53 protein-coding genes and 2 riboswitches (2 of these 55 running past the window's edge) are annotated in these 55,599 nt (G+C 72.6%); of the genes, 24 read left to right on the top strand and 29 right to left on the bottom strand.

Annotated elements, in window-relative coordinates; all coding sequences use genetic code 11:
* The 4 genes from ABZ948_RS02615 to ABZ948_RS02630 all read left to right on the top strand — a co-directional run.
* On the top strand, positions 1–88 hold the end of the coding sequence (locus tag ABZ948_RS02615) for an ATP-binding cassette domain-containing protein (RefSeq protein ID WP_359756561.1). It extends 749 nt beyond the left edge of the window; 88 of the gene's 837 nt are visible here — the last part of the coding sequence; the start codon falls outside the window, past its left edge; the stop codon is at positions 86–88.
* Positions 60–2,144 (top strand): YhgE/Pip family protein, encoded by a 2,085-nt coding sequence (locus ABZ948_RS02620; RefSeq protein ID WP_359756563.1) that lies wholly within the window; start codon positions 60–62, stop codon positions 2,142–2,144. Before ABZ948_RS02615 ends, ABZ948_RS02620 begins: the two co-directional genes overlap by 29 nt.
* Before the next feature lie 47 nt (positions 2,145–2,191).
* Positions 2,192–2,821 carry a TetR/AcrR family transcriptional regulator gene (locus ABZ948_RS02625; RefSeq protein ID WP_359756565.1) on the top strand — a complete coding sequence of 210 codons (630 nt, stop codon included), beginning with the start codon at positions 2,192–2,194 and terminating at the stop codon, positions 2,819–2,821.
* 477 nt (positions 2,822–3,298) lie between these two features.
* Positions 3,299–4,789: a phytoene desaturase family protein gene (locus tag ABZ948_RS02630; protein WP_359756567.1), complete on the top strand. Its 1,491-nt coding sequence runs from the start codon at positions 3,299–3,301 to the stop codon at positions 4,787–4,789.
* A gap of 27 nt (positions 4,790–4,816) precedes the next feature.
* On the opposite strand, the gene ABZ948_RS02635 is transcribed toward ABZ948_RS02630, so the two are convergent.
* From ABZ948_RS02635 to ABZ948_RS02655, 5 genes are all read right to left on the bottom strand, one after another.
* Positions 4,817–5,755, bottom strand: coding sequence for an SCO2102 family sporulation regulator (locus tag ABZ948_RS02635; RefSeq protein WP_359756569.1), 939 nt, complete (start codon positions 5,753–5,755; stop codon positions 4,817–4,819).
* Between the two features lie 56 nt (positions 5,756–5,811).
* Entirely contained in the window at positions 5,812–6,735 is a 924-nt protein-coding gene (gene metF, locus ABZ948_RS02640) for a methylenetetrahydrofolate reductase [NAD(P)H] (RefSeq protein WP_031115775.1), read from the bottom strand.
* A 95-nt stretch (positions 6,736–6,830) separates the two neighbouring features.
* Positions 6,831–7,490: a thiamine phosphate synthase gene (thiE, locus tag ABZ948_RS02645; RefSeq protein WP_359756572.1), complete on the bottom strand. Its 660-nt coding sequence runs from the start codon at positions 7,488–7,490 to the stop codon at positions 6,831–6,833.
* A gap of 259 nt (positions 7,491–7,749) precedes the next feature.
* A complete protein-coding gene (locus tag ABZ948_RS02650) occupies positions 7,750–8,115 on the bottom strand; it encodes an Rv2175c family DNA-binding protein (protein WP_094052488.1) in 366 nt (121 codons plus the stop codon).
* 90 nt (positions 8,116–8,205) lie between these two features.
* On the bottom strand, positions 8,206–9,447 hold the full coding sequence (locus tag ABZ948_RS02655) for an NAD(P)/FAD-dependent oxidoreductase (protein WP_359756574.1): 1,242 nt from the start codon (positions 9,445–9,447) through the stop codon (positions 8,206–8,208).
* A gap of 193 nt (positions 9,448–9,640) precedes the next feature.
* A riboswitch (TPP riboswitch) is annotated at positions 9,641–9,752 on the top strand.
* Between ABZ948_RS02655 and thiO the strand changes: the two genes are divergently transcribed.
* From thiO to ABZ948_RS02680, 5 genes are all read left to right on the top strand, one after another.
* Positions 9,750–10,919: a glycine oxidase ThiO gene (thiO, locus tag ABZ948_RS02660; protein ID WP_359756576.1), complete on the top strand. Its 1,170-nt coding sequence runs from the start codon at positions 9,750–9,752 to the stop codon at positions 10,917–10,919. Its footprint overlaps the riboswitch before it by 3 nt.
* Positions 10,916–11,116: a sulfur carrier protein ThiS gene (gene thiS, locus ABZ948_RS02665; protein ID WP_359756578.1), complete on the top strand. Its 201-nt coding sequence runs from the start codon at positions 10,916–10,918 to the stop codon at positions 11,114–11,116. Before thiO ends, thiS begins: the two co-directional genes overlap by 4 nt.
* 2 nt (positions 11,117–11,118) lie before the next feature.
* Positions 11,119–11,916, top strand: a complete 798-nt coding sequence (locus ABZ948_RS02670) for a thiazole synthase (RefSeq protein WP_359756580.1) — start codon at positions 11,119–11,121, stop codon at positions 11,914–11,916.
* 94 nt (positions 11,917–12,010) lie between these two features.
* Positions 12,011–13,945, top strand: a complete 1,935-nt coding sequence (gene pknB / locus ABZ948_RS02675; RefSeq protein WP_359756582.1) for a Stk1 family PASTA domain-containing Ser/Thr kinase — start codon at positions 12,011–12,013, stop codon at positions 13,943–13,945.
* Positions 13,946–14,651: 706 nt separating this feature from the next.
* A complete protein-coding gene (locus ABZ948_RS02680) occupies positions 14,652–15,530 on the top strand; it encodes a deoxyribonuclease IV (RefSeq protein ID WP_359756584.1) in 879 nt (292 codons plus the stop codon).
* Positions 15,531–15,544: 14 nt separating this feature from the next.
* Here the strand turns inward: ABZ948_RS02680 and ABZ948_RS02685 are convergent, their stop codons facing one another.
* Positions 15,545–16,201 carry a sulfite oxidase-like oxidoreductase gene (locus tag ABZ948_RS02685; RefSeq protein WP_359756586.1) on the bottom strand — a complete coding sequence of 219 codons (657 nt, stop codon included), beginning with the start codon at positions 16,199–16,201 and terminating at the stop codon, positions 15,545–15,547.
* Positions 16,202–16,376: 175 nt separating this feature from the next.
* On the opposite strand from ABZ948_RS02685, the gene bfr reads away from it, so the two are divergent.
* Positions 16,377–16,853, top strand: coding sequence for a bacterioferritin (gene bfr, locus ABZ948_RS02690; protein WP_086855270.1), 477 nt, complete (start codon positions 16,377–16,379; stop codon positions 16,851–16,853).
* Between the two features lie 9 nt (positions 16,854–16,862).
* Here the strand turns inward: bfr and ABZ948_RS02695 are convergent, their stop codons facing one another.
* Both ABZ948_RS02695 and ABZ948_RS02700 read right to left on the bottom strand, forming a co-directional pair.
* Positions 16,863–17,096, bottom strand: a complete 234-nt coding sequence (locus tag ABZ948_RS02695; RefSeq protein WP_078650954.1) for a (2Fe-2S)-binding protein — start codon at positions 17,094–17,096, stop codon at positions 16,863–16,865.
* Positions 17,097–17,245: 149 nt separating this feature from the next.
* Positions 17,246–18,598: a class II 3-deoxy-7-phosphoheptulonate synthase gene (locus ABZ948_RS02700; RefSeq protein WP_031115788.1), complete on the bottom strand. Its 1,353-nt coding sequence runs from the start codon at positions 18,596–18,598 to the stop codon at positions 17,246–17,248.
* A gap of 96 nt (positions 18,599–18,694) precedes the next feature.
* On the opposite strand from ABZ948_RS02700, the gene ABZ948_RS02705 reads away from it, so the two are divergent.
* Together ABZ948_RS02705 and ABZ948_RS02710 are read left to right on the top strand one after the other, a co-directional pair.
* The gene (locus tag ABZ948_RS02705; protein WP_078602827.1) at positions 18,695–18,751 is read left to right on the top strand and encodes a trp operon leader peptide; all 57 of its coding nucleotides are present in this window, start codon (positions 18,695–18,697) and stop codon (positions 18,749–18,751) included.
* A 103-nt stretch (positions 18,752–18,854) separates the two neighbouring features.
* The gene (locus tag ABZ948_RS02710) at positions 18,855–20,720 is read left to right on the top strand and encodes an anthranilate synthase family protein (protein ID WP_359756589.1); all 1,866 of its coding nucleotides are present in this window, start codon (positions 18,855–18,857) and stop codon (positions 20,718–20,720) included.
* A gap of 52 nt (positions 20,721–20,772) precedes the next feature.
* Here the strand turns inward: ABZ948_RS02710 and ABZ948_RS02715 are convergent, their stop codons facing one another.
* The 4 genes from ABZ948_RS02715 to ABZ948_RS02730 are packed head-to-tail and all read right to left on the bottom strand — an operon-like array spanning position 20,773 to position 24,575.
* On the bottom strand, positions 20,773–21,801 hold the full coding sequence (locus ABZ948_RS02715) for a 6-phosphofructokinase (protein WP_359756591.1): 1,029 nt from the start codon (positions 21,799–21,801) through the stop codon (positions 20,773–20,775).
* Positions 21,802–21,854: 53 nt separating this feature from the next.
* On the bottom strand, positions 21,855–22,544 hold the full coding sequence (locus ABZ948_RS02720; RefSeq protein WP_359756593.1) for a response regulator: 690 nt from the start codon (positions 22,542–22,544) through the stop codon (positions 21,855–21,857).
* Complete coding sequence (macS, locus tag ABZ948_RS02725; protein WP_359756595.1) at positions 22,541–23,767, bottom strand: MacS family sensor histidine kinase; 1,227 nt, start codon at positions 23,765–23,767, stop codon at positions 22,541–22,543. The genes ABZ948_RS02720 and macS overlap by 4 nt, the downstream gene beginning before the upstream one ends.
* A 28-nt stretch (positions 23,768–23,795) precedes the next feature.
* Positions 23,796–24,575: a lysophospholipid acyltransferase family protein gene (locus ABZ948_RS02730; RefSeq protein ID WP_359756720.1), complete on the bottom strand. Its 780-nt coding sequence runs from the start codon at positions 24,573–24,575 to the stop codon at positions 23,796–23,798.
* Between the two features lie 202 nt (positions 24,576–24,777).
* Here ABZ948_RS02730 and ABZ948_RS02735 point away from each other — a divergent pair, with 202 nt between their 5' ends.
* Together ABZ948_RS02735 and ABZ948_RS02740 are read left to right on the top strand one after the other, a co-directional pair.
* The gene (locus ABZ948_RS02735; RefSeq protein ID WP_359756597.1) at positions 24,778–25,575 is read left to right on the top strand and encodes an alpha/beta hydrolase; all 798 of its coding nucleotides are present in this window, start codon (positions 24,778–24,780) and stop codon (positions 25,573–25,575) included.
* Positions 25,568–26,179 carry a hypothetical protein gene (locus tag ABZ948_RS02740; protein WP_359756599.1) on the top strand — a complete coding sequence of 204 codons (612 nt, stop codon included), beginning with the start codon at positions 25,568–25,570 and terminating at the stop codon, positions 26,177–26,179. The genes ABZ948_RS02735 and ABZ948_RS02740 overlap by 8 nt, the downstream gene beginning before the upstream one ends.
* On the opposite strand, the gene ABZ948_RS02745 is transcribed toward ABZ948_RS02740, so the two are convergent.
* From ABZ948_RS02745 to ABZ948_RS02770, 6 genes are all read right to left on the bottom strand, one after another.
* Complete coding sequence (locus ABZ948_RS02745; protein ID WP_359756601.1) at positions 26,176–26,952, bottom strand: endonuclease/exonuclease/phosphatase family protein; 777 nt, start codon at positions 26,950–26,952, stop codon at positions 26,176–26,178. The genes ABZ948_RS02740 and ABZ948_RS02745 overlap by 4 nt on opposite strands.
* Positions 26,953–27,064: 112 nt before the next feature.
* Positions 27,065–28,018 carry an ROK family glucokinase gene (locus ABZ948_RS02750; RefSeq protein WP_020272969.1) on the bottom strand — a complete coding sequence of 318 codons (954 nt, stop codon included), beginning with the start codon at positions 28,016–28,018 and terminating at the stop codon, positions 27,065–27,067.
* A 132-nt stretch (positions 28,019–28,150) separates the two neighbouring features.
* Positions 28,151–28,651 (bottom strand): DUF5304 domain-containing protein, encoded by a 501-nt coding sequence (locus ABZ948_RS02755; RefSeq protein ID WP_359756603.1) that lies wholly within the window; start codon positions 28,649–28,651, stop codon positions 28,151–28,153.
* A 101-nt stretch (positions 28,652–28,752) separates the two neighbouring features.
* Positions 28,753–29,922 carry an ArsA family ATPase gene (locus tag ABZ948_RS02760; RefSeq protein WP_359756605.1) on the bottom strand — a complete coding sequence of 390 codons (1,170 nt, stop codon included), beginning with the start codon at positions 29,920–29,922 and terminating at the stop codon, positions 28,753–28,755.
* A 133-nt stretch (positions 29,923–30,055) separates the two neighbouring features.
* Positions 30,056–30,496, bottom strand: coding sequence for an SRPBCC family protein (locus ABZ948_RS02765; RefSeq protein ID WP_359756606.1), 441 nt, complete (start codon positions 30,494–30,496; stop codon positions 30,056–30,058).
* Between the two features lie 111 nt (positions 30,497–30,607).
* On the bottom strand, positions 30,608–31,405 hold the full coding sequence (locus tag ABZ948_RS02770; protein WP_359756608.1) for a metallophosphoesterase family protein: 798 nt from the start codon (positions 31,403–31,405) through the stop codon (positions 30,608–30,610).
* Between the two features lie 296 nt (positions 31,406–31,701).
* Here ABZ948_RS02770 and ABZ948_RS02775 point away from each other — a divergent pair, with 296 nt between their 5' ends.
* The gene (locus ABZ948_RS02775) at positions 31,702–33,498 is read left to right on the top strand and encodes an AMP-dependent synthetase/ligase (RefSeq protein ID WP_359756609.1); all 1,797 of its coding nucleotides are present in this window, start codon (positions 31,702–31,704) and stop codon (positions 33,496–33,498) included.
* Positions 33,499–33,514: 16 nt separating this feature from the next.
* Here the strand turns inward: ABZ948_RS02775 and ABZ948_RS02780 are convergent, their stop codons facing one another.
* Both ABZ948_RS02780 and ABZ948_RS02785 read right to left on the bottom strand, forming a co-directional pair.
* Positions 33,515–35,137 carry a GMC oxidoreductase gene (locus tag ABZ948_RS02780; RefSeq protein ID WP_494487285.1) on the bottom strand — a complete coding sequence of 541 codons (1,623 nt, stop codon included), beginning with the start codon at positions 35,135–35,137 and terminating at the stop codon, positions 33,515–33,517.
* Between the two features lie 136 nt (positions 35,138–35,273).
* The gene (locus ABZ948_RS02785; protein WP_359756611.1) at positions 35,274–36,416 is read right to left on the bottom strand and encodes a glycosyltransferase family 4 protein; all 1,143 of its coding nucleotides are present in this window, start codon (positions 36,414–36,416) and stop codon (positions 35,274–35,276) included.
* 118 nt (positions 36,417–36,534) lie between these two features.
* Between ABZ948_RS02785 and ABZ948_RS02790 the strand changes: the two genes are divergently transcribed.
* Positions 36,535–37,767 (top strand): glycosyltransferase 87 family protein, encoded by a 1,233-nt coding sequence (locus ABZ948_RS02790; protein WP_359756613.1) that lies wholly within the window; start codon positions 36,535–36,537, stop codon positions 37,765–37,767.
* Here the strand turns inward: ABZ948_RS02790 and ABZ948_RS02795 are convergent.
* Positions 37,728–39,050 carry an MATE family efflux transporter gene (locus tag ABZ948_RS02795; RefSeq protein WP_359756615.1) on the bottom strand — a complete coding sequence of 441 codons (1,323 nt, stop codon included), beginning with the start codon at positions 39,048–39,050 and terminating at the stop codon, positions 37,728–37,730. The two genes, ABZ948_RS02790 and ABZ948_RS02795, sit on opposite strands and share 40 nt — an antisense overlap.
* 124 nt (positions 39,051–39,174) lie before the next feature.
* Here ABZ948_RS02795 and ABZ948_RS02800 point away from each other — a divergent pair, with 124 nt between their 5' ends.
* Entirely contained in the window at positions 39,175–39,705 is a 531-nt protein-coding gene (locus tag ABZ948_RS02800) for a PadR family transcriptional regulator (protein ID WP_359756617.1), read from the top strand.
* A 61-nt stretch (positions 39,706–39,766) separates the two neighbouring features.
* On the opposite strand, the gene ABZ948_RS02805 is transcribed toward ABZ948_RS02800, so the two are convergent.
* From ABZ948_RS02805 to ABZ948_RS02825, 5 genes are all read right to left on the bottom strand, one after another.
* Positions 39,767–40,951 (bottom strand): hypothetical protein, encoded by a 1,185-nt coding sequence (locus ABZ948_RS02805; RefSeq protein WP_359756619.1) that lies wholly within the window; start codon positions 40,949–40,951, stop codon positions 39,767–39,769.
* Positions 40,952–40,985: 34 nt separating this feature from the next.
* Complete coding sequence (locus ABZ948_RS02810) at positions 40,986–41,996, bottom strand: C40 family peptidase (protein ID WP_359756621.1); 1,011 nt, start codon at positions 41,994–41,996, stop codon at positions 40,986–40,988.
* A gap of 211 nt (positions 41,997–42,207) precedes the next feature.
* Entirely contained in the window at positions 42,208–43,248 is a 1,041-nt protein-coding gene (locus ABZ948_RS02815) for a C40 family peptidase (RefSeq protein WP_037765809.1), read from the bottom strand.
* A 247-nt stretch (positions 43,249–43,495) separates the two neighbouring features.
* Positions 43,496–44,845 (bottom strand): NYN domain-containing protein, encoded by a 1,350-nt coding sequence (locus tag ABZ948_RS02820; protein WP_359756622.1) that lies wholly within the window; start codon positions 44,843–44,845, stop codon positions 43,496–43,498.
* A gap of 37 nt (positions 44,846–44,882) precedes the next feature.
* A complete protein-coding gene (locus tag ABZ948_RS02825) occupies positions 44,883–45,122 on the bottom strand; it encodes a hypothetical protein (RefSeq protein ID WP_003989675.1) in 240 nt (79 codons plus the stop codon).
* A gap of 159 nt (positions 45,123–45,281) precedes the next feature.
* Here ABZ948_RS02825 and ABZ948_RS02830 point away from each other — a divergent pair, with 159 nt between their 5' ends.
* From ABZ948_RS02830 to ABZ948_RS02860, 7 genes are all read left to right on the top strand, one after another.
* Positions 45,282–46,034 carry a rhomboid family intramembrane serine protease gene (locus tag ABZ948_RS02830; RefSeq protein WP_359756624.1) on the top strand — a complete coding sequence of 251 codons (753 nt, stop codon included), beginning with the start codon at positions 45,282–45,284 and terminating at the stop codon, positions 46,032–46,034.
* Positions 46,031–46,312 carry an Lrp/AsnC family transcriptional regulator gene (locus tag ABZ948_RS02835; RefSeq protein WP_031115814.1) on the top strand — a complete coding sequence of 94 codons (282 nt, stop codon included), beginning with the start codon at positions 46,031–46,033 and terminating at the stop codon, positions 46,310–46,312. Before ABZ948_RS02830 ends, ABZ948_RS02835 begins: the two co-directional genes overlap by 4 nt.
* Positions 46,313–46,396: 84 nt before the next feature.
* A complete protein-coding gene (locus tag ABZ948_RS02840) occupies positions 46,397–46,729 on the top strand; it encodes a small secreted hydrophilic protein (protein WP_359756626.1) in 333 nt (110 codons plus the stop codon).
* Positions 46,656–48,170 carry a sensor histidine kinase gene (locus tag ABZ948_RS02845; RefSeq protein WP_435857449.1) on the top strand — a complete coding sequence of 505 codons (1,515 nt, stop codon included), beginning with the start codon at positions 46,656–46,658 and terminating at the stop codon, positions 48,168–48,170. The genes ABZ948_RS02840 and ABZ948_RS02845 overlap by 74 nt, the downstream gene beginning before the upstream one ends.
* Positions 48,167–48,832: a response regulator transcription factor gene (locus ABZ948_RS02850; protein ID WP_359756628.1), complete on the top strand. Its 666-nt coding sequence runs from the start codon at positions 48,167–48,169 to the stop codon at positions 48,830–48,832. The genes ABZ948_RS02845 and ABZ948_RS02850 overlap by 4 nt, the downstream gene beginning before the upstream one ends.
* A gap of 57 nt (positions 48,833–48,889) precedes the next feature.
* Entirely contained in the window at positions 48,890–50,305 is a 1,416-nt protein-coding gene (locus ABZ948_RS02855; RefSeq protein ID WP_359756630.1) for an SLC13 family permease, read from the top strand.
* Between the two features lie 10 nt (positions 50,306–50,315).
* The gene (locus ABZ948_RS02860) at positions 50,316–51,527 is read left to right on the top strand and encodes a glycerate kinase (RefSeq protein WP_359756632.1); all 1,212 of its coding nucleotides are present in this window, start codon (positions 50,316–50,318) and stop codon (positions 51,525–51,527) included.
* Here the strand turns inward: ABZ948_RS02860 and ABZ948_RS02865 are convergent.
* The 3 genes from ABZ948_RS02865 to qcrB all read right to left on the bottom strand — a co-directional run.
* Complete coding sequence (locus ABZ948_RS02865; RefSeq protein ID WP_359756634.1) at positions 51,482–52,849, bottom strand: aminotransferase class V-fold PLP-dependent enzyme; 1,368 nt, start codon at positions 52,847–52,849, stop codon at positions 51,482–51,484. The genes ABZ948_RS02860 and ABZ948_RS02865 overlap by 46 nt on opposite strands.
* A 161-nt stretch (positions 52,850–53,010) precedes the next feature.
* Positions 53,011–53,127: riboswitch (SAM riboswitch) on the bottom strand.
* Positions 53,128–53,204: 77 nt separating this feature from the next.
* The gene (gene trpD, locus ABZ948_RS02870; protein ID WP_359756636.1) at positions 53,205–54,269 is read right to left on the bottom strand and encodes an anthranilate phosphoribosyltransferase; all 1,065 of its coding nucleotides are present in this window, start codon (positions 54,267–54,269) and stop codon (positions 53,205–53,207) included.
* A 138-nt stretch (positions 54,270–54,407) separates the two neighbouring features.
* A protein-coding gene (gene qcrB / locus ABZ948_RS02875) for a cytochrome bc1 complex cytochrome b subunit (protein ID WP_359756638.1) crosses the window boundary here: on the bottom strand, positions 54,408–55,599 show its 3' portion. Its footprint extends 431 nt past the window's final position; 1,192 of the gene's 1,623 nt are visible here — the last part of the coding sequence; its start codon lies beyond the right edge, outside the window — the gene reads right to left on this strand; it ends in the stop codon at positions 54,408–54,410.

Below are 55,599 nucleotides of genomic sequence, written 5' to 3' on the forward strand. Positions count from 1 at the left end.
GGTCCGGGACGACGGTTCCGCCGAGGGCGAGAACGCCGACCAGGGAGAGGAGAAGGCCGATGCGCTCGCCGAGACTGGCCGCGCTTGAGCTCCGCCGCTTCGGCCGGGGGAAGCTGCCGCGCGCCGCGCTGGTCGCGCTGCTGGTGCTGCCGCTGCTGTACGGGGCGCTGTACCTGTGGTCGTTCTGGGACCCGTACGGCCGGCTGGACCGCATCCCGGTGGCGCTCGTGAACGACGACAAGGGGGCGACCGCCGACGGCCGGAAGATCACGGCGGGCGACGACATCACCAGGGGCCTGCGCGACAGCAAGACCTTCGACTGGCGGGAGGTCAGTGCCGCGGAGGCGCGCCGGGGCGTCGAGGACGGCACGTACTACCTGTCCCTCACCATGCCCGCCGACTTCAGCGAGCGGGTCGCCTCCAGTTCCGGGAACACCCCGGAGACCGGCGCCCTCCAGGTGCGCACCAACGACGCGAACAACTACATCGTCGGGCAGATCTCCCGGACGGTGTTCGGCGAGGTGCGGCAGGCCGCGTCCACGAAGACCTCGCGGTCGTTCCTGGACCGGATCTTCGTGTCGTTCTCCGACATCCACGGCAAGACCGTGGAGGCGGCCGAGGGCGCCGACAAACTCAAGGGCGGCATCGGCAAGGCCGAGAAGGGCTCCAAGGACCTCGCCGACGGCCTGAAGGACGCCGAGGACGGCAGCGGCGAACTCGCCACGGCCCTGCGGAAGCTGACCAAGGGCGCGGGCGCCCTCCAGGACGGCTCCCAGGGGGTCGCGGACGGCACGCAGACGCTCGCCGACAAGGTCAACGGCACGGCCGGCAAGGTCCGCCCGTTCCTGAAGGGCAACGAGAAGACCATCGGCGACACGGCCCGGCTCGTCGCCGACTCCTCCGGGGTGATCCGCAAGCACCTGGACACCCTGGTGAAGACGGCCCCGACCGCCGCCAAGGGCGCCCGCGCCGCCTCCGGCACGCTGACCGACGTCTACGCCCGGCGCTGCGAGGACCCCGTCCTGCCCGACGCCGCCTGCGCCGACCTGAAGAAGGCCAGGGACGCGGCCGCCGACGTGACCGTCATCGCGGACGACCTGAACACGCTGATCGCGGACCAGGACGGCGACCTGGACCGGCTCGACAAGAACCTCGCCACCCTCCAGAAGCAGTCCCAGGCCCTCGCCGACCGCGCGCCCCGCCTCTCCGAGGACCTGGACGACGCCGTCAAGAAGATCAACAAGCTGAACGACGGCGCGGCCCGGGTCGCCGCGGGCGCGAAGAAGCTGCACACGGGCCTCGGCAAGGCCAGGACCGGCGCCGTCGACCTGGACAAGGGCGTCGGCGAGCTGAAGACCGGCGCGGACGACCTCAACGGCGGCATCTTCAAGCTCGTCGACGGCTCGGGCAAGCTCGCCGGCGGCCTGCACGACGGGGCGGAGAAGATCCCCGACTATGACAAGCAGGACCGCGAGCGGCGCACGGAGGTCATGGCCGACCCGGTGCGGCTCGCCTCCCAGGACCTGCACAAGGCCCCCAACTACGGCACCGGCTTCGCCCCGTACTTCATCCCGCTGTCCCTGTGGGTGGGCGCGATGGTGGCGTACATGCTGATCACGCCGATGAACCGGCGCGCGCTCGCCGCGGGCGCCTCCGCCTGGCGGATCGCCCTGGCGGGCTGGCTGCCGGTGGTGGCGATCGGGGTGCTGCAGACGACGGCGCTGATGTCGGTGCTGCACTGGGCGATCGGCCTGGAGATGGCGCGGGCGGCCGGCACGGTCGGCTTCCTGTTCCTGGTGACGGCGTGCTTCGCGGCGATCGTGCAGTGGCTGAACGCGCGCTTCGGGGCGGCGGGCCGGATCCTCGTCCTCGCGCTGCTGATGCTCCAGCTGACCTCGGCGGGCGGCACGTACCCCGTGCAGACCAGTCCCGGGTTCTTCAACGCGCTGCACCCGTTCCTGCCGATGAGCTACGTCGTCGAGGCGCTGCGGCGGCTCATCACCGGTGGTGGTCTCGAACCGGTGTGGCACGCGTGCGTGGTGCTGACGGCGTTCACGGCGGGCGCCCTCGCGCTGACCGCCGTGGCGGCCCGCCGGCGCCAGGTGTGGACGCTGGACCGGCTGCACCCGGAGCTGAGCCTGTGAGCCCTTCCGTCACGTCCCCTGGGAAGGTTCCTGTGACAATCAGGGCCATGGAAAGCAGCAGTGCCGCGTCGGGCGGCAGCACGCGCCGCGAGGCCACCCGGCAGAAGCTCTACGAGGCGGCCGTCACGCTCATCGCCGAGCAGGGGTTCTCCGCCACGACCGTGGACGAGATCGCCGAGCGTGCCGGGGTCGCGAAGGGCACCGTCTACTACAACTTCGCGAGCAAGTCCGTCCTCTTCGAGGAACTGCTGCGCCACGGGGTGGGGCTCCTCACCGCCTCCCTCAGGGAAGCGGCCGAGCGGACCGCCCGCGAGGGCGGCGGCAAGGTCGACGCCCTCGACGCGATGATCCGCGCGGGCCTGGTCTTCATCGACCGCTACCCGGCCTTCACGCAGCTGTACGTGGCCGAGCTGTGGCGCACCAACCGGGCCTGGCAGTCCACGCTGATGGTGGTGCGGCAGGAGGCCGTCGCGGTCGTGGAGGGCGTCCTGCGCGAGGGCGTCGGCAACGGCGAGTTCAGCGAGGAGATCGACGTGCCGCTGACGGCGGCGGCGCTGGTCGGCATGGTCCTGGTGGCGGCCCTCGACTGGAAGTCCTTCCAGCCGGAGCGCTCCCTGGACGACGTCCACGCGGCACTGTCCCGGCTGCTGCAGGGGCGGGTGAGCGGCTGCCGCTGACAGCGCGGCCGGTGCGGACGTGAAAGCGCCGGTCCGCTGTGGCCGCGTCCCCCGCGGGCCGCCTCGAACCGGCGCCTTCCTTGCTCCCCCGTTTTCCTGCTCCCCCGTACGTCCCCCCGCAGGACCCCCGTTGCGGTCGTCCCCCGGTTCTCCCCCGTGCCTCGCTCCCGCCGACATCGTCGGCGGAAGGAGCGGATCGTGGGCCGGCCCCGTTCCGGCGCCCCGTGTCGCCGGTGCCGGAGCCGTGCCCCTCTCCGTGTCTCCACTCTCTCGTTTTCGCAGGTCGCCCCCCATCCGCGCGCGTACTCAACTCCCCCACTAGGTACGGATACTCAGGGCTGCGCACCCGGCCCCAGAACGCTCCCTGGGCGACTGGTCACGATCACCTCCGCGCCCGTACTCGGGAGGTGGCCGGCGAGGGCTGTCGGTCGGGGCTGTCGGTGAGGGCTGTCGGTGGGGGCGGATAAAGTCCCTGGCATGGCACGGATTGCGGTGATCGGCGCCGGGATGGGCGCGCTGTCGGCGGCCGCCCGGCTGGCCGTCGCGGGCCACCGGGTGACGGTGTACGAGCGGACGGACACGTACGGCGGGGCGCTGCGCCGCTTCGAGCGCGACGGCTTCTCCTTCGACACGGGCCCCGGTCTGCTCCCGCTGCCCGCCGTCTACCGCGACCTGTTCGTCAAGACCGGCAAGGAGCCGCTGGAGGCGTGCGTCGAGCTGGTCCAGGTCGACCCGTCGTCCCGGCACGTGTTCGCGGACGGCACGCGGGTCTCCCTGCCGAACGCCTCGCGCGCGGGCGTCGTCGCCGCCCTGGACGAGGCCCTCGGTTCGGGCGCGGGGAAGCGCTGGGGCGACTTCCTGGTCCGGGCCCGCGAGGCCTGGGACCGGACCCGCCGGCCCCTCCTGGAGGAGCCGCTGTGGCCGAACTGGCAGGTGCTGGCGGACCGCGAGCCCTACCCGGCGGTGCCCCACAAGCGACTGCTGCGGACCCGCCGGGCGGGCACGCTCGCCGAGGTCGGCGCCTGGGAGCTGCGCGACCCCCGGCTCGCGGCTCTCCTCGAGAGCCATGCCCTCGCGCAGGGCCTGGATCCCCGGGTCACCCCGGCGAGCGCGGCCGTACTGCCGTACATGGAGCACGCCTTCGGCACCTGGTACGTGCGCGGGGGCATGCGTGAGCTGGCGCGCGCGGTGTACGAGCGGTGCCTGGCCCGGAAGGTCGAGTTCCGTTTCGGCGCCGAGGTCACCGGTGTGCTGGAGAAGGACGGCCGGGCCTCGGGGGTGGAGCTCGCGGACGGGTCGGTCGCCGAGGCCGACCACGTGGTGGCCGGAGTCGCACCCGGCGTGCTGGAGCGGCTCACGGCGGGCCATGCGGTGCGCGGCGACGGCGAGGTGCCCGCACAGCGGGCGGCGGCCGGCCGGCTGACGGTCCTGCTCGCCCTGCGTGGCGCCCGCCCCGAGGGCACCGCCCACCGCACGGTGGTCCACACCCAGGACCGCGAGGCCGAGTTGGAGGCCCTGTTCGGCACGGCGGCGCGGCACGCGCATCCGACCGTGACGGTGCTGCGGCCCGGCGACCCGCGGTCGGCCCCGGAGGACCACGAGGCGGTCACCCTCACGACGGTGGTCCCCGCCCGGCCCGACCAATCCTGCGAGGACCTCGCCGCACAGCTGCTCACGGTCGCCGAACGGGCCGTGCCCGACCTGCGCGACCGTCTCCTCTGGCACGAGGTGCGCACCCCGGCCGACATCGCGGACGCGACGGGCGCGGAGGACGGCTCGGTGCCCGTACCGGCGCTGGCGGCGGCCGGCGGGCGCCTGCTGCACCCGTCCAACAGCACCCGGGTGCCCGGTCTGTTCGCGGTCGGCGGCTGGGCCCACCCCGGCGGCGGACTGCCGCACGCGGGCATGTCGGGCGCGCTCGTCGCCGGACTGATCGTGGAGGGACCGGAGTTCCGGGGCTCTCAGTGACCGGCCCCGGCCTCGCGGCCGGGGACTTCAGAAACGGTACTGCTCGTCGAAGCCGTTCCCGTGCGTCTGCTGCTGCCCGCCGCCCTGGTACGGGTACGGCTGCTCCGGCGGCAGTTCCTGCCCGTACTCGTCGGTGTTGCGCTGCTGCGGGACCCAGACGCCGCCGGGCGGGGTCTCGCCGCCGTAGGTGCCGGCGTACTGGTCCTGCCCGTATCCCTGCTGCTGGCCGTAGTACTGCTGGTCGCCGTAGCCGGTGGTGTCGTACCCGCCCGAGCCGTAGGTGGACGAGCCGATGTACGGGTCCGAGTAGGCGGCGTACTGCTGCTGGCCGGCGGGGTCGTAGCCCTGCTGCTGGCCGTAGCCCGAGTAGTCGTAGGCGTAGGACTGGTCGGTGGCCTGCGTGGCGTACTGGTCGTGGGACTGGGCCTGGTACCCGGTGTCGCCGTAGACGCCGTAGGAGCCGGTGTCGTCGGGCACGGGCTGCGGCTCGTAGACGGCGGTGGTCTCGGCGTCCGCCGGCCGGGCCGGCCGCGACGGGGTGAAGACGTCGTCGCGGTCGTAGTCGTCGTCCTGGCCGTAGGCGACGCTGTCGTGGCGGTGGTCCGCGCCCTCGTCGCCGTAGCCGCCGTCGGCCGCCTCCAGGCCGGAGACCTCCAGGGTCGGCTCCTGGCGGCCGCGCTCACCGCGGCGGCGCTTGCTGCCGCCCAGCATCGGCGCGTTCATCGCCCAGCCGGACGCGAAGCCGCTGCGGAAGGACAGGGTGACGTAGGTCTGGCCGACCGCGAAGGCGGCCGCGCCCAGTCCGATCACGACGACCGACGGGATCAGGACACCGACCACGACACCGAGGAAGCCGACGAAGGCGAGGAGTCGCCAGCGCAGCCGTGCCTTGTACTGCAGCAGCACCTCGCCCAGCAGCCACAGCGCGACGACGCCGAACGCGATGTAGAGGACCGCCCAGCCCATGTACGCCCCTCTCCCAGTGGCCGCTACGCAGTGTGTCGTATACCGGTGCGAACGGTCTAGGCCTGCGCCGGGTGGTGCAGGCCCAGGTTCTCGTAGATTTCCAGTGTCGCAGTGGAGTTGTTGAGCGTGATGAAGTGCAGGCCGGGCACACCCTCGGCGAGCAGCCGCGCGCAGAACTCCGTGGCGAATTCGATACCAATGGAGCGTACAGCGGCCGGATCGTCTTTTGCTGTGAGGATCCGCTCTTTCAGGGCGGCCGGGAACGACGCGTTGGTGAGGGACCCGATCCGCTCCAGCGTCTTCACGCTCGCGATCGGCATGACCTCGGGAATGATCGGGGTGTCGCAGCCGGCGGCCGAGACGCGGTCGCGCAGCCGGAGGTAGTCCTCCGGGTGGAAGAACATCTGCGTGATGGCGTAGTCCGCGCCCGCGCGGCACTTGTCGACGAAGTGCCGGACGTCGGTGTCCCAGTCGGTGGAGCGCGGGTGCATCGCCGGGAAGGCGGCGACGCCCACGCAGAAGTCGCCGGACGCCTTGATCAGTTCGACGAGTTCGGCGGCGTAGGCCAGGCCCCGGGGGTGCGGCACCCACTCGCCCATCGGGTCGCCGGGCGGGTCGCCGCGCAGGGCGAGCATGTTGCGGATCCCGGCGTCGGCGTACTGCCCGATGATGTTGCGCAGGTCGGCCACCGAGTGGTCGACCGCGGTGAGGTGGGCGATCGGCGTGAGGGTGGTGTCGGAGGCGATCGCCTCGGTCGCCTTGACCGTGCCCGCGCGGGTGGAGCCGCCTGCGCCGTAGGTCACGGAGACGAAGTCGGGTGCCACCGCCTCGACCCGGCGCAGCGCGTTCCACAGGTTCCGCTCGCCCTTCGGTGTCTTGGGGGCGTAGAACTCGAACGAGTACGTCGTCTTGCCGGTCGCGAGCATGTCGCGGACGGTGCGAGCGTGGTCCGATCTGATGGATGCGGTGCCGAGGGCCATACCGGCAGGTTAGCCAGGGGCGGTCGCTCTCCCAACCGAACGCGGATATTTGACCTATTTGTCTACTTGCTGTCCACTCCTTGGACAGCCCGGCGTCACTCCTTCTCGCGCAGCCGCTTCGCGAATTCGGACGCCGCCGCACCCGGGTCGTCGGCCTCGGTGATCGCCCGGACGACGACCACGCGCCGGGCCCCGGCTGCCAGCACCTGGTCGAGGTTGCCGAGGTCGATGCCGCCGATGGCGAACCAGGGCCGGTCGGTGCCGAGGGCCGCGGTGGACCGGACGAGGTCCAGGCCGGGGGCGTGGCGGCCGGGCTTGGTGGGGGTCGGCCAGCACGGGCCGGTGCAGAAGTAGTCCACGCCGTCCTGGACGGCGGCCGCGGCGGCCTCGGCGGCGGCGTGGGTGGAGCGGCCGATCAGGACGTCGTCGCCGAGGATCGCCCGGGCCGCGGGGACCGGGAGGTCGCCCTGGCCGAGGTGGAGCACGTCGGAGCCGGCGGCGTGGGCGACGTCCGCCCGGTCGTTGACCGCGAGGAGCTTGCCGTGCCGGGCGCAGGCGTCGGCGAAGACGGCCAGGTGCTCCAGCTCCTCGGCGGCCTCCATGCCCTTGTCCCGCAGCTGCACGATGTCGACCCCGCCGGCCAGCACGGCGTCGAGGAACTCCGCGAGGTCGCCCTGCCGCGTGCGGGCGTCGGTGCACAGGTAGACCCGGGCGTCGGCGAGCTGGGCCCGTGCGGTGGTGGCGGTGCCGGACATGCGTGTCCCCCCTGGGTGTCGGTGGCGCGGGCGGGCCCGCGGGTACGTCGGTGCCGTACGGGTGCGGGAGCGCCCCTGTCCCGCCGCGACACCTCGGGCACCCTACGCCCCCTCCCGGGCCGTCCGGGGCGCCCACGGCCTCGCGCGGGCGCGCCCGGTCCCCGGGCCGTGACCCCCACGGGCCACGGCCCACACCGGGCGGTTGTTCGGGCCCGGCCCCGCTCGCGCGGCGCCGGACGGTTGTTCGGTCGAGGTCGGGTCAGACCGCGAGCGCCTGGGCGCGGCGCTTCACCTCCGTACCGCGGTTCTCACGGAGTGCCTGCGCCGGGGTGCCGGGCAGGGACGGGTCGGGGGTGAAGAGCCACTCCAGCATCTCTTCGACCGTGAAGCCGTCGTCCCGCAGGAGCGTCAGGGTGCCGGACAGGCCCTTGACGACCTTGTCCCCGTCGATGAAGTCCGCGGGGACGTGCAGCGCGCGGTTCTCACCACGGCGTACGGCGATGAGCTGGCCCTCCTTGACCAGCTGCCGCACACGCGTCACCTCGACGCCGAACTGTTCGGCGATGTCGGGGAGGGTGAGCCAGGCAGGGACGAGAGCATCGATCTTTGCGTCAATCTCGGTCACGGAAACCAGCCTGCCATCCGCCACTGACAGTCGGAAGTCGGCCCGGTCCGCCTGGGCGGACGCGCCGCGGCTCGGCCGGGCCCCCAGGCCCTACGCCGTGGCCGCTTTCAGGGGCCTCGCCGGGTCCTGGAGCAGCACCGGATTCATCGGCGTGCCCGCCTCGATCAGGCGGCGGCCCTGCGCCAGGTCGCGGGGGCGGCCCACCGCCAGCAGCGCCACGAGCCGGTCCCCGCGCAGCCAGCACACCGTCCAGGCGGGACCGGACGGTTCGCCCCGCCACAGCGTGGTGTCGGCGGCCGCGTGGTGCCCGGCGTACTGCACGAACCGCCCGAACTGCTCGGACCAGAAGTACGGCACCGGGTCGTAGACCGCGGGGGTCTCGCCGGTGGCCCGGCCGACGATGTTCACCGCGACCGTGCGCGGCCCCTGGAGGGCGTTGTCCCAGTGGTGCACGAGCAGGCGCTCGCCGTACCGGCCGGAGGGGAAGGAGGCGCAGTCGCCGACCGCGTAGACGTCCGGCGCGGAGGTGCGCAGGTGCTCGTCGGCCACGATCTCGCCGTGGACGCCGAGCGCGACGCCGGAGCCGGCCAGCCACGCCGTCGCCGGGCGGGCGCCGATGCCGACGACGACCGCGCCCGCGGGCAGCCGGGAGCCGTCGTCGAGGAGCACCGCGCCGGGCTCGACACCCGCCACGCGCGCGTGGGTGCGCAGCACGGCTCCCGCGTCGGCGTACCAGCGGGCCATCGGGGCGGCGACCTCGGCGGGCAGCGCCCCGGCCAGCGGCCGCTCGGCGGCCTCCACGACGGTCACCGCGCAGCCCGCCTCGCGCGCGGCCGTGGCGAACTCCGCGCCGATCCAGCCCGCGCCGACGACCACGATGTCGTGCCGCCGGGCCAGCACCGGCCGCAGCCGCTCGGCGTCGTCCAGGGTGCGCAGCAGATGCACGCCGGGCACGCCCTCCGCGCCGGGCAGCCGGACGGGTTCGGCGCCGGTCGCGACGACCAGGACGTCGTACGGCACGGGCCCGTTCTCGGTGTCCAGCTCGTGGTCCTCGGGGCGCAGGCCGAGCACCTCGCAGCCGAGGCGCAGCTCGATGCCGAGGGCCTCGAAGTCGACGTCGAAGGCGGAGCCCTCCGCCTTGCCGAGCAGGACGGCCTTGGACAACGGGGGCCGGTCGTACGGCTGGTGGGGTTCGGCGCCGATCAGGAGCACGGTGCCGGTGAAGCCCTGCTCGCGCAGGGCGACGGCGGTCTGCACACCGGCCATGCCCGCGCCCGCCACGACCACGCGCCGCGGCGCGGACGAACCTGGTTCCTGCGTCTGCTCGCTCACCTGATCACCATAGACAACTGACATTCCGTCAGTCAGTGCTCATGCGCCGTGACCTGCTGCACAGCGCTCCTCCCACCGCCCGTGCCCGTCCTTGCGGGTACCCGCGAACGGCCCGTGTACGACGTCGGCGCCCCCGGGTGGGGACGGAGGCTCCCTTACTGCCGCGCAGGGCGTCGGGCTAGGGTGGCCGACGTAGAGCACTCGCGGGAGCCCGGACGCACCGGGCTGAGAGGGAGGCTGGCGGCCTCCGACCGTACGAACCTGATCCGGGTCATGCCGGCGAAGGGAGGGGCTGGACGCCCATGTCGCGTACGCGCACGTCAGACGTCCTCGTCATCGGGGGCGGGATCATCGGCCTGGTCACCGCGTGGCGGGCCGCGCAACGCGGGTTCGCCACGGCCGTGGCGGACCCCGAGCCGGGCGGCGGAGCCGCACAGGTGGCGGCCGGCATGCTGGCCGCCGTCACGGAGCTGCACTACGGCGAGCAGACCCTGCTCGGCCTGAACCTCGCCTCCGCCCGGCGCTACCCGGACTTCGCGGCCGAGCTCACCGAGGTGACCGGCCACGACCTCGGCTACCGGCGGTGCGGCACGCTCGCCGTGGCGCTGGACGCCGACGACCGGGCCCACCTGCGCGAACTGCACGCCCTGCAGCAGCAGTCGGGCCTGGAGTCGCAGTGGCTGTCGGGGCGCGAGTGCCGCCGCCTGGAGCCGATGCTCGCGCCGGGCGTGCGCGGCGGGCTGCGGGTCGACGGCGACCACCAGATCGACCCGCGGCGCCTGGCCGGGGCGCTGCTGGCGGCGTGCGAGCGGGCGGGCGTGGTCTTCCACCACGCGTGGGCCGAGCGGCTGGTCGTCGCCGGGGACCGGGCCACCGGTGTCGTCACGGACGACGGAACCGAGCTGGCCGCCGGGCAGGTCGTGCTGGCCGGGGGCAGCCTGAGCGGGCGGCTCGCGGGCGTGCCGGAGGACGTGCTGCCACCCGTGCGGCCGGTGAAGGGGCAGGTCGTCCGGCTGACCATGCCGGGGCGGCACGGGCCGTTCCTCAGCCGGACCGTGCGCGCGGTCGTGCGCGGCAGCCACGTCTACCTGGTGCCGCGCGAGAACGGCGAGCTGGTGATCGGGGCGACCAGCGAGGAACTGGGCTGGGACACCACCGTCACCGCGGGCGGCGTCTACGAGCTGCTGCGCGACGCGCACGAGCTGGTCCCCGGCATCACCGAGCTGCCGCTCACCGAGACCCGGGCCGGACTGCGCCCCGGCTCGCCCGACAACGCGCCGCTGCTCGGCCCGACCGGCCTCGACGGACTGCTGCTGGCCACCGGGCACTACCGCAACGGCGTCCTGCTCACGCCGGTCACCGGCGACGCCCTGGCGCACGCCCTGACGACGGGCGGTCTCCCCGAGGAGGCCCGCCCCTTCACGCCGAAGCGCTTCAGTACCGCCACCGCACTCACGGAGCAGCCCGCATGAACATCTCCGTCAACGGGGAGCCCCGGGACGTCCGGCCCGGCACGGCTCTCGACACCGTCGTGCAATCGCTGACCACCTCACCCTCGGGAGTGGCCGCCGCCCTCAACGAAACCGTCGTCCCGCGCACGCAGTGGCCGTCCACGCCCCTCTCCGAGGGGGACCGCGTGGAAGTCCTCACCGCCGTCCAAGGAGGCTGACCATGGCCGACGATCCGTTCGTCCTCGGGGGTACGTCCTTCACGTCCCGCCTGATCATGGGCACGGGCGGGGCGCCCAGCCTCGACGTGCTGGAGCGGTCGCTGGTCGCCTCCGGGACGGAGCTGACGACCGTAGCGATGCGGCGTGTGAACCCCTCGGTGCAGGGCTCGGTGCTGTCCGTCCTCGACAGGCTCGGCATCCGCGTGCTGCCCAACACGGCGGGCTGCTTCACCGCCGGGGAGGCCGTCCTCACGGCCCGGCTGGCGCGCGAGGCCCTCGGCACCGACCTGATCAAGCTGGAGGTCATCGCCGACGAGCGCACCCTGCTGCCGGACCCGATCGAGCTGCTGGAGGCGGCCGAGACACTCGTCGACGACGGCTTCACGGTGCTGCCGTACACCAACGACGACCCGGTGCTGGCGCGCAAGCTGGAGGACGTGGGCTGCGCGGCGATCATGCCGCTCGGCTCGCCCATCGGCTCCGGGCTCGGCATCCGCAACCCGCACAACTTCCAGCTGATCGTCGAGCACGCGCGCGTGCCGGTGATCCTGGACGCGGGCGCCGGGACGGCGTCGGACGCCGCGCTGGCGATGGAGCTGGGCTGCGCGGGTGTGATGCTCGCCTCGGCGGTGACGCGGGCCCAGGAGCCGGTGCTGATGGCCGACGCCATGCGGCACGCGGTGGAGGCCGGGCGGCTGGCGTACCGGGCGGGGCGGATCCCGCGGCGGCACTTCGCGGAGGCCTCGTCGCCCGCGGAGGGCAGGGCGGCGCTGGACCCGGAGCGGCCCGCCTTCGGGTGAGGGTGCGCCGGGCACGTCACAGGTCGGCTGCAGTACCGGTGCGATCTTCGGCGTGCTGCGCGGGGTGACAGTGGTGACTCGTACACTCGCCTGCGTGGACACGACCCTTCAGGACCCCTTGGTCGGGCAGCTGCTCGACGGCCGGTACCGCATCGACGCGCGGATCGCGGTCGGCGGGATGGCCACGGTCTACCGGGCCGTGGACACCCGCCTCGACCGGGTCCTCGCGCTCAAGGTGATGCACCCCTCGCTCGCGGTCGACGGCTCGTTCGTCGAGCGGTTCATCCGCGAGGCGAAGTCGGTCGCCCGGCTGGCCCACCCGAACGTGGTGCAGGTCTTCGACCAGGGCACCGACGGCTCCTACGTCTACCTCGCCATGGAGTACGTCGCGGGCTGCACCCTGCGGGACGTGCTGCGCGAGCGCGGGGCCCTGCAGCCGCGGGCCGCCCTGGACATCCTGGAGCCGGTGCTGGCCGCGCTGGGCGCCGCCCACCGCGCCGGGTTCGTGCACCGGGACATGAAGCCCGAGAACGTCCTGATAGGGGACGACGGCCGGGTCAAGGTCGCCGACTTCGGCCTCGTCCGGGCCGTGGACACGGTGACGAACACCACCGGCACGGTCCTCGGCACGGTCTCGTACCTCGCCCCCGAGCAGATAGAGAACGGCACCGCCGACCCCCGCGTCGACGTGTACGCGTGCGGGGTGATGCTCTACGAGATGCTCACCGGCGACAAGCCGCACGACGGGGACTCCCCCGCCGTCATCCTCTACAAGCACCTGCACGAGGACGTCCCGCCGCCCTCGGCCGCCGTGCCGGGTCTGGCGTACGAGCTGGACGAGATGGTCGCCTCGGCGACCGCCCGCACCCCGGAGATCCGCCCGCACGACGCGGTGGCACTGCTCGCGCAGGTCCGCGACGGACGCGGCCGGCTGAGCGCTGACCAGCTGGACGTGGTCCCGCCGCAGGCGCTCACCGCGGAGCACGACAACGCCGACGACCGGACGAGCGTGATCCCGCGCGCCCTCACGACACCCCGCCCGCTGCCGGTGAACGAGGACGACGAGCCCGCCGACGCGGGGCTCAACCGCACCAGCCGCTTCCAGTCCCCGCCGCCCCCGCCGTCCCGGCGCCGCTCGGGTCCCCGGCGCGGCCCGATGGCGATCGTGGTCGCCGTCCTGCTCGTGCTCGGCCTCGGCACGGGCATCTGGTACATCAACTCGGGCCAGTTCACCGAGGTCCCCCCGCTGCTGTCGAAGACCCAGGACCAGGCCGAGGACCGGTTGCGGGACGCGGGGCTGGAGCTCGGCAAGGTGGAGCACGCCTACAGCGACACCGTGGAGCGCGGCCAGGTCATCAGCAGCGACCCGAAGGCCGGCACGCGCATCCGCGGCAACGACGCGGTGAGCATCACCGTCTCCGACGGCCCCGAGACGGTGCGGGTGCCCGCCCTGGAGGGCCGGAAGCTGGACCAGGCGCGGGCCCAGCTCAAGCAGGACGGGCTGGAGCCGGGCATGGTCACCCGCGAGTTCAGCGAGGACGTCCCGCGCGGCTCGGTGATCTCCGCGCGGCCCGCGGACGGCACGCAGGTGCGCGCGGGCACGGCCGTCGCGCTGGTGGTCAGCAAGGGCAGCCCCATCGACATCCCCGACGTCACCGGTGACGACCTGGCCGACGCCCGGGCCGAGCTGCAGGACGCCGGCCTCAAGGTGAAGGTGGCCACCGAGCGGGTCACCTCCTCCGAGTTCGACAAGGGCCAGGTCGCCCGGCAGAGCCCCAACCCCGGCGGACAGGCCGCCGAGGGCGACACGGTCACGCTGACGCTGTCCAAGGGCCCCGAGATGATCGAGGTCCCGGACGTGGTCGGCGACAGCGTCGACGACGCCCGGCAGGCGCTGGAGGGCGCCGGGTTCCAGGTCGACGAGGACCGCGGTCTGCTCGGCCTGTTCGGCGACACCGTCAAGGACCAGTCGGTCAAGGGCGGCGAGACGGCGCCCAAGGGCTCCACGATCACGATCAAGATCAGGTGACGACCGGACGCGAAGCCCTGGCAGGGAGCGTGGCCGGGCGCGGAGCCCCCCGCTCGGGATCATGGCCGGGCGCGGAGCCCGTGGACGGAGCACGGCCGGGCGCCGAGCCCGTGGACGGAGCACGGCTGGCGCGGAGCCCGTGGACGGAGCACGCGGCCGGGCGCGGAGGCCCGCACGGATCATGACCGGGCGCGGAGCCCGTGGACGGAGCACGGCTGGCGCGGAGCCCCCGCACGCCGGGCGCGAAGCCCATGGCCGGAGCACGCGGCCGGGCGCGGAGCCCCGCACGGATCATGACCGGGCGCGAAGCCCGTGGACGGAGCACGGCCGACGCGGAGCCCCCGCACGGAGCACGACCGGGCTCCGAGCCCCGCACGGATCATGACCGGGCGCGAAGCCCGTGGACGGAGCACGGCCGACGCGGAGCCCCCGCACGGAGCACGGCCGGGCGCCGAGCCCGTGGACGGAGCACGGCTGGCGCGAAGCCCATGGACGGAGCACGCGGCCGGGCGCGGAGCCCCGCACGGATCATGACCGGGCGCGGAGCCCGTGGACAGAGCACGGCCGACGCGAAGCCCCCGCACGGATCACGGCCGGGCGCCGAGCCCGTGGACGGAGCACGGCCGGCGCGAAGGCCCCGCACGGATCACGGCCGGGCGCCGAGCCCGTGGGCGGAGCACGGTCGGGCGCATGACACCCTGAACGGGTGAACAATCAGCTGTCCGGCCCCTCCCGCAACCCCGTGGGCGGCCACGTCCCCGTGGCCGGTGGGCTCCACTCCGTCGGCCTGTCGTACGCCCGTGACCTGCGCGCGGAGACCGTGCAGGTCTTCGTCGCCAACCCGCGCGGCTGGGCCACGCCGGCCGGGAACCCGAAGCAGGACGAGGCGTTCCGCGCGGCGTGCGAGGCCGAGTCGATCCCCGCCTACGTACACGCGCCCTACCTGATCAACTTCGGCTCGCACACCGAGGCCACCGTGGAACGGTCGGTGGAGTCCCTGCGGCACTCGCTGCGGCGCGGCCGGGAGATCGGGGCGCTCGGCGTGGTCGTGCACACGGGCAGCGCCACCGGCGGCCGGGAGCGGTCCGTGGCGCTGAAGCAGGTCCGGGAGCACCTGCTGCCGCTGCTCGACGAGCTGACCCACGACGACGACCCGTATCTGCTGCTGGAGTCGACCGCCGGCCAGGGCGCCTCCCTGTGCTCACGGACCTGGGACTTCGGCCCGTACTTCGAGGCGCTGGACGCCCACCCGATGCTCGGCGTGTGCCTGGACACCTGCCACATCTTCGCCGCCGGACACGACCTGACCGGCCCGAGCGGCATGCACCAGACGCTGGACCTGCTGGTGGACACGGTCGGCGAGGGACGGCTGAAGCTGATCCACGCCAACGACTCCAAGGACGTGGTGGGCGCCCACAAGGACCGGCACGAGAACATCGGCGTCGGCCACATCGGCGAGGACCCGTTCCGGGCACTGATGACGCACCCCGCGACCGAGGGCGTGCCACTGATCATCGAGACGCCGGGCGGCAAGGAGGGACATGCGGCGGACGTGGAGCGGCTGAAGAAGCTGCGCGACTGCTGAAGACCTGAGAGGCCTCAGAGGTCGGGGCCGTCCCCCGGCTCCTCCTGGTACGAGTAGCGCTGCTCCCGCCAGGGGTCGCCGATGTTGTGGTAGCCGCGCTCCTCCCAGAAGCCACGCCGGTCGGCGGTCATGTACTCCACGCCGCGCACCCATTTGGGGCCCTTCCAGGCGTACAGGTGGGGCACGATCAGGCGCAGTGGGAAGCCGTGCTCGGCGGTGAGCAGCTCGCCGTCCTTGTGGGTGGCGAACAGGACGCGCTCGTCGGCGAAGTCGGACAGGCGGAGGTTGGAGCTGAATCCGTACTCGGCCCACACCATCACATGGGTGACGTCGTCCGCGGGCGGGGCGATGTCGAGGATCGTGCGGGCGGGGACACCGCCCCACTCCGCGCCCAGCATGCTGAACTTCGTGACGCAGTGCAGATCGGCCACGACGGTGGTGTGCGGCAGGGCCGTGAACTCCTCGTGGGACCAGCAGTGCTTGCCGCCGCCGGCGGTGGCGCCGAAGACCCGGAACTCCCAGCGCTCGGGCCGGAACTTGGGGACGGGCCCGTAGTGCGTGACCGGCCAGCCGCGCTGCACCCGCTGTCCCGGCGGCAGGCCGGGCTGCGCCGCTCCTGCTCCTGCCGAATCGTGCCCTTCTCCCGATTCGTGTTCCAGCGGCTGACCCATGACTCCATCCTGACAGACCCCGGGTGATGCCCCTGACCGGGGTCACTTCAAAACGGGGCAAATAGAACTAAGCATGCCCTTACTTACTAAGTGAAGACTTACTGGACGATCTTCGTCGCCGGTGGAATCATGCGGCGCAACCTGCCAGTTCCCCCCGTTGGAAGGAGCCTCTGCGATGCAGGGCGACCCCGAGGTCCTCGAATTCCTCAACGAGCAGCTGACCGGCGAGCTGACGGCGATCAACCAGTACTGGCTGCACTACCGGATCCAGGACAACAAAGGCTGGACCAAGCTCGCCAAGTACACGCGTGAAGAGTCCATCGACGAGATGAAGCACGCGGACAAGATCACCGAACGCATCCTCATGCTGGACGGTCTGCCCAACTACCAGCGGCTCTTCCACGTCCGGGTCGGTCAGACGGTCACCGAGATGTTCCAGGCCGATCGACAGGTCGAGGTCGAGGCGATCGACCGCCTCAAGCGCGGCATCGAGGTGATGCGCAGCAAGGGCGACATCACGTCGGCGAACCTCTTCGAGTCGATCCTCGAGGACGAGGAGCACCACATCGACTACCTGGACACGCAGCTGGAGCTGATCGACAAGCTCGGCGAGGCGCTGTACCTCGCGCAGCAGATCGAGCAGCCGAGCTGAGGCCTGCCGTCAGGCGGCGTCCTCGAGCTCCGCGAGCACCGGCTGGCCACGGTCGGCCAGTTCACGGCGAGGGCAGGCACCCCTGCCCAGGATCGCCTGGATACGGCGCACACAGGACCCGCAGTCCGTGCCCGCCTTGCAGGCGGAGGCTATCTGGCGGGGGGTGCAGGCACCGCTGTCCGCATGCTGTTTGACCTGCTGTTCGGTGATCCCGAAGCAACTGCAGACGTACACGCGGTTCACCTCCCGAGGGGCTTGCTCTGTGGTGCCGTCCCCGTTGATCGGTGAGGCTAACCTAACCTTACCCGTCGGGTGCGAGCCGCAAAAGTCGAGAGGGGCGCGGATCGTATGTGATCCGCGCCCCAGTCGTTGCCCGGTAACAGGCGGACCCGTTACTGGTCCCTGTACATCTCGGCCACGAGGAACGCCAGGTCGAGCGACTGGCTGCGGTTGAGCCGCGGGTCGCAGGCCGTCTCGTAGCGCTGGTGCAGATCGTCGACGAAGATCTCGTCGCCGCCGCCCACGCACTCGGTGACGTCGTCACCGGTCAGCTCCACGTGGATGCCGCCCGGGTGCGTGCCGAGCTCCTTGTGGACCTCGAAGAAGCCCTTGACCTCGTCGAGCACGTCGTCGAAGCGGCGGGTCTTGTGCCCGGAGGCCGCCTCGAAGGTGTTGCCGTGCATCGGGTCGGTCACCCAGGCCACGGTGGCGCCGGAGGCGGTGACCTTCTCTACCAGCTCGGGGAGCTTGTCGCGGACCTTGTCGGCGCCCATGCGGACGATGAACGTCAGCCGGCCCGGCTCGCGCTCCGGGTCGAGGCGCTCGATGTACTGCAGCGCGTCCTCGGCCGTGGTCGTCGGACCCAGCTTGATGCCGATGGGGTTGCGGATCTTCGAGGCGAACTCGATGTGCGCGTGGTCCAGCTGCCGGGTGCGCTCGCCGATCCACACCATGTGCGCGGAGACGTCGTACAGCTGCCCGGTGCGCGAGTCGACCCTGGTCAGGGCGGACTCGTAGTCGAGGAGCAGCGCCTCGTGGGAGGCGTAGAACTCGACCGTCTTGAACTCCTCCGGGTCGGCCCCGCAGGCGTGCATGAAGTTCAGCGCGTTGTCGATCTCGCGCGCCAGCTGCTCGTAGCGCTGCCCCGACGGGGACGACTTCACGAAGTCCTGGTTCCAGGCGTGCACCTGGCGCAGGTCGGCGTAGCCGCCGGTGGTGAAGGCGCGTACCAGGTTCAGCGTGGAGGCGGAGGCGTGGTACATCCGCTTCAGGCGCTCGGGGTCCGGGACGCGGGCCTCTTCGGTGAAGTCGAAGCCGTTGACCGAGTCGCCCCGGTACGTCGGCAGCGTCACGCCGTCGCGGGTCTCGGTCGGCTTGGAGCGCGGCTTGGAGTACTGGCCGGCGATGCGGCCGACCTTCACGACCGGCACCGAGGCGGCGTACGTCAGCACGGCGCCCATCTGGAGCAGGGTCTTCAGCTTGTTGCGGATGTGGTCCGCGGACACCGCGTCGAAGGCCTCGGCGCAGTCGCCGCCCTGGAGGAGGAACGCCTCTCCCTTGGCGACGGCCGCCATCCGGGCGCGCAGCTGGTCGCACTCGCCCGCGAAGACGAGCGGCGGATACGACTCGAGGTCCGCAACGACTGCGCGCAGAGCCTCGGGGTCGGGGTACTCGGGCTGCTGCGCCGCGGGCAGGTCTCGCCAGGTGTTGCCAGCACTCGCGCTGGTCTTAGCGTTCACGGTCACGACCTCAACATTACGGGGTCGTGTCGGGCGTCCTGACCCATGCCCAGCAATTGAGACACCGGGTACACCCCTCGGACATGGGGTAGGGTGCGTCGCATGTTCGCGCACTCGATCCAGACCTGGTGGTGGACCGCTCATCCGGCGGCCCGCTGACTGCGCGTACAGAAGACTTCGCGAAGGCCGCCCGAGGGGCGGCCTTCGGTGTTTCCCGGGTCGTTCCTCACCGACATCGACGTGATTCGACGGAAGAGGAACCATGGACCTGGCACAGCTGCTGGACGACCCCCGTCCCTTCGCCCTGCTCCGCCGCCGCACGCCCGGCCACGACCACGACCTGGTCGAGGTTCTGATCGGCCCGGTCGCCGCGTACGACCGGCTCGCCGACCTCCCCGAGCAGAGCCTCGCGCTCGTCCCCTTCCGGCAGATCCGCGAGCGCGGCTTCGACGTCCGCGACGACGGCACGCCCCTGCTGGCACTCACCCCCCAGGAGTCGTACGGCGTCCCGCTGGGCGACGCCCTGGAGCAGCTCCCGGCGCATGACGTGCGCGTCGAGGGCGGCGGCTTCGACATCGCCGACGAGGAGTACGCGCGGATCGTCGGGCGCGTGCTGGAGGAGGAGATCGGCCGGGGCGAGGGCGCCAACTTCGTGATCCGCCGGACGTACGAGGGCGGGATCCCCGGGTTCGGGCGGGCCGACGCCCTCGCGCTGTTCCGGCGGCTGCTGGAGGGCGAGCGGGGCGCGTACTGGACGTTCGTCGTGCACACCGGGGAGCGCACGCTGGTCGGGGCCAGCCCCGAGGTGCATGTGCGGATGTCGGGCGGCACGGTCGTCATGAACCCGATCAGCGGCACCTACCGCTACCCCGCCGAGGGGCCGACCCCCGAGCACCTGCTGGACTTCCTCGCCGACGGCAAGGAGATCGAGGAGCTGTCGATGGTCGTCGACGAGGAGCTCAAGATGATGTGCACCGTCGGCGACATGGGCGGGGTCGTGATCGGCCCGCGGCTCAAGGAGATGGCGCACCTGGCGCACACCGAGTACGAACTGCGCGGCAGGTCCTCGCTGGACGTGCGGGAGGTGCTGAAGGAGACCATGTTCGCGGCGACCGTCACCGGGTCGCCGGTGCAGAACGCCTGCCGGGTCATCGAGCGGCACGAGGCCGGCGGGCGCGGGTACTACGCCGGTGCGCTGGCCCTGCTCGGCCGGGACTCGGGCGGGGCGCAGACCCTCGACTCCCCCATCCTGATCCGCACCGCCGACATCGCCGCGGACGGGCACCTGCGGGTTCCGGTGGGCGCCACGCTGGTGCGGGGTTCGGACCCGGCGAGCGAGGTGGCCGAGACCCACGCGAAGGCGGCCGGTGTGCTGGCGGCCCTGGGCGTGCGTCCGGCCCGGCCGCGCGCGGAGGCCGCACGGCCGGGGCTGGCGGAGGACCCGCGGGTCCGGGCCGCGCTGGACGGGCGCCGGTCCTCCCTCGCCCCCTTCTGGCTGCGGATGCAGGAGCGGTCCGCGGAACTCGCCGGGCACGCCCTGGTCGTCGACGGGGAGGACACCTTCACGGCGATGCTCGCGCACGTGCTGCGCGCCGGCGGTCTGGAGGTGACCGTGCGGCGGTACGACGAGCCGGGGCTGCGGGAGGCGGTGCTCGGGCACGAGGGGCCGGTGATGCTCGGCCCCGGGCCCGGGAACCCGTCCGACCTGGCGGACCCGAAGATGCGGTTCCTGCGTGCCCTGACCGCCGAGGTGATCGGGGGCGAACGGCAGGGCGTGCTGGGCGTCTGTCTCGGGCACGAGCTGATCGCGGCCGAGCTGGGGCTGGACATCGTACGGAAGGACGTGCCGTACCAGGGGGCGCAGACGGAGATCGAGCTGTTCGGGCGGCGGGAGACCGTCGGCTTCTACAACAGCTTCGTGGCGCGCTGCGACGACGAGGCGGCGGGCGAGCTGGCGGCCCACGGGGTCGAGGTCTCCCGTGCCGCGAACGGCGAGGTGCACGCGCTGCGCGGGCCGGGCTTCGCGGGCGTGCAGTTCCACCCCGAGTCGGTGCTGACGCTGAACGGGGCGCGGGTGGTGCGGGAGCTGGTGGGGCAGCTGCGGGGCACGGGCGCGCCCTCGGTCTGACACCGGGCCGGCCGGGGCCGCGCGGCCCCGGCCGGCACCGGAGGCGCGGCGGTCAGCCGAAGAACACCCCGACCTCCTCGTACAGCTTCGGGTCGACCGTCTTCAGCCGGGCCGTCGCCTCCGCGATCGGGACGCGGACGATGTCGGTGCCGCGCAGGGCGACCATCGAGCCGAAGTCGCCGTCGCGTACGCAGTCGATGGCGTGCAGGCCGAAGCGGGTGGCGAGCCAGCGGTCGAAGGCGCTGGGGGTGCCGCCGCGCTGGACATGGCCGAGGACCGTGGTGCGGGCCTCCTTGCCCGTGCGCTTCTCGATCTCCTTGGCCAGCCACTCGCCGACCCCGGACAGCCGGACGTGCCCGAAGGAGTCCAGCGACTGGTCCTTGAGGACCATGTCGCCGTCCTTGGGCACCGCCCCCTCGGCGACGACGACGATCGGCGCGTACGACGCCCGGAAACGGGAGGTCACCCAGGCGCACACCTGCTCGACGTCGAAGCGCTGCTCGGGGATGAGGATGACGTTGGCGCCGCCGGCGAGCCCCGAGTGCAGGGCGATCCAGCCGGCGTGCCGGCCCATCACCTCGACGACCAGGACGCGCATATGGGACTCGGCGGTGGTGTGCAGCCGGTCGATGGCCTCGGTGGCGATGCCGACGGCGGTGTCGAAGCCGAAGGTGTAGTCGGTGGCGGACAGGTCGTTGTCTATGGTCTTGGGGACGCCCACGCAGGGCACGCCGTGCTCGCCGGAGAGGCGGGCGGCCACGCCGAGGGTGTCCTCGCCGCCGATGGCGATGAGCGCCTCGACTCCCAGCCCGGCGAGGTTCTCCTTGATCCGGCGGACGCCGTCCCGTTCCTTCAGCGGGTTGGTCCGCGAGGAGCCGAGGATGGTGCCGCCGCGAGGCAGGATGCCGCGCACGGCGGGGATGTCGAGCCGGACGGTGTCGTTCTCCAGGGGTCCTCGCCAGCCGTCCCGGAAGCCGGTGAAGTCGTAGCCGTACTCCTGCACGCCCTTGCGGACGATGGCCCGGATGACGGCGTTGAGGCCGGGGCAGTCGCCGCCTCCGGTCAGTACTCCGACGCGCATGGAACAGTCCCTTCGCCGCAGGTGCCTGACGAAGGGTCAGTGTGACGGGCGTCTCACTCGTCGTCGAGGCCGCGCTCTATCGCATACCTGACCAGTTCGACGCGGTTGTGCAACTGGAGCTTGCCTAGGGTGTTCTGGACGTGGTTCTGCACCGTGCGGTGGGAGATGACCAGGCGTTCGGCGATCTGCTTGTAGCTCAGGCCCTTGGCGACCAGGCGCAGCACCTCGGTCTCGCGGTCGGTGAGCCGGGGCGCCTTCGGTTCGTCGGTGTCCTGGGCGGGCGCGGGTTCGGAGGCCAGGCGGCGGTACTCGCCGAGGACCAGTCCGGCGAGGCCGGGGGTGAAGACGGGGTCGCCGACGGCCGTGCGGCGGACCGCGTCCTGGAGTTCCTCCGTGGAGGCCGACTTCAGCAGGTAGCCCGTCGCGCCGGACTTCACGGCCTCCAGGACGTCGGCGTGCTCCCCGCTCGCGGACAGCACCAGCACGCGCAGCGCGGGGTTCGCGGCGACGACCTCCTTGCAGACCTGGACGCCGGGCTTGCCGGGCAGGTTCAGATCGAGCACGAGGACGTCGGGCGCGGCGGCCTTGGCGCGGCGCACGGCCTGGTCGCCGTCGCCCGCGGTGGCGACCACCTCGAAGCCGGACTCGGCGAGATCCCGGGCGACCGCGTCGCGCCACATGGGGTGGTCGTCGACCACCATGACCTTGATCGGGTCCCGTCGCTCCCCGCCGCTCTCCGTCATCGCCGCTCCGCCTTCCCCCGGGTGTCCTTCACGTCCTTCGGTACCTTCAGCTCGACTTCCGTGCCCTGCCCCGGCACGGAGATCAGCTCCGCGCTGCCCCCGAGGTCGCGCAGCCGGCCGCGGATCGACAGGGCGACCCCGAGCCGCCCCTCGCCCTCGGCCTGGGCGAGCCGCCCCTCCGGGATGCCGGGCCCGTCGTCCCGGACGGTGACGATCACCTCGTCCGGCTCGTCCTCGACCAGGATCCAGGCGCGCGCCTGCTCCCCGGCGTGCCCGCGGACGTTGTCCAGGGCGGCCCCGACCGCGGCGGCCACCTCCCGGGCGGCGACGGGCGCCAGGCGCACGGGCGCGCCCGGCTCGGCGAGGCTGACCCTGGCCCCGGCGTACGGGGCGAGCAGGGCGCGCAGGTCGACGGGGCCGCTGTCGGCCGGCTCCTCCTCGACGGCCCGGACGACCGCGCCCTCGGCGGCGTCCTCGGAGACCCGGGAGACGGGCACCAGTCCGCCGGAGACGAGGGTGCGCAGCGCGACCTCCTGCTCGCCGGCCATCCGGCCCAGCTCGGCCGCCTCACCGCCGATCACCGCTCCGCGCCGCTGCACCATCGCCAAGACCTGGAGCACGCTGTCGTGGATGTCCCGGGCGAGGCGCTCCCGTTCCCGCGTGGCGGCCTCGATCTCCAGGGCGCGGGCGAGGGTGCGCTCGGAGGCGCGGGCGACCTCGACGACGTAGCCGATGGCGATGGAGGCGATGCAGACCAGGATGACGTTGTGGACGGTGTCGCGGGCCGGGCTGCCGCGCTCGACCAGGTTGGCGGCGGCCACCAGGCTGGAGGCGAGGGCCGCCCAGCGCCAGCCGCCCTTGATCGCGAAGGCCAGGACGGAACCGGCGGTCCATATCGACGGCAGGGTGGGGCCGCCCGCCTGGACCCGCTCGTGCGCGTCGGCGACGGGCGTGAGCAGGATGCCGGTGATCGCGATGGTGAGGTCGGCGGTGAGGAACCGCTTGGTGCAGCCGGCGGCGTTCGCGACCCTGGGCAGGGTGGCCAGCGTCCACACCCCGAGCACGGCGAAGTAGGCGACGGCGACCCAGGGACGGGCGAACTCGTCGTGGGCGGTGGCGAACAGGCCGACCGCGTACAGCATGGTGAGCACCCGGTAGGCGGTCAGCGCACGCCACAGCGGCTGCTCGACCGACATCCTCATGACACGCTCGCGCCTGGCCATCTCCCCCACCCCTGGCCCGAACCCCCGACTAGGGCTCGGTCCGCCGCCGCTCGGACTGCTTTTCCTTCTCGGCCTGTTCCTTCTCCGCCTTCGCGAGCGCGGCCCGGGCCGCCTTCTCGGCTTCCTTCTCCGCCTTCGCCGCCTCCGCGAGCTGCCGCTTCATGGCCGTCGCGTACATGTCGACGTACTCCTGGCCGGAGAGCTTCATGATCTCGTACATGACCTCGTCGGTCACCGCGCGCAGCACGAACCGGTCGTGCTCCATGCCCTGGTAGCGGCTGAAGTCCAGCGGCTTGCCGATCCGGATGCCGGGCCGCATCAGCTTCGGCATGATCTTCCCGGGCGGCTGGATCTTCTCCGTGTCGATCATGGCGACCGGGAGGACGGGCGCGCCGGTCGCGAGCGCCACGCGCGCGAGGCCGCCCGGCTTGCCGCGGTAGAGCCGCCCGTCGGGCGAGCGCGTCCCCTCCGGGTAGATCCCGAACAACTCGCCGCGCTCCAGCACCTCGATGCCGCTCTTGATGGCGGCCTCACCCGCGCCGCGCGCGCCGGAGCGGTCCACGGGGAGCTGGCCGACGCCCTTGAAGAAGGCGGCCGTCAGCCGGCCCTTCACACCGGGCGTGGTGAAGTACTCGGCCTTCGCGATGAAGGTGACCTTGCGGTCCAGGACGGCGGGCAGGAAGAACGAGTCGGAGAACGACAGGTGATTGCTCGCCAGGATCGCCGGGCCCTCGGCGGGTACGTTCTCCAGGCCCTCCACCCAGGGCCTGAAGGCGAGCTTCAGCGGACCCCCGACGGTGACCTTCATCGCGCCGTACAACAACCGAGTGCCTCCTGTATGTGTCGTTCAGACCTTAACCCGGAGCGCTGTCAAAGGCGCCGACGGCCCTGGTCGGTGTCAGTGCGGTCGCGTACGGTGAAGGTCCCGCGAACGACGTGCGACGCCTTCCATGACGTTCCGTGACTATCCGTGATCGTGTCAGTCCCTTCTCACGACCAGGAGGCCGAAGGTGCCGGTCCTTGCCGGAGCCGAGCCGTTTCACCACGAGGGCGGGGAGGTCGCCGTCCTCCTCTGCCACGGCTTCACCGGATCACCGCAGTCGCTGCGCCCCTGGGCGGAGCACCTCGCCGAGCACGGCCTGACCGTCTCCCTGCCGCTGCTGCCCGGGCACGGCACGCGTTGGGAGGACCTGCGGATCACCGGCTGGCAGGACTGGTACGCGGAGGTCGACCGTGAGCTGCGCCTGCTGTGCGAGCGCCGCGCGAAGGTCTTCGTGGCCGGTCTGTCCATGGGCGGCGCCCTGGCCCTGCGGCTGGCCGGCAAGCACGGCGACGCGGTCAGCGGCGTGATGGTCGTCAACCCGGCGAACAAGGTGCACGGCCTGGCCGCGCACGCCCTCCCCGTCGTCCGCCACTTCGTCCCGGCGACGAAGGGCATCGCCAGCGACATCGCCAAGCCGGACAGCAGGGAGCTGGGCTACGACCGGGTGCCGCTGCACGCGGCGCACTCCCTGCGGCAGTTCTTCCAGGCCGCCGACCGCGAGCTGCCGCAGGTCACGCAGCCGGTGCTGCTGATGCGCAGCCCCCAGGACCACGTGGTGCCGCCCGCCGACTCGGCCCGCATCCTCAGCCGCATCTCGTCGACCGACGTGAAAGAGGTCATCCTGGAACAGAGCTACCACGTGGCCACGTTGGACCATGACGCGGACCGGATCCACGAGGAGAGCCTCGCGTTCATCGACCGGCTCGTACCCGGCCTCGTCAAGGAGCCCGGTCTCGGCAAGGAAGGGACGACCGCAGGTGGCTGAGCACGACTCCGACCGCGAGGGCCGGGAGCCGGACGAGAAGGGCGTCCCGCTCGACGAGGAGGCCGCCTGGGCGGCGATCGTCGCCGGGTACGGCGAGGAGCCGCCGGATCCGCCGGGCGCCAAGCCGTTCAAGTCCGTCGAGGACCTGGCGCTGCTGGAGCCCGCGACCAACGACGACCGGGTGGACACGGCCGGGGAGGCCGCGAAGCCCGCCGAGCCCGAGGGCCCGGAGGCCAAGGAGCCCGGGGAGAAGCCGGCCAGGCCGCTGGGCGGCTCCGTCTCCTTCGCGCCCGGCGTCGGCCCGCGTGACTACTCCACGCCCGAGCCCACCGAGGACGACTTCGACGAGGACGACGAGGGCCATTTCGTCCCGCCGGAGCCGCCCCCGCTGCCGACCGCCGACGCCACCGCGAAGTTCGCCTGGCTCGGGGTGCTCGGCGGGCCGGTGCTGCTCCTGCTGGCCGTGCTGCTCGGGTGGGACATGACGTGGTGGCTGGCCACCCTCGGCATCGGAGGCTTCGTCGGCGGGTGCACGGCGCTGGTGATGCGGATGCGGACGGACGACGAGGAGGACGACGACCCGGGGCGCGGGGCGGTCGTCTAGCCGGACACCCCATGGGCCGCGTCCTGCGGCCCGGCCGGAATTCTGAGGGCGGCCAGGACCGGGAGGTGGTCCGTGGCCGCCCTCAGGTCTGCCTCGGTCACCCCGGGCTGCCCGAGCGGTACGCCGCAGCCCAGGACCTCGATGCCCTTGGTCGCGAAGATCGCGTCGATGCGCTGGTAGGGGTCGGCGGGGGTCCAGGTGTGCTCGCCGCCCCAGGGCGCGGCGGCCCGGCAGTCGGTCAGGCCGTCGGCCAGCAGGCGGAAGGCCGGGCCGTCGGGGCGTTCGTTCAGGTCGCCGCCGGCGATCGCGTGCTCCACTCCCAGTCCGGCCAGGCGGTCCAGGAGCATGCCGGCCTGCGCATGGCGCTCGTCCTTCTGGAGCGACAGGTGGCAGCTGAGGACGCCGAGGCGGACGCCGGCGAAGCGGACGACGGCGGTGGCGAAGCCGCGGCGGTGCAGGCCGGGGGCGCGGGGCAGGAGGACGTCCTCCGTGCGTTCGACGCTCGCGCGGAGCGAGCTGAGGACCGCCGGCCCCGTGGTGGTGGCGCCCCCGGTGACGGTCACCAGGTCGGAGGCGCGGGCCAGGCGGGCGAGTTTCTTGCGCCAGCGGAAGAAGCGGGGGGCTTCCTGGACGAGGACCAGGTCGGGCTCGCACGCCCTGATGACACGGGCCAGGGCGGCGGTGTCGTCGCGCATGGAGCGGATGTTGTAGCTGAGGACCCTGATGACCGCGGAACCGTCGGGTTCGGTACGGGAGTTGGGGAGCAGGGGCATGTGATCAATTTACGCCCCATGGGGCGGGGCGCGGGGATGGTGCGCGAGTGCCGGTCGCATGTGGTTGATCGCGCAGTTCCCCGCGCCCCTGGGGCGCACACCCTGACGGCGTTTACATGATCGGGTCGGGCTCCCGCGCCAGGTCCGCCGCTCCCACCAGGCCCGCCTTGTTGCCCAGTTCCGCTGCCCGGACCTCGGCGACCGGGCGCCAGTTGCCGCCCACCAGCCAGCGCTTGTAGGACTTGCGGATGGGGCCCAGGACCAGTTCGCCCTCGTCGGAGAGACCGCCGCCGACGATGAAGGCGGAGGGGTCGAAGAGGGAGGCGAGGTCGGCGAGGCCCGCGCCGACCCAGCGGGCCAGCTCGCGGTAGGAGTCGACGGCCACGCGGTCGCCCTGGCGGGCGGCCATGGAGATGTGCTTGCCCTCGATGCCGTCGGGCGTGCCGTTGCCGAGGCCGAGCAGGATCTCGGCGTTCTCGGGGGTGGCGTTGGCGCGCTGCTTGGCGTACCGGACGAGGGCGCGGCCGGAGGCGTACTGCTCCCAGCAGCCCTGCGAGCCGCAGCCGCACAGCAGGCCGTCCGGCACCATGCGGATGTGGCCGAACTCGGCGGCCACGCCGAAGTGCCCGCGGCGCAGCTTGTTGCCGATGATGATGCCGCCGCCGAGGCCCGTGCCGAGGGTGATGCAGATGACGTTGCGGTGGCCCTTGCCGGCGCCGAACTTGTACTCGCCCCACGCCGCGGCGTTCGCGTCGTTCTCGACGACCACCGGGAGGCCCACGCGGGCCTCGACCTTCTCCTTGAGCGGCTCGTTGCGCCAGTGGATGTTGGGCGCGAAGTAGACCTCGGAGCGCTGCCGGTTCACATAGCCGGCGGCGCCGATGCCCACACCGACGATGTCGTGTCCTACGCGTGCGCCTTCCACCGCCGAGGCGATGGCGTCCACGATGCCCTCGGGCGTGCCCGGGGTCGGCACCTTGTGGGTCGAGAGGATGTTGCCTTCCTCATCGACCACGCCGGCCGCGATCTTCGTGCCGCCGATGTCGACGCCGATGGTGAGTCCCATGAATCCCTCAGTTTCGGTCGAGCCCCGCTACGGCCAACGGTACCCGAGGCCCCGCCGTCGGGTTCGCGTCGTCCGCACGCTGGGCACACCGGGCGGCGTCGCGCTGTCCGCCGCTTCGCCGGGGACCCGGGCTCAGTCCAGGTCGATGCGCTCCCCGGGGCCGCCCTCGTCTCCCCGGTCACGGCGTTCGTCCTGGTCACGGGGGTCGTCGCGGTCGTCGCGGCCGGTCCAGCGGCGTTCCTGGGCCTGGACGGCGGAGCGGTAGGCGGCGAGCAGTTCGTTCCCGGCGGCGGCCAGGTGGTCGAAGACGTCCGGGTTGCGTTCGATGACGGGTTCCACGGCGTCCTTGGCCTGCTGGACGACCTGGCGTACGACCTGCTGGGCGGCGGGCCCCGCGACCGCGCCGAACAGCGGGGACTGGATGCCGGACAGCTTGTCCGCGACGGCGTCGACGAGCTTCTTCAGTTCCTCGGCGGCCGAGCCGGGGTGCGGGCCGTACTGGGTGCGGCGGCGGGCCTGCTCCGCCTCGAGGTCCTCGGCGCACGCGGTCGCCCAGGCGTCGGCGTCGGTCGCCCGCACCTCGTCCACGGCGTCTTCGCGGGCCTCGCCGGGCGGGGGGAGCTCTTCGCTCATGACGGACTCCTGACTACGGTTCGTCCCTCCGACGTTACCCGAACGGACGTGCCGGGTTCACGGCCCGGAGCCGGGCATTTCGCGGTGCCCGCCGCGGCGTCTCACCGGCTCTGCGGCCAGAGGGCCGGGTCGGGTGCGAAGCGGATGCGCAGCTCGTCCTCGCGCAGGGCGGCGCCGTCGACGGTGCAGCGGCGCAGCGCCGACGGCAGCGGGACGACGCGGCGGAACCGGCCCGCCGTGACGGCGAGTTCGTCGCCGCGCCGGACGAGGTCCAGCTCGTCGCGTATGGCACCGGGGAGCGGGATGTGCCAGACGAGCACGCCGTCCGTGCCGAGCCGGTCGGTCACAGGCCACTCGACGGCGGGGTCGTCCGCGCCGGGGCCGGGCACGGCCAGGGCGGTGAGGTCGTCCGTGCCGCGCGGGTCGCGGCCGAGGTGGGCGACGGCGTGGACGTCGTACGCCTCCCGCCACTCCTCCAGCGTCTTGCGCTGCTGGGCGACCGGGCCGGCCAGCCAGGTGTCCGGGGAGGCCTCGGGCAGGACGCGGTTGGCGATCACGAGGTCGGTGCGCAGGCCGCGCAGGGCGAGGCCGAGGCCGGCGGTGCGGACGGCGTCGGCACCGGCCGGCCCGGGCTCGGCGACCAGCCGTACGACGGTGTCGCGGTCGGCGACGACGGCCTCCACGGCGGCCAGCTCCAGGTCCCAGCGGGCCGCCGTCTCGTACAGCCACTCCGCGGGCATCGGGACACCGGCGAGCCGGCCCAGGACGGGGCGCAGGGCGCGGGCCGCCTGCCGTTCGGGCGGGAGCAGCCGGCGCAGGTAGCGGCGGAGTTCCTCGGGCAGGGCGAGCAGGTCGAGGGCCCGCGGGGCCGGGGGGAGGTCGACGACGAGGAGGCCGTACTTCTCCGACAGCGCGGCGTCGCGCAGGGCGCGCAGCAGGGCGAGTTCCTCCGCGCCGGGCAGCGGGGTGAGCTCCTCCGGGTCGAGGCGGGAGGCGCCGAGGAGGTCCAGTGCGGAGGAGGCGCGCTCCTGGAGGGCGGTGAGGTCCTCGCGGAAGTCCCGGGCGGGGTCGGGGCGCCAGGCGGTGAGGCGTGGGGCGGCTTCGACCGGGGCCGGGCCGGTCGGGACGCCGAGGGCGGCACCGAGGGTGTCCGTGGGGTCGGCGGACAGGACGAGGGTGTCCGTGCCGTCGGCCGCCGCGGCCAGGGCGGTGGCGGCCGCGAGGGTGGTACGACCGCTGCCGCCGGGGCCGGTGATCAGGAGGGTGCGCATGGGGGTGAACGGTACCGGTGCCGCCGCGCCCAGGGACGCGGGGCTGTGTTGACCATGCGGCTCCGCCGCGTGGGCGCGACGAGCCACGGCCGGCCCGCACCCGGCACGGCACGGACCCCCTGCGGCGCGACCCCTACGTGCCCGACTCCACCCGCTTCTTCAGCCCCGCCAGCGCCCGGTCGATGATGACCTTCTCCGCCTTGCGCTTGATCATGCCGAGCATGGGGATCTTGACGTCGACGGTCAGCGCGTACGTGACCTCCGTGCCCCCCGCCCCAACCGGCTTCAGGAGGTACGTGCCGTCGAGGGAGCGCAGCATCTGCGACTTCACCAGCGTCCAGGACACCTCGTTCTGACCGGTCCAGGTGTAGGCGAGCACCTGGTCGTCCTTGATCGCACCGGCGTCCATGACGAGCCGGACCTGCTCGGCGCGGCCCTGGTCGTCGGTCTTGAGGACCTCCGCCTCCTTCACCTCGCCGGTCCAGTCCGGGTAGCGGGCGAAATCGGCGATGACCGTCATGACGTCGGCCGGGGCCGCCTCGATGGTGATGCTCGAGCTGGTGTGTTCCGCCATCGCCGTGGCTCCTCCAGGTGCGGGCCGGTAAGAGGTCGTCCTGCGCACGTGTGTGCAGCGTGAAGGCTACCGCGCACGGGACCCGGCGATCTCACCCGACCTGGGAGGTCCTCACCATTCCAGCGCCCAGGGGGTCCCGGTCCCCGCGAAGTGCCCCACGTTCACACACTCGGTTGCCCCGATCCGCATCCTGCGCACCAGCGGCTGGTGCACGTGCCCGAAGAGGGAGTAGCGGGGCCGGGTGCGGCGGATGGCGTCCAGCAGGGCCCGGCTGCCGCGCTCGAAGCGGCGCGCGACGGTGTCGTAGACGAGCTCGGGGACCTCGGGCGGGATGTGCGTGCACAGCACGTCGACCTCGCCCACGGCCTCGATCTTCGCCGCGTACTCCTCGTCGCTGATCTCGTACGGCGTCCGCATCGGCGTGCGCAGGCCGCCGCCCACGAAGCCGAAGACCCGGCCGCCGATCTCGACGCGCTGGCCGTCGAGGACGGTCGTGCCGGGGCCGGCGTACTCCTGCCACAGGGGCGGCATGTCGACGTTGCCGTAGGTGGCGTACGTCGGAGTGGGGAAGGCGGCGAACAGCTCCGCGTACTGCTTGCGGACCGCCTTCTCGATCACCGCGGCCCGGTCCGCGCCGATGCCGGCCCACAGCCGGGCCCCGAACTCCCGGGCCTCCTCGAAGCGCCGGGCGGTGCGCAGCGCGACGATGCGGTCGGCGTTCTCGACGCCGAACAGGTCGGGGAAGATGCCGCGCGAGTGGTCGGCGTAGTCGAGGAAGAGGACGAGGTCGCCCAGGCAGATCAGCGCGTCGGCGCCCTCGCCGGCTCTGGCCAGGTCACGGGCGTTGCCGTGCACGTCGCTGATGACGTGCACGCGTGTCCTTGTGTCTCCGGCTGGTGTGGGTGCCATGACGATCAAGCGTAAGCGTGTGCGACATACGTGAACAGTGGCGGTCCTACCTGCGGTTACTGGCCAGTGATTTAGTCCGTGGACTACTGTGCGCGAAGGAATACCCAACTGTGTGACGCAGCGAACATCTCGACGGGACCCCCTGTCGGAGACGCCATACCGGCGGGTAACGTCCGGGCAGTCCAGTCGTGCTCTGCATTTCAACAAGTGAATGCCCGAGCACCTGCCCGAGCCTTGGACCGCACCGTCGCAGCACACACCGTCGTGGCGCCGGCGCCCTATGAGGAGCAGCAGTCTTGCGCGAGTTCAGCCTTCCGGCCTTGTACGAGGTCCCCGCGGACGGGAACCTGACCGACATCGTCCGCAGAAACGCCGCGCAGCACCCGGACGTCGCCGTGATCGCCCGCAAGGTCGGCGGTACCTGGCAGGACGTCACGGCCACCGCCTTCCTCGCCGAGGTGCGCACGGCCGCGAAGGGCCTGGTCGCCGCCGGGGTCCAGCCGGGCGACCGGGTGGGCCTGATGTCCCGCACCCGGTACGAGTGGACGCTGCTGGACTTCGCGATCTGGAGCGCCGGCGCGGTGACCGTGCCGGTGTACGAGACCAGTTCGCCGGAGCAGGTGCAGTGGATCCTCGGCGACTCGGGCGCGACCGCCTGCCTGGTGGAGACGGAGGCCCACACGGCCGCCGTCGAGTCGGTGCGCGACCGGCTGCCGGCGCTCAAGCACGTGTGGCAGATCGAGGGCGGCGGCCTCGACGAGCTGGGCCGGCTCGGCCAGGACGTCACGGACGAGACGGTCGAGGAGCGCAGCTCGATCGCCAAGGCGGACGACCCGGCGACCATCGTCTACACCTCGGGCACCACCGGCCGCCCCAAGGGCTGTGTGCTGACCCACCGCAGCTTCTTCGCCGAGTGCGGCAACATCGTGGAGCGGCTGCGTCCGCTGTTCCGCACGGGCGAGTGCTCGGTGCTGCTCTTCCTGCCGCTCGCGCACGTCTTCGGCCGGCTGGTGCAGATCGCGCCGATGATGGCGCCGATCAAGCTCGGCTGCGTCCCGGACATCAAGAACCTCACCGACGAGCTGGCCGCGTTCCGCCCGACCCTGATCCTCGGTGTGCCGCGCGTCTTCGAGAAGGTGTACAACTCGGCGCGCGCCAAGGCGCAGGCCGACGGCAAGGGCAAGATCTTCGACAAGGCCGCCGACACGGCGATCGCCTACAGCAAGGCGCTGGACACCCCCTCGGGCCCGTCCCTGGGCCTGCGGATCAAGCACAAGACGTTCGACAAGCTCGTCTACAGCAAGCTCCGCGCGGTCCTCGGCGGCCGGGGCGAGTACGCCATCTCCGGCGGTGCCCCGCTGGGCGAGCGGCTCGGGCACTTCTTCCGCGGCATCGGCTTCACGGTCCTGGAGGGCTACGGCCTGACCGAGTCCTGCGCGGCCACCGCGTTCAACCCCTGGGACCGCCAGAAGATCGGCACGGTCGGCCAGCCGCTGCCCGGCTCGGTGGTCCGGATCGCCGACGACGGCGAGGTGCTGCTGCACGGCGAGCACCTGTTCAAGGAGTACTGGAACAACCCCGGCGCGACCGCCGAGGCGCTGGCCGACGGCTGGTTCCACACCGGTGACATCGGCACCCTCGACGAGGACGGCTACCTCAGGATCACCGGCCGCAAGAAGGAGATCATCGTCACCGCGGGCGGCAAGAACGTCGCCCCGGCCGTGATCGAGGACCGCATCCGGGCGCACGCCCTGGTCGCGGAGTGCATGGTGGTCGGCGACGGGCGGCCGTTCGTGGGCGCGCTGGTCACCATCGACGAGGAGTTCCTGGGCCGTTGGTGCTCCGACCACGGCAAGCCGGCGGGTTCCACCGCGGCGTCGCTGTGCGAGGACCCGGACCTGCTGGCCGCGATCCAGGCGGCGGTCGACGACGGCAACGCCGCGGTGTCGAAGGCGGAATCGGTGCGGAAGTTCCGCATTCTGTCCTCCCAGTTCACGGAGGAGTCGGGCCACCTGACGCCCTCGCTGAAGCTGAAGCGGAACGTGGTGGCGAAGGACTACGCGCACGAGATCGAGGCGATCTACGCGAAGTGACCCCCCAGGGGGTCGGCTAAGGCGCGGTGTCCTCGGCGAGGACCCGCGCCATCGTGCGTTCGGCGAGGGCCGTGATGGTCACGAAGGGGTTCACCCCGAGCGACCCGGGCACAAGGGAGCCGTCCGTGACGTACAGCCTGGAGTATCCCTTCACGCGGCCGTGGTCGTCGGTCGCCTTTCCCAGCACGCAGCCGCCCAGCGGGTGGTACGTGAAGTCGTCGGCGAAGACCTTGCTGCCGGAGCCGAACAGGTCGTACCGGTAGATCGTCGTGTTGGCCGCGTTGATCCGGTCGAACAGCTTCTTGGCCATGGCGACGGAGACCGCGCTGTGGGCGGCGGTCCAGCCGAGGCGCAGCTCACCCGAGCCGGTGTCGTAGGAGAACGACGCCCGCTCCGGGTTGCCGGTGATCGCCAGGTAGAGGCTCACCCAGTGTTCCAGGCCCGTCGGCAGCGGGGCGATCTCGGCGAACACGGGGTTCGCGGGGTTGGCCCAGTCGTCGATGCCCATGACCGGCATGGTCGACTGGTTCGCGCCGACCGTGTCCCAGAGGTGGTTGGCCCGGCCGAGCATCACGTTGCCGTTGGTGCCCCAGCCGGTGCCGATGCTCGCGGGGAGGTCGGGCAGGGTGCCCGTCTCCCGGGCGCGCAGCAGCAGTTCGGTGGTGCCGAGGCTGCCGCCGCCGAGGAAGAGGTACGTGCAGCCGTACTCCTTGGTCTCGACGACCCGGCCGGTGGCGTCGATCCGGTCCGCCGTCAGGACATAGGTGCCGTCCGGCGCCCTGCTGATCGCGCGCACCTTCTCCAGGGTGTGGAGGGTGACCTTGCCGGTGCCGAGGGCGGCGGCGAGGTAGGTCTTGTCGAGGCTGCGCTTGCCGTGGTTGTTGCCGTAGATGACCTCCCCGGCGAGCGCGGACTTGGGCGCGGTGCCGGCCGCCTCGCGCTGCATGTGGCCGAAGTCGTAGACGCTCGGCACGAAGGTGGTCCGCAGGCCGGCGTTCTCGGCGTGCTTGCGGGAGACACGGGTGAAGCGGTACCAGTCCGTCGACTCGAACCAGGCGGGGTCGACGGTGTTCACGCCGAGGGCGGCGCGGGCGCGCGGGAAGTACGTGCCGTACATCTCGTCGGCGTCGACGGTGGGGAACTGCGCGGCGAAGTACGCGCGGGGCGGGGTGACCGCCATGCTCCCGTTGACCAGGGAGCCGCCGCCGACGCCGCGGCCGACGTACACCGACATCTGGGCGAAGTGGACGCGGTCCAGGACACCCGGGTAGCGGCTGATGTCCCGGTTGACGACGTCCAGCCAGAGGAAGGTGCCGAGGGGGGCCTCGGTGCGGGTGCGGAACCACATGGAGCGCTGGTCGGGGGTGCGGGTGGAGCAGAAGACGTTGCCGTCGGGGCCGGGGGTGTTCCAGAGGCGGCCCATCTCCAGGACGAGGGTGCGGATGCCGGCCTGGGCGAGGCGGAGGGCGGCTACGGCGCCGCCGTAGCCGGAGCCGACGACGATGGCGGGGGCGGTGTCGACGGCGTCGGGCTGGGCGGCTCGGGCGCTTTCGAGGCCGATGCGGGTGAAGCCGAGGGTGGCTGCGGTCTGCAGGGCTGCCATGCCGAGGATTTGACGTCTTGTCAGCTGACGCGTCATCAGTTTTACTGTCATGCGCGCAGCATCGGCGGATTTTTGGGTTCCGCCTAGTGGGGTGGCACGTGTTCGCCGTCGGCGGGTGCGGGTTCGTTGTGGTTGGTCGCGCAGTTCCCCGCGCCCCTGAGGGGCGATTGCCCTAAAGCAGGTCTTTGAGGTTCTCCGCCAGCAGGTCCCAGCGCCACTTCTCCTCGACCCACTCCCTGCCTCGCTCCCCCATCCTGCGGCGCAGTTCGGCGTCGGCGAGGAGGGTGGTGATGCGGTCGGCGGCCTCTTCGGGGGAGCCGCCGCGCACCACCCAGCCCGTCTCGCCGTCCAGGACCGCGTCGGGGGCGCCGCCCGAGTCGCCGGCCACCACCGGCAGGCCCGTCGCGGAGGCCTCCAGGTAGACGATGCCGAGGCCCTCCACGTCGAGGCCGCCGCGGCGGGTGCGGCAGGGCATCGCGAAGACGTCGCCGGCGCCGTAGTGGGCGGGGAGCTCGGACCAGGGGACGGAACCGGTGAAGCGGACCGAGGCGGCCACCCCCGTCTCGTGGGCCAGCCGCCGCAGGTCCTTCTCGTACGGGCCGCCCCCGACGATCAGCAGCACGGTGTCCGGCTCGGCCGCGAGGATCCGGGGCATGGCCCGGATCAGTGTGTCCTGCCCCTTGCGGCGGACGAGCCGGGAGACGCAGACCACGACCGGGCGGTCCGTCAGGCCGAGGCGGGCCCGGATCTCGTCGCCGCCCGAGCCGGGGTGGAAGGTCTTCTCGTCGACGCCCGGCGGCAGCTGGACCATGCGCGCGGCCGCCTCGGGCGTCAGGGCGGTGGCGATCCGGGAGCGCGTGTACTCGCCGAGGTAGGTGATCGTGTCGGTGGCGTCCCCGATGCGGCGCAGCAGCTGCCGGGCGGCGGGCAGCTGCGCCCAGCCGGCCTCGTGGCCGTGCGTGGTGGCCACGAGCCGCTCGGCGCCCGCGGCGCGCAGGGCCGGTGCCATCAGGCCGAGGGGGGCCGCCGCCCCGAACCACACCGCCGTGCAGCCGTGCTCCCGCAGCAGCCCCACGGCCCGCCGGGTGGCGCCCGGGGTGGGCAGCAGCATGGTCGTGCGGTCCCGTACGACGGTGAAGGGCTGCTCGGCGTCGAAGGCGCGGGTCGCCTCGACGCCCTCCCGGCTCCGCTTCCAGGTCGACGCGTAGACGACCAGCTCCCGCGGGTCCAGCCGCAGCGCCATGTTGTGCAGGAACGCCTGGATGCCCCCGGGCCGGGGCGGGAAGTCGTTGGTCACGATCAGGGTCTTGCGCACGCCGCCGACCCTACCGAACCGCCCCTCGCGGCCCCGCGCGGCGGCACGTGTGGCACGCTCACAGCCTGCGGGCCCATCATGGCCCCATCAACACGGCACGCGAACAGGCAGGGATCACGTGAAGACGACGGGCGCGAGGCGGTCCCTGGCATGGCTCCCGGTGGTCTGGTGTCTCACGAGACTCGTGCTGCTGCTGTTCGTGCTGAAGGCGTACGTCTTCCCGGGCCCGGACGTCACCAGCGACGTGCACGTGATCTACCAGGGCTGGTACGGCGTCCTGCGCACCGGAACGTTCCCTCTGGAGGACGTCACCTGGCAGTACCCGCCCGCCGCCGCCCTGGCGATCCTCTCCCCCGGCCTGCTGCCCTTCCTGGAGTACGCGACCGCGTTCTTCGTGCTGGTCTGCGTCACCGACCTGGCCGTACTGGCCCTGCTGACGTACGCGGGACGCCGCCCGGGCCGGTCGCTGCGCGGCGCCTGGGTGTGGGTGATCGGCGTACCGCTCCTCGGGCCGACGGTGTACGCCCGCTACGACGTGATGGTCACGGCGGTGGCGGTGGCGGCGCTGCTCGCGGGCGCCCGGCACCCGAAGGCGATGGGTGCCCTGGCCGCCTTCGGCGCCCTGCTGAAGGTGTGGCCGGCGATGCTGCTGCTGGCCTGCCGCCGGCGCGCCGCCTGGGTGTCGGCCCTGGTGACCGGTGTCGCGGTGACGGGCGTGTTCGCCCTGTCGATGCCGGGTGCGTTCGCCTTCCTGACGTTCCAGCGCGACCGGGGCACCGAGGTGGAGTCGCTGGGCGCGCTGGTCTTCCACGTCGCCCGGCACTTCGGCTGGCAGGGCGAGGTGAAGCTGAACTACGGCTCGATCGAGTTCCTCGGGCCGTACGTGAACGAGGTGAGCACGGGCGCGCTGTTCCTGACGGGGGCGGCCTTCGGCTGGCTGGTGCTGTGGCGGCTGCTGGCCCGGCGCTTCGAGGAGCACACCCTGGCCGACGCGGCGTTCGTGGCGGTGCTGATGTTCACCACCACCAGCCGGGTGATCAGCCCGCAGTACATGGTGTGGCTGGTCGGGCTGGCGGCGGTGTGCCTGTACTTCCCGGGGAGCCGGATGCGGCTGCCGGTCGTCCTCGTCCTGGTGGCGTGCTTCGTGACGGTGCTGGAGTTCCCGCTGTACTTCGCCAACGTGGTGGCCAGCGACGGCCTCGGGATCACCCTATTGTTCCTGCGCAACGGCCTCCTCGTGGCCGCCACGCTCCTGGCCGCCCGCGCCCTGTGGCGTGCGACGGTGCCGCGCACCCTGCCCGCTGTGCCCGCTCAGCCCGTCCGCGCCGGCGAGACGCCCGTCTCCTCCTGAGCCGGGGCCCGCCGGAACAGCAGCCCCGCCGACGCGCACTGCACGGCCGCCGCGAGCGCCATCGCCAGACACACCCCGGGCAGCCCGAGCCCCGTCAGGGCATGGGCGAGTCCCAGCTGGACGGCCGTGCCGAGGACGGTCACCCGCAGCAGCGCCGAGGCTCGCCCGCTGCCCTCGAAGACCCCGCCGAGCGCGATGAGACAGCCCAGCAGCACCAGGTACGGCCCGACGCAGCGCAGGAACAGCACGCCCTCGGCCGCGACCGCGGGCCCGGCGCCGAAGGCGGCCATGATCCAGGGCGCGGTGAGGGCCAGGAGCACGGCCGCGGCGAGTCCGAGGGCGCCGGAGAGGAGCACGGCCTGCCGCCCGATCGCCCGCCGGGCGTCCCGGCCGGCGCCCCGCGTGTGCGCGGTGTGGATGGAGGCGGCCTGGCGGACCGCGTAGAAGGCCATGGTCGCCACGTACAGGGACTTGTAGGCGATGGCGTACGCGGCCACGGCCGTCACTCCGAGCCGTGCCACGACCGCGACCAGGACCAGCGCGCCCGTCTGCCGCACGGTGAAGTCGGCCGACATCGGCAGGCCGGTCGTCAGCGTCCGGCGCAGGGAGACGGCCAGGGACTCCCCCGGTGCCGTGCCGCGGGCCTCGCGCAGCAGTGCGTCGCGCCGGACCGCGACCAGTCCGGCGGCGAGCGCCACGCAGCGGGACAGCACCGTCGAGGCGGCGGCGCCCTGGACGCCGTGGAGGTGGATGAGGAGCGGGTCGAAGATCAGGATCAGGCCGTTGGACAGCAGGGCGAGGCGCATCGGGGTGCGGGTGTCGCCGGCCCCCTTGAGGATGCCGTCGACGAGCTGCTGCGCGAAGAAGACGGCCGTGCCGGGCATGGCGAGCGTGAAGTAGGCGACGGCGAGCGGGAGGGCGGCGCTGTCGGCCCCGCCCAGCACCAGCCGGGCCAGCGGCTCGCGCCCCAGCAGGCCGCAGACCACCACCACCGGTGTCACCAGCGCCCACAGCGCCCATCCGCCGCGCACGGCGGCCCGGACGGCGGCGGGATCGCGGGCGCCCCGGGCGTGCGCGACCAGCACGGTCGTGCCGGAGCCGAAGACCAGGGCGATGCCGAGCAGCACGTTCTCCGTGGTGGTCGCCACGGCCACGGCGGCCACGGCCGGGCTGCCCAGCCGGGCGACCCAGACGGTGTTGACGACCCCCGCGGCGACGGAGGCCAGGAGCGAGAAGTAGACGGGGCGGGCGAGCAGGACGAGCTGCTCGCGGTGGGCGTTCACGGTGGCTGTCCCCCCGAGTCACGGTGACCCCTCGAGACGAGCGGTGACCCTCGATACGAGCTACCTCGGTTCGAGGTAGCTCGTTAAGAGGTAGCATGCGGCGTACGCACCCGCAAGGAGGACCATGCTGGAGCTGTCGATCCTGGGCTTCCTGGCCGAGGAACCCCTGCACGGTTACGAGCTGAAGGAGCGCATCAAGGCGCTGACCGGCCATGTCCGGCCGGTGAGCGACGGCGCGCTCTACCCGGCGATCACGCGCCTGGTCGGAGCGGGCCTGCTCGACCAGCGCACCGAGCCGGGTGCGAGCGCGGCCCCGCGCCGGATCCTGGCCCTCACCGACGAGGGCCGCGCGGAGCTGCTTCAGCGGCTGCGCCACCCGAAGCAGACCGAGATCACCGACCAGGTCCGCTTCAACACGGTCCTCGCGTTCCTGCGCCACCTGCCCGACCGGCAGGAGCAGGCCGCGGTGCTGCGCCGCCGGCTGGACTTCCTGGAGACTCCGACGAGCTTCTTCTACGACTCCGGCAAGCCGGTCCGCGCCGAGGAGGCGGACGACCTGTTCCGCCAGGGCATGCTGCGGGTGGCCCGGGCGACGGGCGAGGCGGAGCGGGCCTGGCTGCGGGAGGCCATCGAGCTACTCGAACAGCCGAGCTGAGCTCGCGGGCGACCCGGCCCCGGAACCTCCGGGTCAGCGAAGCCGAACAACACCCTCCCGGTCAGCCCAGCTGGACCCGCAGGTACTCCCGCCACTCCGCCGTGAACGCCTCCGGCGTGGTCCCCAGCACCTCGCGCATCGCCTCCTCCACCGCCCCGGCCCGCTCCCGGTGCTCCCCGACGGCCCGGTAGAACGCGCGCAGCCGCGCCTCGCCCCAGCGGTCGGCGATCAGCCGGCAGGCCGTCCAGCCGCTCTCGTAGGCCCGGGCCAGACGGCTCGCGTCCCCGGTGAAGCCGAAGTCCTCGTCGTCCGGGAGCCCGGCCGGGATCCGCCCGGCGCTCACCGCCCGGGACAGCTCGGGCGCGGCCTCGGCGGGGGTGCGGCCGGCGGCGCGGTAGCCGACCCAGTCGGCGTAGCCCTCGGACAGCCACAGGGGCGTCGCGGGGGTGGTGGCGGCCCGGGTGGCCACATGGGTGGTCTCGTGGGTGAGGACGACCTGCTCGCCGAGGCCGCCGAGGAGGGCGAACGCTTCCGGGTTGACGATGATCCGGTCCGCCGGCGCCCGGGCCGGCGCACCCGTCTCGCCGGTGGTGACCGCCGCGATCCCGCGGTAGGAGGAGGCGGGCGAGCCGAGCAGCCCCGCCATCCCGTCCAGCGACCTCGGTACGAGCACGACGACGCGCCGGCTCCAGTCGGCGCCCCACGCGTCCGACACGGCGGGCACGGCCCGGTCGGCCAGGCCGGCGAAGTCGCGCAGCGACCGGCCGGACTGCCCGACGCCGAGGACGAGACTGTGGACGCCCCGGACGGCCTGCACCGTCCCCTGGTCCCAGAGTTGCTGGGCGGACTTCTTCGCGGGCCGGTCGGCGTCGACGGACCAGCGCCCCTCCGCGTCCCTGCTGAGCCGCAGGGTGCGCCCGGCGGTCACCGGCGCCCGGTCGTGTCCCGCGAGGCGGTAGCGCAGGTCGACGTCGGCGGTGGCCGTGTCGCCGGTGCGGTGCAGTCCGGTCACGCGGTACGACCAGCCGGACAGGGGCACCGCCCGCAGTGCGGCGAAATCGCCCCCGGGCCCGGTCCGTTCATAGGCCCGCTCGTCGTGGTCGAGGACCGCGGCGGCCCGCCGGTCCAGGAGCCGCTGGACGTCGGCCGTGGCGCTGTCGGTCGCGGACGGCCCGCCGCACCCCACCAGGGCGACGAGCAGCGACACGAGCGCCACCACCCCGGACCCCGACCTTCGACCAGCCACGTTCCCGATCGTACGGGGGCGGGAGCCGTGCCGGTCAGACCCTGGTGACCGACGAGACGGGCATCATCCCCACCGGGTCGTAGCGCACGGGCGCGCCGGGGTAGGGCGCGTGGATGACCTGCCCGTTGCCCATGTACATCCCGACGTGGCTGGCGTCGCCCCGGTAGACGACCAGGTCACCGGGGCGTGCCTCGGACAGCGGGATCTGCCGGCCGGCGTACCGCTGGGCCTGCGAGGTGCGCGGCAGGGCGACCCCGGCCTGCGCGTACGACCACTGCATCAGGCCCGAACAGTCGAAGCCGGTGGGCCCGTTGGCGCCCCAGACATAGGGCTTGCCGAGCGCACTGCGGGCGGCGGCGACGGCGGCGGCCCCGCGTCCGGAGGCGGCGGTGGCGCTCCCGAGGTCGGGCATGCCGGTGCGGCCGGAGCGGGAGGCGCGGTCGTAGGCGTCGCGCTCGTCGTCCGGCAGGGAGTCGAGCAGCCGCCGGGCCGCGGCGAGCTTCTGCTCCACGGTCTTCTTGTGGGCGGCCACGGCCTTGCGGCTCCTCTCCAGTTCGCGCAGCTTGCCGGCGGCTTCCTCGCGGTCCTGGGCGAGCTCGCGCATGGCGTCCTGGAGGTCCTTCAGCTCGCCGGCCTGGTGGGCGGTGACGCGGTCGAGGCGGGAGGCCTTGTCGAGGTAGTCGTCCGGGTCCTCGGAGAACAGCAGGGCGAGGGACGGGTCGATGCCGCCCGAGCGGTACTGTGCGCCGGCGAGCGAACCGAGCGAGTCCCGCATGGAGTTGATGCGCTGCTGCTGGCGGGCGATCCGGTCCCGGGCGGTACCGACCTCGGCACGCAGCTCGTCGGCGCGCTCGTCGGCCTCGTTGTACGCCTCGGTCGCCTTCTCGGCCTGCGCGTAGAGCCGGTCCACCTTGGCCCGGGTGTCGTCGTACGGTGCGGCGCCGGCCGGGACCGCGCCCAGGGCGGCGACGACGGACAGGAAGCCGGCCGCGACACTGGCGCCCCGGTCGAACCCGGACGGTGCAAGGCGGTGTTGGGACCCCACGGGAAGCCGCTCTCCTTCCGCTGGCGGACTTGGAACGCGGCAGACAGTAGCCCCGCGGCAGGGGGCAGCCAACGACCATCCGTGGGAACGCGGCACGACGCCCCGCCACTGACGCAGGTCACCGGCGGGGCGTGGGCTCACTCGGGGCTGGCGCGATTCGCCCGAACGGCGGACACGGCGTCCTGATCTTGGAGACGCCGGGGGGCCTGGGTCAGACCCGGACGCCGAACATGAAGGGGCCGCCGATGGTGTCCATCGACTCGTAGCGCACGACCGTGCCGGTGCGCGGGGCGTGGATGATCTGCCCGTTGCCGGCGTAGAGGCCGACGTGGTGCAGGTCGTTGAAGAAGAAGACCAGGTCGCCGACCTTGAGCTGGCTGACCGAGTAGATCTTGGTGCCGATCTGGGACTGCGCCTCGGAGGTGCGCGGGATCTGCACGCCGGCCGCCGCGTAGGCCCGGGAGGTGAGGCCGGAGCAGTCATAGGAGCTCATGCCGGTGGCGCCGTAGACGTAGGGCTTGCCGAGCTGGCTCTGGGCGAAGGCGAAGGCGGCGGCGGCCCGGCCCGAGCCGGGCGGGACGTCGGCGGTCAGGGCGTCGCGCTCGCTGGCCCGGCTGGCGCGGTTCTGCTCGGCGGCGAGTTCCGCCTTCTCGGCGGCGGTGAGGCTGTTGAGCAGCTTCTGCGCGGAGGCGAGCTTGCCCTGGACCTCCTTCTTCTTCTTGCCGAGTTCGGCGCGCGTGGAGGCGAGGTCCTTGAGCTTCTCGGAGGCCTCGGCGCGCTCCTGGGCGAGTTCGCGCTGCTTCTCCTGGACCTTCTTCAGGGCCTCGACCTGCTGGCTGCTCAACTGGTCGAGCGTGGAGGCCTTGTCGAGGTAGTCGTCCGGGTCCGAGGAGAGGAAGAGCTGGACCGAGGGGTCGATGGAGCCGGTGCGGTACTGCGACGCGGCGGCGAGGCCCAGGCTGTCGCGCAGCTCGTTGAGCTCCTCCTGGCCGCGGGCGACGTTGTCCTGGATGGTGGAGATCTCCTTCTGGAGCTTCTCCTGCTTCTCCTTGGCCCCGTTGTACTTCTCGGTGGCCTGCTCGGCCTCCTCGTAGAGCTTGTCGACCTTGGCCTTGACCTCGTCCTTGCTCGGCTTCTCGCTGGGGGCGGCGTTGGCGGCCTGCGAGCTGAAGGCGACGGCAGCGGCGGCGGCGGTGGTCAGCACGGTCACACGTGCGCGGCTCGGCTGCTTGGGACGACGGTGGGACGCCACGGGTGAAAAGCTCCTTCTGGCCCCTCCGCCGTCTCTCCCGATGAGTGATCACCCGAGCGGAGGTTCGGGGCCTGACCCTAGTGACCTTCCTGTGATCAGTTCAAATCCTCAGCTGAAAAATTGCGCCACGGCAGGCCATCTTTTCATCTGGATTCACAGGCGGTGAGACCCACTTGACTTAACGTGGCTCACAGGTCACACCAATTCGGGCATCAGGCCCGGACGTTACGCATGGGACGTACGCCCCCTAGGACCGCGAAAGGCGCTTGAGGAGCATCGCCGAGGCCACGGGGCGGGCGCCCGCGCGGGCCACTCCGTCGGCGACCTCGCGGTCGGTGGAGGCCACGATGACCGGGCGGCCCGGGGGTTCGGCGCGGACCAGCTGGCGGATGAGCTCGTCGGCGGTGACGCCCGGCTTGGAGAACAGCACGCGGACGCCGCGCGGGGGCGCGAGCAGCACCGGGGCGGCCAGTTCGGCCCCGTCGAAGACGCAGGTCACCTCGGCGCCGCTCTGCGCCGCCAGTTGGGAGAGCTGCCCGAGCAGCCTGAGGCGCTGCTTCTCCAGCGGCATCTGCGGATAGCCGGTCTTGGTGACGTTGTAGCCGTCGACGACGAGGTGGGCCTGCGGCAGCGCGAGCAGCTGGTCGAGGACCTGCGGGTCGTTCTCCGACAGGGCGCGGGCGGCGATGTCCTTCGGGCTCATCCGGCCCGGCTCGACGGCGTCGACGGTCTCGGCGGGCCGTACCGACACCGGCGGCAGGGCCAGTTCGCGGCGCAGCCCCTGGGTCGCGTCCAGCAGGGTGTCCAGCAGCAGCCGTACGCGCATGTCCTCGACGCTGCGGCCTTCGCGGGCGGCCCGGCGCGTGGCCTCCAGGGCGGCCTCGGTCTCACCCAGCCGGGCCTTGAGCCGCCGGCTCTCGCTCTCGGCGGCGGACACCTGGGCCTGTCCCTCGGCGCGGACGGCCTCGATCTCGCCGTGCGCCTTGCGCAGGGCGGCCTCGCCGCGCTTGACGTCGCTGAGGGCGGCGCGGAGCTTGCGGTGCAGCGACTCGGTTTCCTTCTTGGCCGATTCCAGCTCCGTGCGCAGCCGCTCGGTCTCGGCCCGGGTGTGGTCGCGGGCCCGCTCGAGCTCGGCGCGCAGCCGCTCCAGCTCGGCCCGGCTCTCCTCGTCGGCGCGTTCGGCGTCGGCCCGCTGGGCCTCCTCGCCGGCGGCGGTCACCAGCTTCACCCAGCCGGGCGGCCGCAGTACGTAGGCCGCGGCCGCCACGTCGAGCGGGTCCGCGGCCGGGGGCGGGGAGCCTGAGTCGAGGGCGCCGGTCAGTTCCGGCTGGGCCTCTCTGAGCTTCTCCCCGATGCGCTGCCGGAACAGCGGGTCGGTCTCCAGCGCCGCGGCCATGGCGTTGCCGGCGAATTTGGCCCGCCGGTTCGGGGCGAAGCGGGCGTACTGCCTGAGCTGGGCGGGCAGCTCGCCGACCGTCAGGGAGCCGAAGCCGTCGGAGACGATCTGCACGACCCTGCGGCGCACGCCGTCGGGCAGCGGACGGTCGAGCACCTCGGCGGCGCCGTCGCCCGGCCCCCCGCCTGTGGTCTCCACCATCCGTCACACCCCAATGCCTGTGCGGGGCCGGCTCCCGTCAGGAGCCGGCGCCCGGCCTGTCCACGAGTTCCACCTGGTCCACCGCGTTGCACCAGCGGCAGCGCACCGACTCGATGGTCTCACTGAGCACCTCGCGCTCCTCGACCTTCGGCTCTCCGGCCAGGTCCAGGTGGACGTACTCCACGACCTTCGACGAGCGGGTCACGTCGAACCGCGTGAGGTTGCCGCAGAGGGTGCAGCGCCACCGCGTCTCGGCGGTCGGCAGGGGAACCGTCATCGTGACCTGTTCTCTTTCCTTCTAGTGTCCGTGACGCCACCGGCTTCCCCGGTGCGTGTGGCTCGTAACCCTACGGCCTGGCGGGTCCCCGTGGCCCACGCGTCCACGGCGGCGAGGCGGTCTGTGCGGTTGCGTCCGGTTACGTCATGCTCTGTGTTCATGATCAGCAAGTGGAGTGCGTCGATCGTCCGGGCGGCCCGATCGGTCCGCGGGGCGTCGGCGCCGGTGACGTACTCACTGATCGCCCTGTGCTGCCTGCTCTTCCTGGCAGGGCCCGCCTCGGGCCTGAATCCCGCGTACGGCACGGGCGACGGCCTGCTCGCCGAGCAGCGGGCCTACTTCCGGCGCTGGGGCGTGATCCCCGCAGAACTGTTCGAGGGGTCGGCCGGATCGGCCCTGACCCCCGCGACGGCCCTCTTCGTCCACGGCAGCTGGGTGCACCTGCTCGGCAACATGCTCTTCCTCTACGTCTTCGGGGCGATGACCGAGGAACGGATGGGCCGGGTGCAGTTCACCCTGTTCTACGTCGGCTGCGGCTGCCTGGCCCTGCTGGGCTACGCCGTCGTCAACGCGGACTCCGAGCAGTCCCTGGTCGGCGCCTCGGGGGCGATCTCGGCGGTCCTCGGCGCGTTTCTCTACCTGTTCCCCCGGGCCCGGGTGACCAGTCTCCTGCCGTTCCTGTTCTTCCTGCCGGTGCGCTTCCCGGCGTGGATCGTCCTGCCGTTCTGGGCGGCGCTGCAGTGGCTGGCGGCGGGGCGGGCCTCGGACGGGCCGGGGGTGGCCTACCTCGCCCACCTGATCGGCTTCGGGCTCGGCTTCGGCTACGCATCGGTCCGCTACGGCCGCCCGACCAGCCCTACTAGAGTGAAGGCCGCCCCTGCTCCGGCCCCCGAGGGAGAGAACCAGCCGTGATCACCGCGATCGTCCTCATCAAGACCAGCGTGGACCGGATTCCCGAGATCGCGGAGTCGATCGCGGCGCTGGACAACGTCAGCGAGGTCTTCTCCGTGACCGGCACCTACGACCTGATCGCGATGGTCCGGGTGAAGCAGCACGAGGACCTGGCGGAGGTCATCCCGGGCCGGATCAGCAAGATCCCCGGCGTCGAGGGCACGGACACGCACGTGGCGTTCCGCACCTACTCGCAGCACGACCTGGAGGCGGCGTTCTCCATCGGGCTGGACAACTGACACCCGGTCCCGGGCGGAGAGGATGAAGAGTTCTTCATCCGGGCTTCATCCTGTTCCCCGCCTCGCGTCCACAGGATCGGGCCCATGGCTTTCTCCCGTCGGATGGCGGCCCTGTCCGCCGTCGTGCTGATCCCGCTGGGCATCGCCGCGACCAGCTACGCCCTCGCGGACCGCCCCGAGGCACCCCGGGTCCCGTCCCAGCAGGTGGAACTGGACCGCGGCACGCCCACGCCCACGCCCACCTCCACGCTCCGGCCCTCCGCGAGCACCTCGCCGTCCGGGTCCGGCCCGGGCGACGAGGTGGTGTCGCGGCCCCCGGTGACCGACAGCTCAGCGAGTGACGATGACGACGACCGCGGCCAGGGCAACTCGGACGACGGACCGGGCGACGACGACGGACCCGGATCCGACAACTGACTCCGGCCCGCGGCGGATCTCCGCCCGGGTCCGCATCCTGCTGTGGCTGCTGCTGGTGATGGCGGTGGCGCTCGCCTCGGTGGCCATGACGACCCGCTCGTTCCTGCTGCGGGACGTCGACAACCGGATCGACCGGCTGCTCACCCAGGAGACCGGCGAGTTCGCCAACTTCGAGGAGCGCGGCGGCGATCCGCAGACCGGCCGTCCGTTCACCGACGCGGACCGGCTGCTGACGGTCTTCCTCGAACGGCAGTACCCCGACGCGGACGAGGAGCTGATCGGCCTGGTCGGCGGGTCGGGCGGCGCCCCGCGGCAGATCCGCCAGCCGCACGACCTGCCCGTCGCCCTGCCCCTGCACAAGGATCCCGAGGCCAGGCGCCGCATCTTCGACTCACCCGAGCCCTCCGGAGTGCTGCGGCGGCCGCAGGGCGAGATCCGCTGGGCCAAGGTCACGGTGGGGCGGCCGGGGCAGGAGCCCGACTCCGCGTTCGTCGTCGCCTTCCACCCGGAGCGGGAGCAGGCGCGCGTGAACACCGTCTTCCGCACGCTCCTCGTCATCTCCGCGGTCGCCCTGCTGCTGACCACCGGCATCGCCTGGGCGGTCGCCGGGCGGATCCTCAAGCCGGTGCGGGTGGTGCGCACGGCGGCGGCGCAGCTCACCGAGCAGGACCTCACGCGCCGGATCCCGGTGCACGGCCACGACGACATAGCGGCCCTCGCCGAGACGTTCAACGGCATGCTCGACCGGCTGGAGCGGGCCTTCGCCGCGCAGCGCGAGTTCGTCGACGACGCCGGCCACGAGCTGCGCACGCCCATCACCATCGTGCGCGGCCACCTGGAACTGATGGGCGACGACCCGGCCGAACGCGAGGAGACCGTCCGGCTGGTCACCGACGAGCTGGACCGGATGAGCCGCATCGTCGAGGACCTGCTGCTGCTCGCCAAGGCCGTGCGCCCCGACTTCGTCACGCCCGAGCCGGTCCAGGTCGCCGAACTCACCGCCGACGTCTACGTCAAGGCCCGCACCCTGGGCGAGCGCGACTGGCGGCTCGACGGGGTCGCCGACCTGGAGGCCGAGCTGGATCCGCAGCGGATCACCCAGGCCATGGTGCAGCTCGCGCAGAACGCGGTGCAGCACACCGTGACCGGCCAGACCATCCGCATCGGCTCCCGCACCGACGGCCCCGACCTGGAGCTGTACGTCGCCGACTCCGGGCCGGGCGTGCAGCCCCAGGACCGCGAGGTGATCTTCGAGCGCTTCCGGCGCGGCACGGCCCGCCGCGGCGCCCGCGGCTCCGGCGCCGGACTCGGGCTGTCCATCGTCAAGGCGATCGCGGAGGGCCACCGGGGCCGGGTACGGCTCCATGACACGCCCGGGGGCGGCGCCACCTTCGCCCTCGTCCTGCACACGCACCGGGGACCGGAAGGGGACCTGACGTGAACCGCATCCTCATCGTCGAGGACGAGGAGCGCATCGCCGCCTTCGTGGAGAAGGGCCTGCGCTCCAACGGCTTCACCACGACCGTCGTCACCGACGGGGACGCGGGGTACGAGTACGCCCTGACCGGCGGCTTCGACCTCGTCGTCCTGGACATCGGGCTGCCCGGCCGGGACGGCTTCACCGTCCTGCGCGAGTTGCGCGAGGCGCGGGTGACGGTGCCGGTGATCGTGCTGACCGCGCGGGACTCCGTGCGGGACACCGTGGCCGGTCTTGAGGGCGGCGCCGACGACTGGATGACCAAGCCGTTCCGGTTCGAGGAGCTGCTCGCGCGGGTGCGGTTGCGGCTGCGCACGGCGGCGCGGGCGCCGGAGGTGACGGTGCTCAGGTCGGGCTCCCTGAGCCTCGATCTCCGCACGCGGCGGGCCCGGTCCGGGGAGCGCACGGTCGATCTGACGGCACGTGAGTTCGTGCTGCTGGAACTGTTCCTGCGGCACCCCGGGCAGGTGCTGTCCCGGGAGCAGATCCTGTCCCATGTGTGGGGGTACGACTTCGACCCGGGGTCCAACATCGTGGACGTGTACGTGCGGACGCTGCGGAAGAAGCTGGGGGCGGAGCGGGTGGAGACGGTGCGGGGGATGGGGTACCGGCTTCCCACCGGGTGAAGTTCCTTTCATGTCCGGCTCATCGACGGCTCACCCCCGGGATGAACCCTCGATGACGTGACATGGAACCCACGCGCTCTCACCGCCCTGTGCGTCGCGCTGTCGTTGTGCGCGCTGCTCGCCGTCCCCGTGAACTTCCCGGGGCTCGGCGGCGACGCCCGGTTCACTCTCGCCGTGTTCGCGCTCGCGACCTGCGCGTGGATCGGGACGTCGATCGACGACACCTACATCGCCCTGGGCGCCGGGCTCGCGCTCACCGTGACCGGGGTGATCAGCAGCGACACCCTGTTCGGGACGCTCGGTGACGCCACCGTCTGGCTGTTGATCTGCGCGTTCGTGCTGGCGGCCGCGGTCAGCCGGACCGGGCTCGCGGGCCGGGCGGCGGTGTTCCTGGTCAGCGGGGCACGCAGCGTGCGGCAGCTGGTGCATCTGACCACCGCGGCCCTGGTCGTCACGGCGTTCGCGGTGCCCGCCACCTCGGGCCGGGCCGCGCTCGCGCTGCCGGTGTTCCTCGCCCTGGCGAAGGTCCTCGCCGACCGGAAACGACTGGTCGTGATGCTGGCGTTGCTGTTCCCGACCGTGATCCTGCTGTCGGCGGTGGCGACCCTGATCGGCGCGGGCGCGCATCTGATCACCGTGTCGGTGCTGTGGGAGACGACCGGGCAGCACATCGGCTTCACCGAGTGGCTGCTGCTGGGGCTGCCGCTGGCCGTGGTCTCCTCGCATCTGGCCGCCGAGCTGGTCCTGCTGACGACGACCCGGCGGGCGGACCGCCAAGGGCCCGTCCGCATCACCCCCGAGCAGATCCAGGAGCACAGCGAGCAGCCGGTGACCGGCCCCTGGAGCCAGGCCGAGAAGCGCTGCGCCCTGCTCCTCGCCACGGTGGTGCTCCTGTGGTGCAGTGAGCCGCTGCACCGGGTCCCGCCGGCGCTGGTCGCGCTGATCGGCGCCGTCATCGCCTCCTCGCCCGCCCTCGGCACCGTGCGCCTGAAGGACGCGCTGAAGACCGTCCCCTGGTCGCTGCTGCTGTTCATGGCGGCGACGATGGCGATGGGCGTCGCGCTCGCCGACTCCGGAGCGGCGCGGTGGCTGGTCTCCGGGCTGCCGGCGAACGAGTCCCCGGTGGTGTTCCTGGCGATCGTGATCGCCGTCAGCACGGCGGCCCATCTGGTCCTGCAGTCCCGCTCGGCCCGTTCCTCGGTCCTGGTGCCGCTGGTCGTGGCCGCCGCCGTCGGCGTCGGGGTCAACCCGGTCGCCGCCGCGCTCGCCTCCACCGCCGCCGCGGGCTTCTGCCACACCCTGCCCGCCTCGGCGAAGCCGGTCACGCTCTTCGCGCAGCTCCCCGGCACCCCCACCTACACCCCGCGCGACCTGCTGCGGCTGTCCGCCTTCCTGGCGCCGACGACCGCCGCCCTCGTCCTGCTCTTCGCCGTCGCGGTGTGGCCGCTGCTCGGCGTCTCCGTCACCCGTTAAGGAGCCCTCCATGCTGACCCGTGTCGTCGTAGCCCCCAGCGGCTTCAAGGAGTCCCTGTCGGCCGAGGCCGCCGCCGACGCCATCGCGGCCGGTGTGCGCCGTGTCCTGCCCGACGCCGAGCTGGACCTCGTCCCGCTGGTGGACGGCGGCGAGGGCACGGCCCTGGCCCTGGCCGCCGCCACCGGCGGCAGGATCGTCACCGTGCCCGCGACCGGACCGGTCGGGGAGACCATCGCCGCCCACTTCGCCCTCCTGGGCGACGGGGACACCGCCGTGGTGGAGATGGCGGCGGTCGCCGGCCTCTCCCTCGTCCCGCGCGACCTGCGCGACCCGGGCGCCACCACCACGTACGGTGTCGGCGAACTGCTCCGTTCCGCGCTCGACTCCGGCGTACGGCGGATCCTCGTCGGCTGCGGCGACTCTGGCACCTCGGACGGGGGCGCGGGCGCGCTCCAGGCGCTGGGCGCCCGCCTCCTGGACGAGAACGGCCAGGAACTCCCGCCCGGCGGCCGGGAGTTGATTCGCCTGCACCGCATCGACGCGAGGGGCCTGGACCCCCGCCTGGCGGACGTGGAACTGCTCGTCGCCTGCAACCCCTACAACGTGCTGTGCGGCGAACGCGGTGTGGCCCGGGTCTTCGGACCGCAGAAGGGCGCGACGCCCGCGCAGGTGGAGGAGTTGTCGGCCGCTCTGGAGAACTGGGCCTTCGTCCTCACCCGGGACGTCGCCGTCCCGGACACCAACCTCCGGTACGGCCCCGGAACCGGAGCCTCCGGCGGCCTGGGAGCCGGCCTCGCAGCCCTCGGCGCCCGCCTCCTGCCCCGCTTCGACGTGCTGCTGGACCACCTCGACCTGGACGCCCGCCTGGCCCGCGCCGACCTGGTCGTCACCGCCGAGGGCGCCCTGGACCACCAGACGCCCCGGGGCAAGGTCCCGGCCGAGGTGGCCCGCCGGGCCAAGCTCCACGGCCGTCCGGTCCTGGCCCTGGCGGGCACACTCGGCGAGGGCGCGCACGAGGTGCCCGGCGTGGACGCCTGCCACGGCATCCTGCCGGCCCCCATGGAGCTGGCCGAGGCGCTGCTCCGGGCGAGCGAACTGCTCACCGACGCCACCGAACGGGCCCTGCGGATGATCGTCCTGGGCGCCCGGCTACCGCTCGCTGCCGACCGGGCTGTTCACGCGGAGGTGTCCGGCACGCAACGGCCGTCCTCCGTGCGGTAGTTCCACTTGGCCCCGTCCGTCACCAGCTCCCGCACGGCCCGCACGAACCGCTCGACATGCTCGTCCGGCGTACCGGCGCCGAAGCTCACCCGGATGGCGTTGAGGGACTTCTCCCCCGGCGCGGCCTCGGGCGCCCCGCACTCGCCCTGCGTCTGCGGGTCGCTGCCGAGCAGCGTGCGCACCAGCGGGTGGGCGCAGAACAGCCCGTCCCGGACTCCGATGCCGTACTCGGCGGAGAGCGCGGCGGCGAAGTGGGAGCTGTTCCAGCCGTCGACGACGAAGGAGATCACGCCGACGCGCGGGGCGTCGTCCCCGAAGAGGGAGAGGACCCGCACCTGAGGCACCTCGGCGAGTCCCGCGCGCACCTTCTCGACCAGGTACTGCTCGCGGGCGACCAGGGTGTCGAAGCCCGCCTCGGTGAGGGCCTTGCAGGCGGAGGCGATGGAGTAGGCGCCGATGACGTTCGGGGAACCGGCCTCGTGGCGGGCGGCGCTGTCGTGCCACTCCACGTCCACTCCCCCGTCCGTGCGGCGCGAGACCTTCCGGGAGGCGCCGCCGCCCGCGAGGTACGGCTCGGCCTCGCGCAGCCAGTCGGACCGTCCGGCCAGGACGCCGGAGCCGAAGGGCGCGTACAGCTTGTGCCCGGAGAAGGCGACCCAGTCGACGTCGAGGTCCCGGACGGAGACCGGGTGGTGCGGGGCCAGCTGGGCGGCGTCCAGCACGATCCGGGCGCCGTGGGCGTGGGCGGCCGTCGCGAGCTCCCGTACGGGCCACAGCTCGCCGGTGACGTTCGAGGCGCCGGTGACGCAGACCAGGGCCGGGCCGTAGGGCTCCCGGTCGGCGAGGGCGCGCTCCAGGGTCTCGACGGCCTCGCGGTGACTCCTCGGGGCGTCGAGGTACGTGACACGGGCGTCGCGCCAGGGCAGCAGGGAGGCGTGGTGCTCGGTCTCGAACACGAAGACCTGGCAGTCGTCCGGCAGGGCGGCGGCGAGGAGGTTGAGGGAGTCGGTGGTGGAGCGGGTGAACACCACCTGGTCGTCCGCGCGGCAGTCGAGGAACTCGGCGACGGTCCGGCGGGCGTTCTCGAACAGGTCCGTCGACAGCTGGGAGAGGTACCCGGCGCCGCGGTGGACGCTGCCGTAGTACGGCGCGTAGGCGGCGACGTCGTCCCAGACCCGCTGGAGGGCCGGGGCGCTGGCGGCGTAGTCGAGCGCGGCGTAGGTGACCTCGCCGCCGATGACGAGCGGCACGGTGACATCCCGCCCCAGAACGGGCAGCGGGGCACAAACGGACTGGTCTGCGGCAACGGTGGAGACGGACATGGGTGAACTCCCGTGAGATCAGGTGAATCCGCCCGCGAGCCCAGAGGGCTGCCAGCGGGGGTGAAAGGAAGAAGGGATGCGGAGGCGGGGCTCTGCGGCCCTATCGCATTCGCTGACTCACGGAGAACTCCTCGACGACCAGGACCCCTGGTATGGCGAGGGGTCCGCGCTTGCCACAGACCTCGCTGCCTGCGGCCTGGTCTTCACCCGGGGCACCCCGCCACGGACGGAGGGTTGCCGGACAGTCGGCCGGGGCCTCATGACTGTCACTCATGACCTGGACAGGAACGTACGCGAAAAGATCGGCGCCCCGCAACCCGAGTCCGGATCGCGGGACGCCGTACGTCGTGCCCGTCTACTGGTTGCTGGCGGCCACCCACCGCTCCAGGGTCCGCTTGGCGGCCCCGGAGTCGATCGACTCGGCCGCCTTCGCCATGCCCGCGCCGATCTGCTCGGCCAGCGTCCCCGGGCCCGGCTCCAGCGCCACCAGCGCCGCCGCCGAGTTCAGCAGCACGGCGTCCCGGACCGGGCCCCTCTCGCCGTCCAGCAGCCGGCGGGCGACCTCGGCGTTGTAGGAGGCGTCCGCGCCCCGCAGCGCCTCGACCGGGACCAGCTCGATGCCGACCTCGCGCGGGTCGAAGGCCTCCTCGGTGACCTTGCCGTCCCGGACGACCCAGACCCGCGACGTGGCCGTGGTGGTCAGCTCGTCGAGGCCGTCGTCGCCGCGGAAGACCAGGGACGAGTGGCCGCGCTCGGCGAAGACGCCGGCGACGATCGGCGCCATGCGCGGGTCGGCCACACCGACGGCCTGGGCTCTCACCTTCGCGGGGTTGGTCAGCGGACCGAGGACGTTGAAGATCGTCCGGATGCCCAACTGGCCACGGGCCGCGCCCGCGTACCGCATCGACGGGTGGAACTTCGCCGCGAAGCAGAAGGTGATCCCGGCCTCCTCCGCGACCCCGGCCACCCGGTGCGTCGGCAGCTCCAGGTTGACGCCGAGCTTCTCCAGGACATCCGAGGCGCCGGAGGCCGAGGACGCGGCGCGGTTGCCGTGCTTGACGACCTTCGCGCCCGTGCCGGCGACGACGATCGCCGACATCGTGGAGATGTTGACGGTCTTCGCGCCGTCGCCGCCCGTGCCGACGATGTCGACCGCCGGGCCCGGCACCTCGATGACGTTGGCGTGCTCGTACATCGCCCGGACGAACCCGGCGATCTCCTCGACCGTCTCGCCCTTGGCGCGCAGCGCCACCACGAACCCGGCGATCTGCGCGTCCGTCGCCTCTCCGCGCATGATCAGGTCCATCGCCCAGGCGGTGTCGTCGGCGGTCAGGTCCCGGCCTTCCAGCAGGCCGTTCAACAGCAGGGGCCAGGAGCGGCCCGCCGCGGTGTCGCCTCCAGCGGGGGTCACAGCGCTCATAAGCCGCTCCAGGATCAGGCGTCCCGCACTACGGGACGAGAGTCTCAACGAGGTCCACCCTATCCAGCCCCGGGGCACGACGAGGGGCCCCGTCCGGTGTTCGGACGGGGCCCCTCGCGTGGCGTGGCGACGCAGTGATCAGTGGTGGCCGTGGCCGCTCGTGATCTCCCGGTACTCCTCGGCGGTCGGCTTCGGAATCTGGGCGCCCTCGCCGTAGTAGGCGTCGCTGAGCTTGGCGCGCAGCTTCTCGGAGCCCTTCAGCTTGCGCTCGACACCGTTCTCGTCGACCGTCGGGCCGAGTTCGACCGGCTGGTACTGCTCGTGCGCCGTGAGCGTGTACATCTGCTCCTGGCTGAGCGGCTCGTGCACCTCGATGAACTCACCGTGCGGCAGGCGCTTGATGATGCCCGACTCGCGGCCGTGCAGCACCTTCTCCTTGTCCCGGCGCTGCAGGCCGAGGCAGATCCGCTTGGTGACGATGAAGGCGATGACCGGGCCGACGAAGAAGCCGATCCGGACGAACCAGGTGACCGCGTTGATCGACAGGTGGAAGTGCGTGGCGACGATGTCGTTGCCACCACCGATCAGCATGATCATGTAGCCGGTGACCCAGGCGACACCGAAGGCGGTGCGCGTCGGGGCGTTGCGCGGCCGGTCCAGGATGTGGTGCTCGCGCTTGTCCCCGGTGACCCAGGACTCGATGAACGGGTACAGGGCGATGATCGCGAGGAACAGGCCGAAGAGCACCAGCGGGATGAACACGCCCAGGACGAGCGTGTGGCCCCAGAAGTTGATCTCCCAGCCGGGCATGGCGCGGACCAGACCCTCGGCGAAGCCCATGTACCAGTCGGGCTGGGCACCGGTCGACACCTGGTCGGGCCGGTAGGGGCCGAGGACCCAGATCGGGTTGACGGTCGCGATGCCGGCGAGGGCCGCGATGACACCGAAGACCAGGAAGAAGAAGCCTCCGGCCTTGGCCATGTAGACCGGCAGCAGCGGCATGCCGACGACGTTCTTGTTGGTGCGGCCGGGACCCGCGAACTGCGTGTGCTTGTGGTAGAAGACCAGGATCAGGTGGCCGACCACGAGCCCGAGCATGATGCCCGGCAGCAGCAGGATGTGGATCGAGTAGAACCGGGCGACGAAGTCGGTGCCCGGGAACTCCCCGCCGAACAGGAACATCGAGATGTACGTGCCGACGATCGGCACGGACAGGATGGCGCCCTGGGTGAAGCGGACACCGGTGCCGGAGAGCAGGTCGTCCGGGAGGGAGTAGCCGGTGAAGCCGGTGAACATGCCCAGGACGAACAGCAGGAAGCCGAACAGCCAG

This window comes from Streptomyces olindensis (genome assembly GCF_040645895.1).
GTDB lineage: Bacteria > Actinomycetota > Actinomycetes > Streptomycetales > Streptomycetaceae > Streptomyces > Streptomyces olindensis.

Excerpts from the sequence above, each read along its gene's own strand:
- ABZ948_RS02620 (WP_359756563.1), top strand. The coding sequence starts at position 60 with ATGCGCTCGCCGAGACTGGCCGCGCTTGAGCTCCGCCGCTTCGGCCGG.
- ABZ948_RS02625 (WP_359756565.1), top strand. The coding sequence starts at position 2,192 with ATGGAAAGCAGCAGTGCCGCGTCGGGCGGCAGCACGCGCCGCGAGGCC.
- ABZ948_RS02630 (WP_359756567.1), top strand. The coding sequence starts at position 3,299 with ATGGCACGGATTGCGGTGATCGGCGCCGGGATGGGCGCGCTGTCGGCG.
- ABZ948_RS02635 (WP_359756569.1), bottom strand. The coding sequence starts at position 5,755 with ATGGGCTGGGCGGTCCTCTACATCGCGTTCGGCGTCGTCGCGCTGTGG.
- metF (WP_031115775.1), bottom strand. The coding sequence starts at position 6,735 with ATGGCCCTCGGCACCGCATCCATCAGATCGGACCACGCTCGCACCGTC.
- thiE (WP_359756572.1), bottom strand. The coding sequence starts at position 7,490 with ATGTCCGGCACCGCCACCACCGCACGGGCCCAGCTCGCCGACGCCCGG.
- thiO (WP_359756576.1), top strand. The coding sequence starts at position 9,750 with ATGTCGCGTACGCGCACGTCAGACGTCCTCGTCATCGGGGGCGGGATC.
- thiS (WP_359756578.1), top strand. The coding sequence starts at position 10,916 with ATGAACATCTCCGTCAACGGGGAGCCCCGGGACGTCCGGCCCGGCACG.
- ABZ948_RS02670 (WP_359756580.1), top strand. The coding sequence starts at position 11,119 with ATGGCCGACGATCCGTTCGTCCTCGGGGGTACGTCCTTCACGTCCCGC.
- ABZ948_RS02685 (WP_359756586.1), bottom strand. The coding sequence starts at position 16,201 with ATGGGTCAGCCGCTGGAACACGAATCGGGAGAAGGGCACGATTCGGCA.
- bfr (WP_086855270.1), top strand. The coding sequence starts at position 16,377 with ATGCAGGGCGACCCCGAGGTCCTCGAATTCCTCAACGAGCAGCTGACC.
- ABZ948_RS02710 (WP_359756589.1), top strand. The coding sequence starts at position 18,855 with ATGGACCTGGCACAGCTGCTGGACGACCCCCGTCCCTTCGCCCTGCTC.
- ABZ948_RS02715 (WP_359756591.1), bottom strand. The coding sequence starts at position 21,801 with ATGCGCGTCGGAGTACTGACCGGAGGCGGCGACTGCCCCGGCCTCAAC.
- ABZ948_RS02720 (WP_359756593.1), bottom strand. The coding sequence starts at position 22,544 with ATGACGGAGAGCGGCGGGGAGCGACGGGACCCGATCAAGGTCATGGTG.
- macS (WP_359756595.1), bottom strand. The coding sequence starts at position 23,767 with ATGGCCAGGCGCGAGCGTGTCATGAGGATGTCGGTCGAGCAGCCGCTG.
- ABZ948_RS02730 (WP_359756720.1), bottom strand. The coding sequence starts at position 24,575 with ATGAAGGTCACCGTCGGGGGTCCGCTGAAGCTCGCCTTCAGGCCCTGG.
- ABZ948_RS02745 (WP_359756601.1), bottom strand. The coding sequence starts at position 26,952 with ATGCCCCTGCTCCCCAACTCCCGTACCGAACCCGACGGTTCCGCGGTC.
- ABZ948_RS02750 (WP_020272969.1), bottom strand. The coding sequence starts at position 28,018 with ATGGGACTCACCATCGGCGTCGACATCGGCGGCACGAAGATCGCGGCC.
- ABZ948_RS02755 (WP_359756603.1), bottom strand. The coding sequence starts at position 28,651 with ATGAGCGAAGAGCTCCCCCCGCCCGGCGAGGCCCGCGAAGACGCCGTG.
- ABZ948_RS02760 (WP_359756605.1), bottom strand. The coding sequence starts at position 29,922 with ATGCGCACCCTCCTGATCACCGGCCCCGGCGGCAGCGGTCGTACCACC.
- ABZ948_RS02765 (WP_359756606.1), bottom strand. The coding sequence starts at position 30,496 with ATGGCGGAACACACCAGCTCGAGCATCACCATCGAGGCGGCCCCGGCC.
- ABZ948_RS02770 (WP_359756608.1), bottom strand. The coding sequence starts at position 31,405 with ATGGCACCCACACCAGCCGGAGACACAAGGACACGCGTGCACGTCATC.
- ABZ948_RS02780 (WP_494487285.1), bottom strand. The coding sequence starts at position 35,137 with ATGACGCGTCAGCTGACAAGACGTCAAATCCTCGGCATGGCAGCCCTG.
- ABZ948_RS02800 (WP_359756617.1), top strand. The coding sequence starts at position 39,175 with ATGCTGGAGCTGTCGATCCTGGGCTTCCTGGCCGAGGAACCCCTGCAC.
- ABZ948_RS02820 (WP_359756622.1), bottom strand. The coding sequence starts at position 44,845 with ATGGTGGAGACCACAGGCGGGGGGCCGGGCGACGGCGCCGCCGAGGTG.
- ABZ948_RS02825 (WP_003989675.1), bottom strand. The coding sequence starts at position 45,122 with ATGACGGTTCCCCTGCCGACCGCCGAGACGCGGTGGCGCTGCACCCTC.
- ABZ948_RS02830 (WP_359756624.1), top strand. The coding sequence starts at position 45,282 with ATGATCAGCAAGTGGAGTGCGTCGATCGTCCGGGCGGCCCGATCGGTC.
- ABZ948_RS02840 (WP_359756626.1), top strand. The coding sequence starts at position 46,397 with ATGGCTTTCTCCCGTCGGATGGCGGCCCTGTCCGCCGTCGTGCTGATC.
- ABZ948_RS02845 (WP_435857449.1), top strand. The coding sequence starts at position 46,656 with ATGACGACGACCGCGGCCAGGGCAACTCGGACGACGGACCGGGCGACG.
- ABZ948_RS02860 (WP_359756632.1), top strand. The coding sequence starts at position 50,316 with ATGCTGACCCGTGTCGTCGTAGCCCCCAGCGGCTTCAAGGAGTCCCTG.
- ABZ948_RS02865 (WP_359756634.1), bottom strand. The coding sequence starts at position 52,849 with ATGTCCGTCTCCACCGTTGCCGCAGACCAGTCCGTTTGTGCCCCGCTG.
- trpD (WP_359756636.1), bottom strand. The coding sequence starts at position 54,269 with ATGAGCGCTGTGACCCCCGCTGGAGGCGACACCGCGGCGGGCCGCTCC.